Annotated in this window: 44 protein-coding genes; 26 read left to right on the top strand and 18 right to left on the bottom strand. The window is 64.1% G+C overall.

The genetic code is table 11. The features are described from left to right. Nucleotides 1–512 precede the first annotated feature (512 nt). On the bottom strand, nucleotides 513–1,634 hold the full coding sequence (locus AC1DMG_RS07255) for an inorganic phosphate transporter (RefSeq protein ID WP_477176199.1): 1,122 nt from the start codon (nucleotides 1,632–1,634) through the stop codon (nucleotides 513–515). A gap of 79 nt (nucleotides 1,635–1,713) precedes the next feature. Next, entirely contained in the window at nucleotides 1,714–2,343 is a 630-nt protein-coding gene (locus AC1DMG_RS07250) for a DUF47 domain-containing protein (RefSeq protein WP_477180350.1), read from the bottom strand. A gap of 158 nt (nucleotides 2,344–2,501) precedes the next feature. Between AC1DMG_RS07250 and AC1DMG_RS07245 the strand changes: the two genes are divergently transcribed. Then, nucleotides 2,502–3,824, top strand: a complete 1,323-nt coding sequence (locus AC1DMG_RS07245) for a hemolysin family protein (protein ID WP_441603027.1) — start codon at nucleotides 2,502–2,504, stop codon at nucleotides 3,822–3,824. Nucleotides 3,825–3,861: 37 nt separating this feature from the next. Here AC1DMG_RS07245 and AC1DMG_RS07240 read toward each other — a convergent pair whose 3' ends face one another. After that, nucleotides 3,862–4,635, bottom strand: coding sequence for an RNA methyltransferase (locus tag AC1DMG_RS07240; protein WP_441603028.1), 774 nt, complete (start codon nucleotides 4,633–4,635; stop codon nucleotides 3,862–3,864). Between the two features lie 156 nt (nucleotides 4,636–4,791). Between AC1DMG_RS07240 and AC1DMG_RS07235 the strand changes: the two genes are divergently transcribed. Beyond that, the gene (locus tag AC1DMG_RS07235) at nucleotides 4,792–5,595 is read left to right on the top strand and encodes an inositol monophosphatase family protein (RefSeq protein ID WP_477176201.1); all 804 of its coding nucleotides are present in this window, start codon (nucleotides 4,792–4,794) and stop codon (nucleotides 5,593–5,595) included. A gap of 156 nt (nucleotides 5,596–5,751) precedes the next feature. Here the strand turns inward: AC1DMG_RS07235 and hda are convergent, their stop codons facing one another. From hda to AC1DMG_RS07220, 3 genes are all read right to left on the bottom strand, one after another. Further along, entirely contained in the window at nucleotides 5,752–6,456 is a 705-nt protein-coding gene (gene hda / locus AC1DMG_RS07230) for a DnaA regulatory inactivator Hda (protein WP_477176202.1), read from the bottom strand. Further along, nucleotides 6,453–7,640, bottom strand: coding sequence for an AI-2E family transporter (locus AC1DMG_RS07225; RefSeq protein ID WP_477176203.1), 1,188 nt, complete (start codon nucleotides 7,638–7,640; stop codon nucleotides 6,453–6,455). Before AC1DMG_RS07225 ends, hda begins: the two co-directional genes overlap by 4 nt. Before the next feature lie 84 nt (nucleotides 7,641–7,724). Continuing rightward, the gene (locus AC1DMG_RS07220) at nucleotides 7,725–8,705 is read right to left on the bottom strand and encodes a DUF2066 domain-containing protein (RefSeq protein WP_477176204.1); all 981 of its coding nucleotides are present in this window, start codon (nucleotides 8,703–8,705) and stop codon (nucleotides 7,725–7,727) included. Between the two features lie 148 nt (nucleotides 8,706–8,853). Between AC1DMG_RS07220 and purM the strand changes: the two genes are divergently transcribed. Genes purM through AC1DMG_RS07205 form a run of 3 tightly spaced genes read left to right on the top strand, consistent with a single transcriptional unit; the run spans nucleotide 8,854 to nucleotide 11,327 of the window. Further along, on the top strand, nucleotides 8,854–9,882 hold the full coding sequence (gene purM, locus AC1DMG_RS07215) for a phosphoribosylformylglycinamidine cyclo-ligase (RefSeq protein WP_477180349.1): 1,029 nt from the start codon (nucleotides 8,854–8,856) through the stop codon (nucleotides 9,880–9,882). 4 nt (nucleotides 9,883–9,886) lie between these two features. Further along, a complete protein-coding gene (gene purN / locus AC1DMG_RS07210) occupies nucleotides 9,887–10,555 on the top strand; it encodes a phosphoribosylglycinamide formyltransferase (RefSeq protein ID WP_477176206.1) in 669 nt (222 codons plus the stop codon). A gap of 55 nt (nucleotides 10,556–10,610) precedes the next feature. Next, nucleotides 10,611–11,327, top strand: coding sequence for a DUF3108 domain-containing protein (locus tag AC1DMG_RS07205; RefSeq protein WP_477176207.1), 717 nt, complete (start codon nucleotides 10,611–10,613; stop codon nucleotides 11,325–11,327). Nucleotides 11,328–11,397: 70 nt separating this feature from the next. Here the strand turns inward: AC1DMG_RS07205 and murA are convergent, their stop codons facing one another. Next, nucleotides 11,398–12,657 carry a UDP-N-acetylglucosamine 1-carboxyvinyltransferase gene (gene murA, locus AC1DMG_RS07200; RefSeq protein WP_121882351.1) on the bottom strand — a complete coding sequence of 420 codons (1,260 nt, stop codon included), beginning with the start codon at nucleotides 12,655–12,657 and terminating at the stop codon, nucleotides 11,398–11,400. 43 nt (nucleotides 12,658–12,700) lie between these two features. Then, nucleotides 12,701–12,940 (bottom strand): BolA family protein, encoded by a 240-nt coding sequence (locus AC1DMG_RS07195; protein WP_441603036.1) that lies wholly within the window; start codon nucleotides 12,938–12,940, stop codon nucleotides 12,701–12,703. A gap of 253 nt (nucleotides 12,941–13,193) precedes the next feature. Here AC1DMG_RS07195 and AC1DMG_RS07190 point away from each other — a divergent pair, with 253 nt between their 5' ends. The 12 genes from AC1DMG_RS07190 (at nucleotide 13,194) to ptsP (ending at nucleotide 23,500) form a co-directional block, all read left to right on the top strand. Further along, nucleotides 13,194–14,204 carry a KpsF/GutQ family sugar-phosphate isomerase gene (locus AC1DMG_RS07190; protein WP_477180348.1) on the top strand — a complete coding sequence of 337 codons (1,011 nt, stop codon included), beginning with the start codon at nucleotides 13,194–13,196 and terminating at the stop codon, nucleotides 14,202–14,204. A 92-nt stretch (nucleotides 14,205–14,296) separates the two neighbouring features. Continuing rightward, nucleotides 14,297–14,836 (top strand): KdsC family phosphatase, encoded by a 540-nt coding sequence (locus AC1DMG_RS07185; protein WP_477176208.1) that lies wholly within the window; start codon nucleotides 14,297–14,299, stop codon nucleotides 14,834–14,836. Nucleotides 14,837–14,880: 44 nt separating this feature from the next. Further along, nucleotides 14,881–15,501, top strand: coding sequence for an LPS export ABC transporter periplasmic protein LptC (gene lptC, locus AC1DMG_RS07180; protein WP_477179619.1), 621 nt, complete (start codon nucleotides 14,881–14,883; stop codon nucleotides 15,499–15,501). Next, the gene (gene lptA / locus AC1DMG_RS07175; RefSeq protein ID WP_477176209.1) at nucleotides 15,392–16,015 is read left to right on the top strand and encodes a lipopolysaccharide transport periplasmic protein LptA; all 624 of its coding nucleotides are present in this window, start codon (nucleotides 15,392–15,394) and stop codon (nucleotides 16,013–16,015) included. Before lptC ends, lptA begins: the two co-directional genes overlap by 110 nt. After that, a complete protein-coding gene (gene lptB, locus AC1DMG_RS07170; protein ID WP_046973274.1) occupies nucleotides 16,015–16,734 on the top strand; it encodes an LPS export ABC transporter ATP-binding protein in 720 nt (239 codons plus the stop codon). The genes lptA and lptB overlap by 1 nt, the downstream gene beginning before the upstream one ends. Before the next feature lie 123 nt (nucleotides 16,735–16,857). Then, nucleotides 16,858–18,336 carry an RNA polymerase factor sigma-54 gene (locus AC1DMG_RS07165; RefSeq protein WP_477176210.1) on the top strand — a complete coding sequence of 493 codons (1,479 nt, stop codon included), beginning with the start codon at nucleotides 16,858–16,860 and terminating at the stop codon, nucleotides 18,334–18,336. A gap of 290 nt (nucleotides 18,337–18,626) precedes the next feature. Beyond that, nucleotides 18,627–18,950 carry a ribosome hibernation-promoting factor, HPF/YfiA family gene (gene hpf, locus AC1DMG_RS07160; RefSeq protein WP_046973272.1) on the top strand — a complete coding sequence of 108 codons (324 nt, stop codon included), beginning with the start codon at nucleotides 18,627–18,629 and terminating at the stop codon, nucleotides 18,948–18,950. Between the two features lie 118 nt (nucleotides 18,951–19,068). Next, nucleotides 19,069–20,019 carry an HPr(Ser) kinase/phosphatase gene (gene hprK, locus AC1DMG_RS07155; RefSeq protein ID WP_477165428.1) on the top strand — a complete coding sequence of 317 codons (951 nt, stop codon included), beginning with the start codon at nucleotides 19,069–19,071 and terminating at the stop codon, nucleotides 20,017–20,019. Nucleotides 20,020–20,022: 3 nt separating this feature from the next. Beyond that, complete coding sequence (gene rapZ / locus AC1DMG_RS07150) at nucleotides 20,023–20,916, top strand: RNase adapter RapZ (protein WP_441603042.1); 894 nt, start codon at nucleotides 20,023–20,025, stop codon at nucleotides 20,914–20,916. Between the two features lie 43 nt (nucleotides 20,917–20,959). Continuing rightward, nucleotides 20,960–21,352: a PTS sugar transporter subunit IIA gene (locus AC1DMG_RS07145; protein WP_441603043.1), complete on the top strand. Its 393-nt coding sequence runs from the start codon at nucleotides 20,960–20,962 to the stop codon at nucleotides 21,350–21,352. After that, nucleotides 21,345–21,614, top strand: coding sequence for an HPr family phosphocarrier protein (locus AC1DMG_RS07140; protein WP_441603044.1), 270 nt, complete (start codon nucleotides 21,345–21,347; stop codon nucleotides 21,612–21,614). Before AC1DMG_RS07145 ends, AC1DMG_RS07140 begins: the two co-directional genes overlap by 8 nt. A 155-nt stretch (nucleotides 21,615–21,769) precedes the next feature. Continuing rightward, a complete protein-coding gene (ptsP, locus tag AC1DMG_RS07135; RefSeq protein WP_477180347.1) occupies nucleotides 21,770–23,500 on the top strand; it encodes a phosphoenolpyruvate--protein phosphotransferase in 1,731 nt (576 codons plus the stop codon). 106 nt (nucleotides 23,501–23,606) lie between these two features. On the opposite strand, the gene AC1DMG_RS07130 is transcribed toward ptsP, so the two are convergent. Beyond that, complete coding sequence (locus AC1DMG_RS07130) at nucleotides 23,607–24,485, bottom strand: LysR family transcriptional regulator (protein WP_441603046.1); 879 nt, start codon at nucleotides 24,483–24,485, stop codon at nucleotides 23,607–23,609. An 86-nt stretch (nucleotides 24,486–24,571) separates the two neighbouring features. On the opposite strand from AC1DMG_RS07130, the gene AC1DMG_RS07125 reads away from it, so the two are divergent. Both AC1DMG_RS07125 and AC1DMG_RS07120 read left to right on the top strand, forming a co-directional pair. After that, nucleotides 24,572–25,591, top strand: a complete 1,020-nt coding sequence (locus AC1DMG_RS07125; protein WP_477178741.1) for a YeiH family protein — start codon at nucleotides 24,572–24,574, stop codon at nucleotides 25,589–25,591. Nucleotides 25,592–25,644: 53 nt separating this feature from the next. After that, nucleotides 25,645–26,076 carry a GFA family protein gene (locus tag AC1DMG_RS07120; RefSeq protein ID WP_477176213.1) on the top strand — a complete coding sequence of 144 codons (432 nt, stop codon included), beginning with the start codon at nucleotides 25,645–25,647 and terminating at the stop codon, nucleotides 26,074–26,076. Here the strand turns inward: AC1DMG_RS07120 and AC1DMG_RS07115 are convergent, their stop codons facing one another. Both AC1DMG_RS07115 and AC1DMG_RS07110 read right to left on the bottom strand, forming a co-directional pair. After that, entirely contained in the window at nucleotides 26,077–26,484 is a 408-nt protein-coding gene (locus AC1DMG_RS07115) for a DUF302 domain-containing protein (RefSeq protein WP_441611267.1), read from the bottom strand. Nucleotides 26,485–26,607: 123 nt separating this feature from the next. After that, nucleotides 26,608–27,354 (bottom strand): glucose 1-dehydrogenase, encoded by a 747-nt coding sequence (locus AC1DMG_RS07110; RefSeq protein ID WP_441603050.1) that lies wholly within the window; start codon nucleotides 27,352–27,354, stop codon nucleotides 26,608–26,610. 112 nt (nucleotides 27,355–27,466) lie between these two features. On the opposite strand from AC1DMG_RS07110, the gene AC1DMG_RS07105 reads away from it, so the two are divergent. Continuing rightward, nucleotides 27,467–27,853: an ArsR/SmtB family transcription factor gene (locus AC1DMG_RS07105; RefSeq protein WP_441603051.1), complete on the top strand. Its 387-nt coding sequence runs from the start codon at nucleotides 27,467–27,469 to the stop codon at nucleotides 27,851–27,853. Between the two features lie 23 nt (nucleotides 27,854–27,876). On the opposite strand, the gene tsaB is transcribed toward AC1DMG_RS07105, so the two are convergent. Together tsaB and creD are read right to left on the bottom strand one after the other, a co-directional pair. Then, nucleotides 27,877–28,566: a tRNA (adenosine(37)-N6)-threonylcarbamoyltransferase complex dimerization subunit type 1 TsaB gene (tsaB, locus tag AC1DMG_RS07100; protein WP_477176214.1), complete on the bottom strand. Its 690-nt coding sequence runs from the start codon at nucleotides 28,564–28,566 to the stop codon at nucleotides 27,877–27,879. After that, the gene (gene creD / locus AC1DMG_RS07095; RefSeq protein ID WP_477176215.1) at nucleotides 28,563–29,906 is read right to left on the bottom strand and encodes a cell envelope integrity protein CreD; all 1,344 of its coding nucleotides are present in this window, start codon (nucleotides 29,904–29,906) and stop codon (nucleotides 28,563–28,565) included. The genes tsaB and creD overlap by 4 nt, the downstream gene beginning before the upstream one ends. A 185-nt stretch (nucleotides 29,907–30,091) precedes the next feature. On the opposite strand from creD, the gene AC1DMG_RS07090 reads away from it, so the two are divergent. Further along, nucleotides 30,092–30,463: a nuclear transport factor 2 family protein gene (locus AC1DMG_RS07090; protein WP_441603054.1), complete on the top strand. Its 372-nt coding sequence runs from the start codon at nucleotides 30,092–30,094 to the stop codon at nucleotides 30,461–30,463. A gap of 93 nt (nucleotides 30,464–30,556) precedes the next feature. Then, a complete protein-coding gene (locus AC1DMG_RS07085; protein WP_477176216.1) occupies nucleotides 30,557–31,360 on the top strand; it encodes a helix-turn-helix domain-containing protein in 804 nt (267 codons plus the stop codon). Nucleotides 31,361–31,362: 2 nt separating this feature from the next. Here the strand turns inward: AC1DMG_RS07085 and AC1DMG_RS07080 are convergent, their stop codons facing one another. Together AC1DMG_RS07080 and AC1DMG_RS07075 are read right to left on the bottom strand one after the other, a co-directional pair. Then, entirely contained in the window at nucleotides 31,363–31,731 is a 369-nt protein-coding gene (locus tag AC1DMG_RS07080; RefSeq protein ID WP_441603056.1) for a VOC family protein, read from the bottom strand. Nucleotides 31,732–31,895: 164 nt separating this feature from the next. Continuing rightward, a complete protein-coding gene (locus AC1DMG_RS07075) occupies nucleotides 31,896–33,824 on the bottom strand; it encodes an ATP-dependent DNA helicase (RefSeq protein ID WP_477180346.1) in 1,929 nt (642 codons plus the stop codon). 75 nt (nucleotides 33,825–33,899) lie between these two features. On the opposite strand from AC1DMG_RS07075, the gene AC1DMG_RS07070 reads away from it, so the two are divergent. Next, on the top strand, nucleotides 33,900–34,280 hold the full coding sequence (locus AC1DMG_RS07070; protein WP_441603058.1) for a VOC family protein: 381 nt from the start codon (nucleotides 33,900–33,902) through the stop codon (nucleotides 34,278–34,280). A 201-nt stretch (nucleotides 34,281–34,481) separates the two neighbouring features. Here AC1DMG_RS07070 and AC1DMG_RS07065 read toward each other — a convergent pair whose 3' ends face one another. After that, nucleotides 34,482–37,505 carry a TonB-dependent receptor gene (locus AC1DMG_RS07065; protein ID WP_477176218.1) on the bottom strand — a complete coding sequence of 1,008 codons (3,024 nt, stop codon included), beginning with the start codon at nucleotides 37,503–37,505 and terminating at the stop codon, nucleotides 34,482–34,484. A gap of 170 nt (nucleotides 37,506–37,675) precedes the next feature. On the opposite strand from AC1DMG_RS07065, the gene AC1DMG_RS07060 reads away from it, so the two are divergent. From AC1DMG_RS07060 to AC1DMG_RS07050, 3 genes are all read left to right on the top strand, one after another. Then, on the top strand, nucleotides 37,676–38,092 hold the full coding sequence (locus tag AC1DMG_RS07060; RefSeq protein WP_477176219.1) for a helix-turn-helix domain-containing protein: 417 nt from the start codon (nucleotides 37,676–37,678) through the stop codon (nucleotides 38,090–38,092). Nucleotides 38,093–38,321: 229 nt separating this feature from the next. Next, nucleotides 38,322–38,576 (top strand): type II toxin-antitoxin system Phd/YefM family antitoxin, encoded by a 255-nt coding sequence (locus AC1DMG_RS07055; RefSeq protein ID WP_477176220.1) that lies wholly within the window; start codon nucleotides 38,322–38,324, stop codon nucleotides 38,574–38,576. Then, nucleotides 38,576–39,001 (top strand): PIN domain-containing protein, encoded by a 426-nt coding sequence (locus AC1DMG_RS07050; RefSeq protein ID WP_477180345.1) that lies wholly within the window; start codon nucleotides 38,576–38,578, stop codon nucleotides 38,999–39,001. The genes AC1DMG_RS07055 and AC1DMG_RS07050 overlap by 1 nt, the downstream gene beginning before the upstream one ends. Nucleotides 39,002–39,026: 25 nt before the next feature. Here AC1DMG_RS07050 and AC1DMG_RS07045 read toward each other — a convergent pair whose 3' ends face one another. Continuing rightward, nucleotides 39,027–39,557 carry a tetratricopeptide repeat protein gene (locus AC1DMG_RS07045; protein WP_477180344.1) on the bottom strand — a complete coding sequence of 177 codons (531 nt, stop codon included), beginning with the start codon at nucleotides 39,555–39,557 and terminating at the stop codon, nucleotides 39,027–39,029. 2 nt (nucleotides 39,558–39,559) lie between these two features. Continuing rightward, nucleotides 39,560–41,887 (bottom strand): penicillin-binding protein 1B, encoded by a 2,328-nt coding sequence (gene mrcB / locus AC1DMG_RS07040; protein WP_477180343.1) that lies wholly within the window; start codon nucleotides 41,885–41,887, stop codon nucleotides 39,560–39,562. Nucleotides 41,888–42,055 lie beyond the last annotated feature (168 nt).

Below are 42,055 nucleotides of genomic sequence, written 5' to 3'. Positions count from 1 at the left end.
GGTGCGCCATGTGTGACCCAAAGCCGATGCGCAGCGAGGCCCCGCTTTAAGTCCTCAGCGATTCGGGCGCGTTGCGCAGCGCTTGGAAGTATCCCCTGTGTACCCTCGGAGGTTGTCCCACAACAGCGCGCCTCGAGCGTTCGGGCTTATCCCAGCACGATGCTGCGGGCGTTATCAGGCCATTTCTTTGGGTTACTTTTCTTTGGGCCAGCAAAGAAAAGTGACTCGAGCGGCGGCAGCCGATCGAAACGCCCGCCGCGTAGGCGGCACGCTGGCCTCAAGACGACAATCAGAAGCCGAGGTTTTGGATGATCAGGCACGCGGCAGAAGAAGAGTAATCCCGGCCTGCGATGGGATGACGGCAAAGAAGAAACGTTCCCGCGAGCACCCGCCCCTCACCCCGGCCCTCTCCCCGGAGGGCAGAGGGAGAAGTGTGGCGCACCGCTTGATCACTTGCTCGCTTGCTCACTTGCACACTTGATCAATCAGCAAGCCACAACAACCAAACCCCATCAAAACGTCGCCGCCAACCTCACAAACCCATACGCCAACAACGCCGTAATCGGCAACGTAAGAATCCAAGCCCACACCATCCGCTCCACCACCGACCAACGGATCGCATTCCAACGCTTGGCCGCACCCACACCCATGATCGACGCCGACACGTTATGCGTGGTCGACACCGGAATGCCGAACGCAGACGCGGTGAGAATGACCGCCGCCGAACTGCCCTCGGCTGCAAAACCATTGATGGGATGCAGCTTCACCATCTTGTGACCCAGCGTCTTGATGATGCGCCAGCCGCCGCCTGCCGTACCGCCAGCCATGGTGAGTGCGCAAACCACGGCGACCCACGCGGGCACATTGAAGCCACCATCAGCCGAACCATGAATGCGCAGGAAGCTAAGCCACTCGGGCAGGCCGTCAAACTGACCGGCGGTGGTTGCGCCCGCCAGGGCGAGCGCAATGATGCCCATGCTCTTCTGCGCATCGTTCATGCCGTGCGCCAGACCCATCGCACTGGCCGAGACGATCTGCGCCTTGCCGAAAAACGCATTCACGAATGGCGTGCGACCAAATCGCCGCAGGAAGCCGGTGCGACTGGAGAACCAGCTGAGCAAGGCATACAACCCGCCCATCAACAGAAAGCCGATGACGAAACCCAGCAAGGGTGAAATCACCATCGGCAGGATGACCTTGGGCACCACGCCCTTGCCATCCCACCAGTGCGCGCCACCCTGCGACCAGATCACCGAAGCGAAGTTATTGCCGGACGCCGCGATCGCCGCGCCGACCAACGCGCCCACGAGCGCATGGCTGGAGCTGGACGGCAGGCCCCACCACCAGGTGATGAGGTTCCACACCGTGGCGGCCAGCAAGGCGCAGATCAGCAACTGCGGCCCCGCATCGATGACATGCGTATCGATCAGGCCCGACGCGATGGTCTTGGCCACCGCCGTGCCCCACAGTGCACCGATCAGGTTGGTGATCGCGGCCATCATCACGGCCTGGCCGGGCGTCAGCACCTTGGTCGCCACCACCGTGGCGATGGAATTGGCGGTGTCGTGGAAGCCGTTGATATAGGTAAAAGCCAGCGCGATCAGCACCACGGCAATAGCCAGACCGATGCTCATGCGCGCACCCCGCGCACAACGCCGTAAGCCCGGAACACAACCGGGCGGCTTACTTGAAAGGGATTCATCAGGTCGCGCCTCAGGAATTCTTCAGCACGATCGAGTACACGGTATTGCCCACGTCGCGGCACTTGTCGATGGCTTTTTCGAGCAGCTCGAACAAGTCCTTCGCCAGCATCGCGCGCATCGCATCGCCGCCTTCCACGTACAGCGTGCGGTACGGCGACAGCAACATGCKGTCGCCTTCGGACTCCAGCGTCTGCAGGCGATCTTGCAGTTTCTTTACCGGATCGATGCGCAGGCCGCGGCGCAGCTCGCCGATCATTTCCGACACCACGCCGGTGGCGCGTTCCAGGATCAGCGCGCGAGCGGCGAAATCCACGTCGGCCACGCGGCCGGCGACGATCTCATAGCGCTCGGCAAACTTCTCGATGGTCTTGGGAATCTTGTAGAGCGCCGAGTTGAGCGCCTCGATGTCCTCGCGATCCAGCGCGGTGACAAAGGTGTTCACCAGTTCCTCGCTGATCTGCCCCGCCAGCGCCTTCTCGCGCTGGCGCGCGGCGGCGAAGGCGGCCATCACCGGGGCGTGATCCCGGCGCGTGACCAGCTCGTGCAGGGCTTTGGCGCTTTCGCGAGCAGCCTCGGCGCTCTGTTCGAGCAGGCCATAGAACTTGTCGCCTTTGCCGAAAATCGTTTGCAATGAAAACATGCGGTTATTGCCTGGGTGCGAGGGGGGCGGAAAATGACGGATATGTTACAGGAGCCCCGAGCCGCACCGCATCAAACCCTGCCGGCCCCTCCGGGCCTCTTAGGACTTACACTGCGTCTCATGTCCAAACGCGACCTTCCCACCGGCCGGCGACCCGCATGCTGACCGAAATCGCCCTCGTCATCGTGCTTTCCCTGTTCAACGGCTTTTTCGCGTTGTCGGAAATGGCCCTGGTGGCCTCGCGCAAGAGCCGCCTCAAGCACATGGCCCGCGACAGCCGCCGTGCCCGCATGGCCCTGCGCAATGCCGAAGCGCCGGAGCGCTTCCTTTCCACCGTCCAGGTGGGCATGACCATGGTGATCCTGATTACCGGTGCCCTGGCCGGCGATGCGCTGGGCGACCACATTGCCAACGCCATCCATGGCGGACGCGCAGCCTGGATCGAGCCCTATGCCAGGATCATCGGTCTGGTGCTGGGCTTTGTGCTGATTTCCTTCATCAATATCGTGATCGGCGAGCTGGTGCCCAAACGCCTCGCGCTGTCCGCGCCCGAGCTGATCTCCGGCTATGTGTCGATGCCGATGATGGTGTTGTCGCGCATCACCGCGCCCTTCGTGTGGCTGCTCAATCTTTCCAGCAGCTTCCTGTTGCGCCTACTGCGCGTGAAGGGACGCGGCAGCGACGTGGCCACGGAAGAGGAAATCCGCCTGCTGGTGGCGGAAAGCGCCGAGCACGGCGTGCTTGATCGCGACGAACACAACATGGTCAACCGCGTGCTGCGCCTGGGCGATCGCACGGTGGACAGCGTGATGACGCCGCGCACGCGCATTGTGTGGCTGGATGCAGCGGCCAATTACCAGGAGAGCGCTGAGATCCTGCGCACCACGCCTTACTCGCGCTACCCGGTATACCGCGGCGATGAAAGCGACATTCTCGGCGTGGTCGAAGTAAAGCGCCTGCTGCGCAGCTACGCCGAAGGCAAGCCCGACATCTTCGGCCAGCTCTCCAAGCCGCTCTACGTGCCCGCTACCGCACGAGCGCTGGACTTGCTGGAAGAATTCCGCGATGCGGAAACCCAGCTCGCGTTGGTGGTGGACGAGTACGGCGACATCGAAGGACTGGTGACGCTCAATGACTTGCTGGCGGCCATTGTGGGCGCCACCCAGCTGGGCAGCAGCGACACCAAGGAAAGCCCGCTGATCACGCCGCGCGAGGATGGCAGCTGGCTGATCGACGGCTCGCTGTCCACCGACGACCTGCGTGAACTGCTGGGGGTCGACGCCCTGCCCGGCGAAGAAGAGCACGAATACCGCACAGCGGCAGGCATGGTGATGGCCGTGCTCGGCCATATCCCGCAGACCGGCGAAACCTTCGAGTGGCGCGGCTTCCGGGTGGAAGTCGTGGACCTGGACGGCGCGCGCATCGACAAGCTGCTGGTAGCGCGGTTGCCGAAGATTGATGTGGAAGAAGACGGGTTCTAAGGCCTGAGAGCGTTTCTGTGGGAGCGCAGCGATCTACTCAGCCCTTCGACGCCTTGATCTTGTCGGTAGCAATCTGCGCCATCCGCTGCGCATCGGCAAAAATGCCATGCATTACGCGCAACTCGCGCTCATCAGGCTGCGCCCGCTGAAACAGCTTGCGCAGGCGCAACATGATGGTGGTCGGCGCGCGACCCTTGTGGAAATCGATATCGTCGAGCATCTGCGACAGGTGCTCGAAGAAACGCTCCATCTGCGCCGCATCGGCCGGTGGCTCGGCATCGGCGCGAACCGGCACGTTGACCTCGCCCAGCGATGCCACGCGCAACTCGTACGCCATCACCTGCACGGCCTGCGATAGGTTCAGGGAACTGAAATCGTCGACGCTGGGGATGCGCACCATCGCGTGGCAGCGCGCCAATTCTTCGTTCTCCAGGCCGGTACGCTCGTTGCCGAACACCAGCGCCACCTGCTCGCCGCGGGCGGCCGCGGCCAGCGCTCGGCTGGCGGCTTCGCGCGGGGTGAGTTCCTCCAGGTCCACGCCACGGCGGCGGGCCGACAGACCCAGGGCCAGGCTGGTGCCGGCCAGGGCATCGACCAGACCTTCGCTCACGGTGGCGTTTTCCAGCACCTCGTCGGCGCCGGCGGCCAGGGCCGAAGCCTCCCGGTCCGGGAAGCGGTGCGGGGCCACCAGGGCCATCCGGTCGAAGCCCATGGTGCGGATGGCGCGGGCTGCGCTGCCGATATTGCCGGGGTGCGAGGTGCGCACCAGCACGTAGCGGATGCGGGCGGCGAGGTCGGATTCAGCGCTCATCGGGGCAGGAAAACTCGGGTAAACGGGCGCAAAGCTTGGAAACCTCCGGGCTTCCTGTCAAACGCGACGCGCCCGGTCGGCCTCCCGGGACTGCCTCGCGGCCATGTCTCTGATAGACTTCGCGGCCAAAACCCCGTTCTTTTGAAAGCCGAAGCCATGCCAAGACCCGCCATTAATGTCGCGGTGCGCGCCGCGCGCGCCGCAGGAAACATCATCCTGCGCTATATGAACCGCATCGACGGACTCAATATCGTCGAGAAGCAGCGCATGGACTTCGCCTCGGAAGTCGATCGCCTGGCCGAAGCCGAGATCGTCAAGGAACTCAAGCGCGCCTATCCGACCCACGCCTTCCTCGCCGAGGAAAGCGGCGCGATCGGCAAGGGGCCGCTGGTATGGGTGATCGATCCGCTCGACGGCACGCACAACTACCTGCGCGGCATTCCGCACTTCTCCGTGTCCATCGCCCTGCTCGACAAGGGTGAGCCGGTGTATGCGGTGGTGTTCGATCCGCTGCGCGACGAACTGTTCACTGCCAGCAAGGGCGATGGCGCCTACGTCAACGACCGCCGCATGCGCGTGGCCAAGCGCGAGAATCTGGCCGGGGCGATGATCGGCACCGGCTTCCCCTACCGCCAGCGCTCGCACCTCGATGCCCAGCTCGACATGACCCGCGCCCTGCTCGGCCACGCCGAGGACATCCGTCGCTCCGGCTCCGCCGCGCTGGATCTGGCCTATGTGGCCGCCGGTCGTTTTGACGGTTTCTTCGAGATCGGCCTGAAGCCCTGGGACATGGCCGCCGGCGCCCTGCTRGTGCGCGAGGCCGGTGGTCGCTACTGCGATTTCGCCGGTCGCGACGGCATCCCGGAGAGCGGCAACATCATTGCCGGCAACCTCAATGTGGCGCAGGCGATGGTGGATGCGATCAGCGCGAATGCGACGCCGCGTTTGTTGATGGCGTGAGGATGGGTTATTGGTCATAAGAAAAAGGCGCCTTCGGGCGCCTTTTTTGTAGCCAGAGCCACCTAACCCCTGTGGGAGCGCACCCTGTGCGCGACCGTCCCGCTGCGTTCTACCTCAGTCGCGCACAGGGTGCGCTCCCACAAGGGACGGGAAACATCAGGCGCCCGGCTCGGACTCACGCAAAAACACCCGCAAAAACGGCACTGTGATGCGCCGCTTCGCCGCCAGCGAAGCACGGTCGATCTGATCCAGCAGATCAAGCAACGCGCCCAGATCTCGGGCGTAGCGATTGAACAGCCAATCGAGCACCGTGTCGTCCAGCTCGATGCCGCGCGTGGCCGCCTGTTCACGCAGTACGTTGCGCCGCTCGGCATCGTCCAAGGGCTTGAGCAAAGCCTGTTGGCAGGCGCCCAGGCGCGAGCGCAGATCCGGCAGCACCAGGCCCAGTTGCACGGGCAACACCTCGGCCGCAAACAAGAAGGCGGCGCCTTCGGCCTTGGCCTGGTTATACAGGTCGAACAAGGCGTGCTCGGCCTCGCGATCGCCCGCGATGACGCCCAGGTCGTCCAGGGCGAGGAATTCGCTGCCAGCCACGCCGCGGATAGCCGCAGCCCGGTTGCCGATGCTGGCCAAGGGCAGGTATTGCACCGTACGACCACCCTGGATGGCAGCCTGGCAGGCGGCCATCAGCAGATGGCTCTTGCCGCTGCCAGTGGGCCCCGCCAGGTAGAGCCACGGCGTGTGCGCCGCATGGGCCAGCTGCTCAACGGCAGCGAGCGTCCCGGCGTTGCTGCCGGGATGGAAATGTTCGAAACGCTGGCGGCGAGGCCAGCGCAGGGCAAGCGGCAACTGCGGAATCATGGGGGTGGTACTGCGTCCTTCGGGTTGCCTCGGTCGTCGATCACGGTGCGGGTTTCCACTTCGCCCTGCGGCGTCTCGACGACTACATCCACTTCGGTGAGCACGGGATCKCCCGCGCCCTCCTCCGTGTATAGATCGCTTTGTCGGTAGCGCTCGGTCAGGTAGCGCAGCAGCACCAGGATCACCGACGCCGCCGGCAAGGCCAACAGCACGCCGAGGAAGCCGAACAGGTAACCGCCGGCCAGCACGGCAAAAATCACCGCCACCGGATGCAGGCCGATCTTGTCGCCCACCAGCTGGGGCACCAGCACATAGCCTTCCAGCAACTGGCCGACGGTGAAGATGCCTACCACGATCAGCACATGCGTCCAGTCGCCGTATTGCACCATCGCGGCGATCAGCGCGGAGCCAAAGCCCACGATGAAGCCAAGATAGGGCACGAAACTGAGCAAGCCGGCGATCATACCGATCAGCGGGCCCACCGACAGCCCCATCAGCGTGAGCGCCACGCCGTAGAAGATGCCCAGCGCGAGCATCACCAGCAGCTGGCCGCGCACGAAGGCGCCGAGCACGCTATCCGCTTCACGCGCGAGGTGGGCAACAGTCGGCTCGATCGAGCGCGGCAGGATGCGGTCGATCCACGCCACCATGCGGTCCCAGTCGCGCAGCAGGTAGAACGCCACCACCGGGATCAGCACCAGGTTGGTGAGCCACAAAATCACGCCCACGCTGGAGCGGGAAATCTTGCCCAGCACCACCGAAGCCGCATTGCCGATCGAGCCCAGGTGATCCTTGATCTGCTGGATCAGGCGATCGGTGTCGAACGCCCTGGGATCGAGGTGCAGCTTGGCCTGCACCCAGGGCAGCGCCGTATCGCGAGCCCACTCCACATAGCGGGGCATGTTGTCCACCAGATTGTCGATCTGGCGGGAAATCAGCGGGACCAGCAAGATCAGCGCGCCAACGGTGACCAGCAGCAGCACGATGAAGACGATGCTTACCGCCAGCGTGCGTCCCATGCCCAGCCGCTGCAGACGATCGGCCAGCGGATCTCCAAGGTAAGCCAGCATCGCCGCCACCACGAACGGCATCATCACCGGCGCCAGCAGCCAGAACAGGTAAAGGAAGACCGCGGTGATCGCGAGCATTTGCCAGCGGCGGGAGCTGTCAGGCGTCATCGACATGGCTCATCCCATGAGAAAGGCGGTAAGAAACGCGCGCCGGATCCAGGCTGGCGCACGCATGACGCGGCTTTCGCCGCGGCGCAATCAGTGGACCCAGCGCAGGCTGGCATCCGCATCGCCATGCGAATCGCCGCGCAGGACGCGGCCGCCGGCGGCGAGGCTATTGGTCAGGGCATCCATCGGCAGGCTGGATTTCACCAGGAACAACATGCCATCGCCCTGCGCTCTGAGCGTGGTCACCTGACGCACATTGGGATCGGCGCGCAGAACGGCCACGAGGTTGGCGTAATCCATGGCCGAATTGATCTGCGATACCCACAGCTTGCCGTCGACCGTCACCGAGCCGATCACATTGAGCTGCTTGCCGAGACGGTCGGCCAGCCCGTTGCCTGCATCGGTGAGTACGGCGGCGACGTTGGCGCCCTGCGTGCTCCACTTCTGCTGGGCACCGCCCGACAGCAGCACCCAGTCCGCGGCGTTGCCATGGACCTGGCCCAACAGCATCAGGCCGGTCTTGTACTGCCGCGCCATGGCAGCGACCTGGTCGGGCTCGGCACTGGTCAGATTCGGTGTGTCGCCGGTCTTGGCCGGATCGGCCAGCACGGTGCTATAGCCCTTGGCGGCAACGGTCTGGGTCAGCGTGGACAGCGCATCGCGGGTGAGCACGCTGCCGTCCTCATCACGTACCACCAGCAGCACCGGAGGACGGGAACCGCCGCCGGACACGCCCATCTGGGACACGGCGCGCTGCACGGCGGCCTGGTCAAAGGTGACCTGCAGGGCCATACCGGTGGTGGCCCGCTGGTACTGATACTGCTGGACGATGCCCGAGGCGCCCTTGAGCACATCGGCGTAGCCCGGCTTGGCGCTCAGGTCCTGGCCGCCGGAGGTGCGCGCCAGCACCTGGGCCAGGGCGTCGCCGAAGGCATTGTTGCGGGCAGCCTCGCTGGTATCGGCCACGGACACGGTCACGGTGTACGGCGACACTTGCCCCTGCGCATGCACGGACAGCAGCGGGGCGAGGCCCAGCATGAAACAGACGAGCAGCAGGCGGGACAGGCGCATGGGGACCGAAATCCGGTGGGGGACGCCGGAAGTCTGCCCAATCCGCCCCCTAGCGTCCATCGAAGATGTCCCGGTTCAGCGTCATCACTCAGGAAACGATCCCCCTACGCTGCTACAATTTGTCGTTTCTCCCCGCCGGGTTGCCCCCATGTCCGACGCACTCACCTACCGCGCCGCTGGCGTCGATATCGACGCAGGCAATGCCGTGGTCGAACGCATCAAGCCGCTGGTCAAGCGCACCTCCCGTCCCGAAGTGATGGGCGGCCTGGGCGGTTTCGGCGGCCTGTTCGACCTGTCGGGCAAGTACAAGGAGCCGGTGCTGGTCTCCGGTACCRACGGCGTGGGCACCAAGTTGAAGCTGGCCCAGCAGCTGGGCCGCCACGACACCATCGGCATCGACCTGGTCGGCATGTGCGTGAACGACGTGCTGGTGCAGGGCGCCGAGCCGCTGTTCTTCCTCGACTACTTCGCTACCGGCAAGCTGGACGTGGACACGACCGTGGCCGTGGTCGGCGGCATCGCCAAGGGCTGCGAGCTGGCCGGTTGCGCGCTGATCGGCGGCGAAACGGCGGAAATGCCCGATATGTACCCGCCGGGTGAATACGACCTGGGCGGTTTCACCGTCGGCGCCGTGGAAAAGTCGCAGCTGCTCAGCGGCAACGCCATCGTGGCCGGCGACGTGATCCTGGGCGTGGCCTCTTCCGGTCCGCATTCCAATGGCTATTCGCTGATCCGCAAGATCCTCGAGCGCGCCGGCAATCCGCTGGATCTGGATCTGGGCGGTGTCACCCTGGCCGACGCGCTGATGGCGCCGACCACCATCTATGTGAAGCCGATGCTGGATCTGCTGAAGAACCAGCCGGTGCATGGCATGGCCCACATCACCGGCGGTGGCCTGAAGGAAAACATCATCCGCGTGGTGCCTGACAACCTCGGCATCCACGTCGATGCGGCCGCCATCGTGCTGCCGCCGGTGTTCGAGTGGCTGATGCGCGAAGGCAACGTGGCGCGCGAGGAAATGTGGCGCACCTTCAACTGCGGCGTGGGCTTCACCGTCATTCTGCCGCGCGAGGCCGTCGACGCTGCGAGCGCCCTGCTGGCCAAGCATGGCCTGGCCAGCTCGGTGATCGGCGAGATCGTGCCCGCGCAGGGCGACGAGCGCGTGCACATCGGTTGAGTTCGTGACTGCTCCGCGTCTTCGCGTTGCCGTGCTCGCATCCGGGCGCGGCAGCAACCTGCAAGCCCTGATCGTCGCCCGCGATGCGGGCGTGCTGCCGGTCGACTTCGTGGTGGTCGGCAGCGACAAGCCCAACGCGGGCGCGCTGCAGCTGGCCAAGGATGCGTGCATCCCCACCTTCACGCTGAACCCGAAGGACTTCGCCAGCCGGCGGGATTTCGACTTCGAACTGTTTCGACGACTCGACGCCAGCGGCGCGCAGGTGCTGGTGCTCGCCGGCTTCATGCGCATCATCGACGGCGAGGCACTCGCGCCGTGGGTTGGTCGCATGATCAACGTCCACCCGTCGCTGCTGCCCAAGTATCGCGGCCTGCACACGCACCGCCGCGCGCTCGAAGCGGGCGACGCGGAGCACGGCGCCAGCGTGCACTACGTGACCGCCGAACTCGATGGCGGCCCGGTGATCGCGCAAGCGCGCATCCAGATCCAGCCCGGCGACGACGAAGGCCAGCTCGCCCATCGCCTGCTCACTTTCGAACACCAGCTGCTGCCAGCGGTGCTCAAACTGATGGCCGAACAACGCCTGGACCTGATCGCGCCCAACCGCGTGGCGCTGGACGGCAAGCTGCTGGATGCGCCGCTGCAACTGCGCCACGGCGCATTGGTTGACTGAGGGTTTTCCAGTCCTCTACAAGTCGTTCAGGAACGGCCCGTAGACTGAGGTCCCCATGACCTCATCCCATTCCCTCCGCACGTTCGCTGCCGGTCTCGCGCTGGCCCTCTCCACGACGGCCGCGTTTGCCGCGGCACCTGCCCCGACCCCGTTCACGGCGACCTATCAGGTATCGCAAGGTGGCCAGGTGATCGGCGAGGCCGTGGTCTCGCTCAAGCCCGCAGCCAATGGCCAGTGGGTGTACAGCAACCAGATCAAGGGAACCGGCGGCATCGCCGCGGCGCTGGGCGCCAACTCGAATGAAACCACCACGTTCCGCTGGAACAACGGTGCGCCGGAAACCGTCAGCTATGACTACAAGATGGACGCCGGCTTCAAGAACAAGCAGCGCCACACCGACGTGAACTGGACCAGCGGCCAGGTGACGGTAGACGACGGCAAGGGACCGATGACGTATCCGAGCGCACCGGGCATGGTGGATCGCAACACCACGTCGTACGCGATCGGCCTCGCCCTGCGTGGCGGCAAGCAGTCCGTGTCGCTGCCGGTTGCGGTGAAGCGCAATGTGGAAACGCAGGAATTCAAGGTCACCGGCAAGGAAGCGGTGAAGGTGCCTGCCGGCAGTTTCCAGGCCGAACGCGTGGTGCGCAGCAGCGACCAGAACAGCTTCAGCGCGTGGTACGCACCGCAGAAATATCCGGTGCCGGTGAAGCTCTCGCAGAGCGACGGTGGCAATCTGGAATTGCAGTTGGTCAGCTACAAGAGCAATTGATCGGTTATCGCCGCACTGAAAGAAAAAGGCCGCATCAGCGGCCTTTTTCATATCGCATGTCAAACCTGACTCAGGAAGGCAGTCGACGAATCTTCGCACCAAGCACGCCGAGCTTTTCCTCGATGTTCTCGTAGCCGCGATCGATGTGGTACACGCGATCCACCGTGGTGTCTCCTTCGGCCACCAGGCCGGCGAGCACCAGGCAAGCGGACGCACGCAGGTCGGTCGCCATGATGGGCGCACCGCTCATCTTTTCCACGCCCTTGATGATCGCCGTATTGCCTTCCAGGCGGATATCCGCGCCCAGGCGCTGCAGTTCCAGCGCGTGCATGAAGCGGTTTTCGAACACGGTCTCGGTGATCACGCCCACGCCTTCGGCCACGCAGTTGAGCGCGGTGAACTGCGCCTGCATGTCGGTGGGAAACGCCGGGTACGGCGCGGTGGTGATGTTCACCGCCTTGGGGCGACGGCCGCGCATGTCCAGCTCGATCCAGTCGGCGCCGGTGGAAATATGCGCGCCGGCTTCTTCCAGCTTGGACAACACGGCATCGAGCGTATCGGCACGGGCGTTGCGTGCGCGCACCTTGCCGCCGGTCATCGCGGCGCCGACCAGGAAGGTGCCGGTTTCGATGCGGTCGGGCAGCACTTCGTACTCGGCGCCGTGCAGGCGCTCCACGCCGTGGATGACCAGGGTGGAGGTGCCGGCGCCTTCGATCTGCGCGCCCATGGCGATCAGGCAATGCGCCAGGTCGACCACTTCCGGTTCCTGCGCGGCGTTCTCGATCACAGTGGTGCCCTGCGCGAGGGCGGCGGCCATCATGATGTTCTCGGTGCCGGTCACGGTGACCATGTCCATCGAGATGCGCGCGCCCTTCAGGCGCTTGGCCTTGGCCTTGATGTAGCCGTTCTCCACGACCACTTCGGCGCCCAGCGCCTGCAATCCGCGGATGTGCTGGTCCACCGGACGCGAGCCGATCGCGCAACCGCCGGGCAGCGACACTTCCGCCTCGCCGAAGCGAGCCACCAGCGGACCCAGCACCAGGATCGAGGCGCGCATGGTGCGCACCAGGTCATACGGGGCGAAGTGGCGGTCGGTGGTGCGCGGGTCGATATGCATCTTCATGCGGTCGTCCAGCACCAGCTGCGTGCCCATCTGGCCAAGCAGCTCGATGAAGGTCGTCACATCGTGCAGATGCGGCACGTTGCTGATCGCCACCGGCTCGTCGGCCAGCAGGCAGGAAGCGAGAATCGGGAGTACGGCGTTCTTGGCGCCCGAAATACCCACCTCACCGTGGAGCGGCTCGCCGCCACTGATCAGGATCTTGGCCATGGAAAGTCCTTGCGAATGAATGGCTCGGAAGTGCAGCGCCGCCTTAATGGCGCGCAGCGACTTCCGCGGGGGTCAGCGTCTTGAGGGCCAGCGCGTGGATCGCACCGCCCATGAGATCACCAAGCGTGGCGTAAACCAGGCGGTGCCGCGCCAGCGGGAGCTTGCCGGCGAACTGTTCCGCCACCACTTGGGCTTCAAAGTGCACGCCGTCGTCGCCACTGACGGAAGCCTGAGCACCGGGCAGGCCTTGTTCGATCATTGCCTGGATGGTGGCAGCGTCCATGGTTTTTCCACTTGCAGAGTTGGGGTCAGCGCCGCCGATCCGGTCAGGAACCGAACCCAATGGCAGCGACTATGACGTTAAAATGCGAATATGCCATGTTAATGGAAAACCTCTGTCGCAGAAACGACACGTGACGTCAGCGCCCTCTCAATTAGGCCGTTGATCACCCACAACCTATTGATACACCCGAGTTTCCCGTCTACAGACGCCCATTCAGGGTTATGACGGGAAACCGCAAGACTTTTGAGGACGCATGAACGCCTACGTCGCCCCAGCCAACCCGCTTGCGATCAACGCCGACGCCATCGTGCAGAGCGCGCGCACCGTGATCGCCACCGAGGCGGCGACCATCCGCGCCCTGGAGCCGCGCATCGGCCCCGAATTCGTGGAAGCCTGCCGCCTGATCATGAGCTGCGCCGGCCGCGTGGTTGTCACCGGCATGGGCAAGTCGGGCCACGTCGCCCGCAAGATCGCCGCCACGCTGGCGTCCACCGGCACGCCCGCTTTCTTCGTCCACCCGGGTGAAGCCAGCCATGGCGACCTGGGCATGATCCTGCCGCAGGACATCGTGCTGGCCCTGTCCAACTCGGGCGAAACCGACGAAGTGCTGTTCATCCTGCCGGTGATCAAGCGCCAGGGCATCCCCCTGATCGCGATCACGGGCAACGCTAATTCGTCGTTGGCGGACCAGGCCAATGTGCACCTGGACGCCAGCATCGCCGCCGAAGCCTGCCCGCTCGGGCTGGCGCCCACGGCCAGCACTACCGCTGCCCTGGTCATGGGCGATGCCCTGGCCATCGCGCTGCTCGAGGCCCGCGGCTTCACCTCCGAAGACTTCGCCCGCTCCCATCCTGCAGGCAGCCTGGGCCGTCGCCTGCTGCTGCACATCAGCGATGTGATGCACACCGGCGAAGGCATTCCGGCGGTGCCGCCGAACGCTTCGCTGACCCAGGCGCTGATGGAAATGACCCGCAAGCASCTGGGCATGACCGCCGTGGTCGACKCCGATCACCACCTGCTCGGCGTGTTTACCGACGGCGACCTTCGCCGTGCGCTGGACGATGACGACCTGGACCTGCGCGGCGCCACCGTGGCCGAGCTGATGACCCGCGGCCCCAAGACCATCGGTGCGGACAAGCTGGCCATCGAGGCCGCCCAGCTGATGGAAAAGCACCAGATTCACGCGCTGCTGGTGGTCAACGACAAGCAGCAGGTGGTGGGAGCGCTTAACATTCACGATCTGCTCCGCGCCCGTGTGGTCTGATCGAAAGGCTCGGCTGCTATCTATTCCTGCGTGCACCGTCTGCGCTGACCGGCGTTTGACGGTATCGCCCTTTCCTCTTGCCGACGGCTCCCATGTATCTGGCTGACCTTCCCGCCGATGTTCTCGCCCGCGCCGCCAAGATCCGCCTCGTCGTGTTCGACGTGGACGGGACCCTGACGGATGGCCGCCTGTGGTACGCCGAAGATGGCCGCGAGACCAAGGTTTTCCACGTGCATGATGGCCTGGGCCTGAAACTGCTGATGGGCCAGGGTGTGCACGTGGCCATCATTTCCGCCCGCATCAGCCATCCGGTGGCGTTGCGCGCGGAGGAACTGGACATCGCCCACGTCTACCAGGGCCAGGGCGACAAGCGGGCCTGCCTGGAGCAGTTGCTGGAAGCGCTGAACCTGGCGCCGGAACAGGCCGCCTTCGTGGGCGACGACCTGCCCGACCTGCCCGCCATGCGCATCGCCGGCCTGGCTGTCGCGGTGGCGAACGCCCATCCCTGGGTGGCTGAGCAGTCGCACTGGCGCACCCGCCTGGGCGGTGGCCAGGGCGCGGCCCGCGAGGTCTGCGACCTGATCCTGCATGCCCAGAGCAAGACCGATGCCGAGCGGGAGCGCTGGCGGTGAGTTTGCGATCTTATCTGCGCGACCGGGGCCTCCCGGTGGCGATCGTGCTGATCGGCCTGGCGACCGGCGCGGCGCAGTTGCTGTACTGGGCGCTGGCGCCCGCGCCCAAGGTCAGCGACTTCGTGGGCCCGCCCCGTTCGGGCTATACGCTGACCAATTTTCAGCTGTGGTCGTACGACGTGGATGGCTTGCCGAGCTTCGAGATGGTCGCCCCGCACCTGGAGCGCCGCGAGAACGACGAGTCGCTGTACATCAACACGCCGGACTTCACGCTGCCCTCCAACGAGGCTGGCGTGCCGCCCTGGCTGGGCAAGTCGCTGTACGCCTGGGTCGACAAGAGCGGCACCCTGCTCAAGCTGCAGGGCCCGGTCTACATGCACCGGGCGGCCTTTGCCCAGACCGATGCGGCCGAGATGCACACCTCYGAGGTCACTGCCTGGCCAAAAGAAAACCGAATGGTGACGGATGCCCCAGCGCATATGAAGCAAGGCGCACGTACACTTAACGGGGTGGGCATGCGTGCCAACCTCAACACCAATCATCTGGAGCTGTTCGATGAAGTCACCGGCTCGTTTCCGCCGCGACCCAAGAAGTCTCAAGCTGCACCTCGCCCTGCTGGGCCTGGGACTGCTCATCCTGCAGCCGGCGCTGGCCAAGCAGGATGACCGCAATCAGCCGATGAACTTCTCGTCCAAGTCCATGGACGGGTTCAACGCGCCCAATACGGTCACCACGCTCACCGGCAATGTCGTGGCTACGCAGGGCACGATGAAGCTGACTGGCGCCCTGGCCAAGCTCTACCTCGATGCCGACACCCAGGTGGCGCGTGCGGTCGTGACGGGCAACCTGGCCCATATCGAGCAGCTCGACGACGCCGGCAACCTGATGCAGGGCGATGCCTTGCAGCTGGACTACGACAACATCAACGGCATTGCGGTGCTCACAGGTAACGCCGTGGTGCGCCAGCAGGGTCGCGGTGAGTTTCATGGCGACAAGCTGGTCTACAACACGCAGACCTCGCTGATCACCGGCGAAGCCGCCGGCGACGGCCTGGTGCACGGCGTGATCCTGCCCAAGCAGAAGCCCGCAGGGGCTCCGGCTCCTGCCGCCACGCCGCCGAAGCCGGGCACGCCGCCGGCGCCGCCGCAACCGGCCACGAAACCGGCCGAGGGCCACTGATGCTGTCTGCTGAAGGTCTGCAAAAAAGTTTCAAGGCGCGCCAGGTCGTGCGCGATTTTGCCTTCTCCATCCGCGAAGGCGAGGTGGTGGGTCTGCTCGGCCCCAACGGCGCCGGCAAAACGACGTGTTTCTACATGGTGGTCGGCCTGATCGAAGCCGACGCCGGCACCATCAAGCTGGACAAGCAGGACATCACCGGCCTGCCGATGCACCAGCGCGCCAAGCTCGGTATCGGTTATCTGCCGCAGGAAGCCTCGGTGTTCCGTCGCCTTACCGTGGCCGACAACATCATGGCGGTGCTGGAACTGCGTGAAGGCTGGGACGAGAAGCGTCGCACCAACGAGCTGGAAAGCCTGCTGGACGAGCTCAAGATCGCGCATATCGCCGACCAGAAGGGCATCAGCCTGTCCGGTGGCGAACGTCGCCGCGTCGAAATTGCACGCGCACTGGCCGCGCATCCGCGTTACATGCTGCTGGACGAACCATTCGCGGGCGTCGACCCCATTTCGGTGGGCGAAATCCAGCGCATCGTGCGCCATCTGAAGGAACGCGGCATCGGCGTGCTCATCACCGACCACAATGTGCGCGAGACGCTGGGCATCTGCGATCGCGCGTACATCCTCAACGACGGTGAAGTGCTTTCGCGCGGAACGCCAGCACATATCCTCGCCGACGAAAAGGTCCGCGAGGTGTACCTGGGTCGCGAATTCCGCCTGTAACGGCTGCGGAACAGCCGACCGTCAGGGCTAAATCTGAGGTAGTACGCGATTTCGCCTTCGACCTATGGCCGACCCAGGAGGCAAGAGTTAGGATGACCTTCACGTTCATCCTGACCGGCTGGCATGAAACCCGGACTGCAGTTTCGCCTCAATCAGCAGCTCACGCTGACACCACAGTTGCAACAGGCCATTCGCCTCCTGCAGCTGTCGCAGCTTGAGCTCGAGGCTGAGCTGCGTCAGATCGCCGAAAGCAATCCCCTGCTCGAGTTCGCCGACGACAACCCCGACAATCTCGAGGGTGACGAACGCGAGTCCGAGCCGCCGATGGATGCGATACCGGTCAGCTCGTCCAGCTCCAGTAGCAGCAGCGATACTGTCGACGACGCCGAAGCACCCGAATGGGGTGATGTGGAGCGCGACGGCGGCAGCGACGATCCGGTCGACTTCTCGCTCAGTGGCGCCTCCTCGCGCAACAACAACGCGGACGAAGACGGCTTCGAGCCGCAGAGCGCCGCCCAGGAAACGCTGCAGGAACATCTGCTGTGGCAGCTCAACCTCACGCATATGAGCGCGCGCGATCGCACCATCGCCACGGTGTTGATCGACGCACTCAATCCGGATGGCTATCTCACCGAAAGCATGGAGTCGCTGATCGCGGCCCTGCCCACCGACGTCAGGGCGACCGAAGCGGAAGTGGAGTACGTGCGGCACATGCTGCAGCGCTTCGATCCCACCGGCGTGGCAAGCATCGACTTGCGCGACTGCCTGCGCGTGCAGCTTGAGCAGTTTGATGCGGACACACCGCAGCGCGAACTTGCCTTGCGCATCGTCGACGCCGAACTGGAATTGCTCGCGCGCAACGACATCGCACGGCTTGCGCGCAAGCTGCGCGTGAGCGAAGACGATACCGCCGCTGCAGCCGTGTTGATCCGCAGCCTCGATCCACGGCCGGGCGCGGCGCTCGATATCACGCCGGTCGAATATGTCGCCCCCGATGTCTATGCACGCAAAGACGTGGGTCGCTGGCGGGTCAGTCTCAATCCCGATTGCCAGCCGCGACTCGGACTCAACCAGCACTATTGCGGCCTGATCGCCCAGGCCCGCGGCACCGACGCCAGCTGGATGCGCGGACAGCTGCAGGAGGCGCGCTGGCTCATCAAGAGCCTGGAATCGCGCGCTGAGACGCTGCTGAAGGTGGCCGAAGCCATCGTGCGCCGGCAGAGCGCCTTCCTCGATTACGGCCCCGAAGCAATGCACCCCCTGGTGCTGCGCGAAGTGGCCGAGGAAGTGGGCATGCACGAATCGACCATTTCACGTGTAACTACCCGCAAATACATCCATACGCCGCGGGGCACGTTCGAACTCAAGCATTTCTTCTCCAGCGGCGTGTCCACCGAAGACGGTGGCAGTGCGTCGGCCACCGCCATCCAGGCCATGCTGCGCAAGCTGGTCGATGCCGAGGACCCGCGCAAGCCGCTGTCCGACCAGGCCATCGCGGAGGAGTTGCATCGCAAGGGCATTCAGGTTGCCCGACGCACCGTCGCCAAATACCGCGAAGCCATGCGTATTCCCAGCTCCAGCGAGCGCCAGCGCGCTGGCTGAACGAGTTTGCCCCCGTCTGCGGCAAACCGCCCCGGGAACTTGGCGGCAAAAAAGGCGTCCCCATACTCATAGGTAAGTCGATACGACGGGAAATCTGTCATGTCTGAGGCGTGAAGGTCTTTCTAACGCACGGGCAACTTCAGAGGTGCATAGTGACTATCCCGACTTGGTGAGGAGGCCTGAGAAAACCTTCGCAATACCGGAGTTTTCAAAGGTGTGTCGGCCACGACATGGGCGTCCGGCGCATCGATTCCAGCCGCGTCTGCGGCAAGTACCAGAGGAGGCGCAACATGCAAGTTCAACTCAGCGGTCAGCAGATTGAAGTCACCCCGGCCCTTCGGGATCACGTGAACAACCGGCTTGACCGCCTCACCCGCCTCGATGAGCGCATTCTCAGCCTGAGCATCGTTCTCTCCGTGAACAAACTGCAGCAGCGCGCCGAGGGCACGCTCAATGTCACGGGCAGCACCCTGCACGCCGAAGCGCTTGAGAATGACATGTACGTCTCCATCGACGTGCTCTTCGACAAGCTGGTGACCCAGTTGCGCAAGCACCGCGAGAAGATCTGCGACAAACATCAGCGCGCCGCCCGCGAGGAGCGCCTGTACGGCTGATCTGTGCCAGGCCCGCCCGGCTCCGGGCGGGCCCTCTGCCTCATCCAAGGCGTCCGCCGGTGTGAACTGGCACAATGTCCATGTAGCTGCCCTGTTCCGGCGGCGCAAAGGACAAAGCTTGGACCGGCTCTCCGCCCGACAACTCTATGACAGCGTTCACGAGCGCATGGCCTTGCGCTGGGTGTCCGGCATGCGCGGCGAATCGCGCGCGCTCGAACAAGCCGCGACGACCACGCGCCGCCCCTCGCTGATCGGCTACCTCAACGTCATCTATCCGAACAAGATCCAGATCATCGGCACCGAGGAGCTGAACTACCTCGACAGCCTGGATTCGCGCCAGCGCTGGGAGGCGATCAACAAGATTGCCGCCTATCAGCCGGTGGCGATGATCGTGACCAAGGATCAGGCCATCCCCAGCGACCTGCGCGAAGTGGCGGAAGAAACCAATACGCCGCTGTGGATCAGCTCCAAGCGCGGCCACGAGCTGCTGACCTGGATGCAATACCACCTGGCGCGCATCCTGGCGCCCAAGGTCACGCTGCATGGCGTGTTCCTGGAAGTGTTTTCCATCGGCGTGCTGATTACCGGCGAATCGGGTTCGGGCAAAAGCGAGCTTGCGCTGGAACTGATCAGCCGCGGTCATCGACTGGTCGCCGACGACGCCACCGAATTCACCCTGATCGCGCCGGACGTAATCGACGGCACCTGCCCCGAGCTGCTGCAGGACCTGCTGGAAGTGCGCGGGCTGGGCGTGCTGAATGTGCGCGAGATGTTCGGTCACACCGCGGTCAAGCCATCCAAATACCTTCGCTTGGTCGTGCACCTGAAACCACTGCGCGAGGGGGAAGACACCGATGGACTCACGCGCCTTACCGGCGATATCGGCCACCGCGAAATCTTCGAGGTGCCGGTGCCGATGATCACCATCCCGGTGGCACCCGGTCGCAACCTTGCCGTGCTGGTCGAGGCCGCGGTGCGCAACCACGTGCTCAAGAGCAAGGGCATCGACCCGGCACAGACTTTCATCGACCGCCAGGCGCACCAGATGCGCCGGCTGCCTCCGTGGTGACCCATGAGCGACACGATATCCACTAGCAACCCAGCCGACGCGATCAACCTGATCGTGCTCACCGGCATGTCCGGCGGCGGCAAGACAGTGGCCCTGCGCGCGCTGGAAGACCTGGATTTCTACTGCGTCGACAACCTTCCCACCGCCCTGCTCCCACAGCTGGTGGCGGCGGTGAGCCGCAATGTGGAAGGCAAGCGTCGCCATGTCGCCGTCGGCGTGGACGTGCGCAATCCTGGCGAAGACCTCAAGCGCATGCCGGCCATCCTGTCGGAGCTGGCCGCTGCCGGCGTGAAGGCGCATCTGATCTTTCTTGACTGCCGCGACGACGTGCTGATCAAGCGCTATTCGGAAACGCGTCGCCGTCACCCGCTGTCGTGGCAAGGCCTGTCGCTGGCCGATGCGATCGCCGAAGAGCGTCGCGTGCTGCGCCCGCTCTCGGCCATTGCCGACAAGGTGATCGATTCGAGCGAACTGAACGTGCATCAGCTGCGCCGACTGTTCGCCGCCGGTTATGCGGAGGCCACCGAAGGCCTTACGCTGATGTTCCAGTCGTTCGCGTTCCGCCGCGGCCTGCCGCTGGACGCGGACTTCGTATTCGACGCGCGCTGCCTGCCGAACCCGCACTGGGATCCCACGCTGCGCCCGTTGTCGGGCAAGGATGCCGCCGTGAGCGCCTACCTCGATGCGCAGCCCTTGGTCGCCGAATACTTTGCCGATACGGCGCGCTGGCTCGACACCTGGCTGCCGCGCTTCGAAGCGGACGACCGCAGCTACGTCACCATCGCCATCGGCTGCACCGGCGGTCGACACCGCTCGGTGTATCTGGTGGAAAAGCTTGCCGCCCATTACCGCGCGCTACGCAATGGCGTGCTTACCTTCCATCGCGAACTCGAGTGATAGCCATGCTGAGCATCCTTGCACTACGGATCGGCACGCCGTCATGAGCGTCGGCGTGCTGTTGATGACGCACGAGGCGGTCGGCCAGGCGCTGATCTCCGCCGCCCACCACGTGCTGCCCAAATTGCCCCTGCGCGTGGAGGCAGCCGAAGTGCCACCGCACTCCGATCCGGATGTGATGCGCACGCTTACGGCGAAGCACGCACGCGAGCTGGACGAAGGCGACGGTGTGCTGGTGCTGGCCGACCTTTACGGCGCCACGCCCTGCAATATCGGCTTGTCGCTCAGTGCGCTGGGCGTGCGCTTGCGCTGCGTATCGGGACTGAACCTGCCGATGCTGCTGCGCGTACTCAATTACGCAGAAAAACCGTTGGACGAGCTGGCGGAAATCGCCGCCAGTGGTGGCCGCGGAGGAATCTTCATCGACCATGCTTGAGAAAGAGATCGTTGTTTCCAACAAACTGGGCCTGCATGCCCGCGCCTCGGCCAAGCTGGTGCAGCTGGTGCAAGGCTTCAAATCCACCGTGTGGCTGATCAGCAAGGGCCGCGAGGTGAATGCACAAAGCATCATGGGCGTGATGATGCTGGCCGCCGGCATCGGCACGCCGCTGGTGGTTCGCGCCGATGGCCCGGACGAAGCGTCCGCCATCGACGCCGTGGTGGCGCTGTTCGATCGCAAGTTCGACGAAGGAGCCTGAGTGCGCAAAAAGATCGCCCGCGACTGCCGAGCTGAGGCCGTATTCACGGCCCGGTGGGCTGCGTCGTGCGATCTTTCTCATCCAGCATTCGACACGTTGGCCGGATGCCGACGTCGCGCACGGCCGGACCGGCCGTTACACCATGGAAGGCATGCATGAGACAGGTACTGACAGGCACCACGGCAGCAAAAGGCATGGCTCTTGGCCGCGCCCGCMTGGTGCAGCCCAGTCGCTACCTGGTCGACACCCGTCCGCTCAATGAAGACGAAGTCGAAAGCGAACTTGCCCGGCTGCATCGCGCGCTCGATACCGCGCGGCAGGAACTGCGCGAGCTGCGCGGCAAGCTGCACGGCGCGCTCGCGCGCGAAGTGAACGAGTTCATCGATGCGCACAGCCTGCTGCTCGATGATCCCGAACTGCTGCGCGGCCTGGATGATCTCGTTCGAATCGGCCATTACCGTCCTGGCGCAGCGCTCAAGAAGCAGCGCGATCGCCTCGCGGCCGTGTTCGAGGCGATGGACGATCCCTACCTGCGCTCGCGCAAGGAAGACGTCGACCAGGTGATCGGGCGCGTGATCTCCGCCCTGCAGCGCCAGACCAGTCGCGAAGAACGCAAGTTGGCCGCGCGCGTGGGCGAGATCCTGATCGCCGACACCATCGCCCCGGCCGACATGGCGCACCTCGCCGGCGCCGGCCTGCTCGGCGTGGTCGCCAGTTCGGGCAGCCCGTATTCGCACAGCGCGATCCTTGCGCGCAGCCTCGATCTGCCCATGCTGGTGGGCGCGCGCGATGCATTGTCGACCATCCACGATGACGACCTGATCCTGCTCGACGCCGAACGCGGCGAGGCCGTGGTGCATCCCACCGCACAGGACCTGGCCCATTACCGCGCCTGGCAGCGCGAAGCCGCGGCTGAAGGTCGCCGCCTCGCCACGCTGGCGAACGCACCCACTCGCACCCGCGACGGCGTCGACATCCGCCTGTTCGCCAATGCGGAAATGCCCGCCGATATTGCGATGGCGCGCGCACGCGGCGCCGACGGCGTGGGCTTGTATCGCACCGAGTTCCTGTTCCTGCGCCAGAAGGGACTGCCCACCGAAGACGAACAGTTCATCGCCTATCGCGATCTCGTGCTCGGTATGGGCGGCTTGCCGGTCACCATCCGCACGCTCGACCTGGGTGCGGACAAGGCCGATGCCGCGGGACTCGTCTTGCGCGGCGAAGACAACCCGGCGCTGGGTGTGCGCGGCGTGCGCCTGTCGCTGCGTTATCCGGCCGTGTTCTCCACGCAGATTCGCGCCATCCTGCGCGCGGCCTGCTACGGACCAGTGCGTGTGCTGGTGCCGATGGTGACCCAGCCCGATGAGCTCATTGCGGTACGCACGCTGTTCAAGCTGGYGCGTCAGGAGCTCAAGCGCGAGAACGTCGACCTGCCGGAAAAACTGCAGCTTGGCGCGATGATCGAAGTGCCGGCGGCCGCCATCAATGTGCGCGCCCTGCTCGAACACGCCGACTTCCTGGCCATCGGCACCAACGATCTGGCGCAATACGTGCTCGCCGCCGATCGCGGCAACGATGCGCTGGAAAACATCTACAACCCGCTACAGCCCGCGCTGCTGCGCCTGCTCGCCTACGTGATCACCGAAGGCCGCCGCGCGAAGAAAGGCGTGAGCCTGTGCGGCGAAATCGGCGGCGATGCGAATTTCACCGGCCTGTTGCTGGCGCTGGGCCTGTGCGAATTCAGTATGCATCCCAGCCAGTTGCTGCATGTGCGCGATCGTCTGGCTTCGCTCGATCATGCCGTATTGCGGTCGCATGCGCCGCGCATTCTTCGTGCGCGCACGCATGAGGAGGCTGAGGCGTTGCTGGCCAGCATTATTGGCTAGCCCGACCGCCGAACTGTTTTTTTGTGGGATCGCACCCTGTGCGCGACTGGCCTGACGCGACAACCGGTCGCGMGCAGGGTGCGCTCATACAGTTTTTTTGAGGCCCTCAGGCTGCGCTGGCTAAAAACGCCTCGATCAACGCCCCGCGATAACGCTGCCGATGCAACAGCAACGACAGCTTGCGATGCAGATCGAGAAATGGCGTGCGCAGCACTTTCAGCCGCCCCGCGGCTACCGCGTCGATGATGGCCACCTCGGGGATACACGCGATGCCAAGGCCGGCGATCACGGCCTGCTTGATCGCTTCAGCCTGATCCAGCTCCAGCACGGTTTCGCCGGGCGGCAGGCTGGCAAGCGCACGCTCGCTCAAACTCCGTGTGGCTGAGCCCGGTTCGCGCAGTACCCAACGTGTTCCGGCGAAATCCTCCGGCTCCAGTCGCCGTTTGCGCGCCAGCGGATGATCGGGCGACGCGCAGACCACCAGCGCATCGTCGCGCCACGGGCGCACTTCCAGCGACGGGTGGGCGACCGGCCCTTCGACGCAGCCCAGCTCCAGTCCATGGTCGAGCATGGACGCCACGATTTCCGATGTATTGGATACGCGCAACCGGACCGAGACATGCGGATGCGCGCGCACGAACGCGCCGAGCAGTTCGCCCACGCGATAGTTGCCCACCGTATTGCTCGCGCCCACGCGCAGCTCGCCGCCCAACTCGTCGACGCCGCCGCTGCCAAGGCGTCCGAACTCTGCATAGCGCTCCAGCAGCTCCTGCGCCAGCGGCAGCAACTCCCGCCCACGCGTATTGAGGCGCAAGCGGCCGCGCTCGCGGGCGAACACGGCAGCGTCGAGCTGCCGCTCCATCTCCGCCAGCGCCATGCTCGCCGCCGGCTGGGTGAGATGAAGCATCTCGGCCGCCGCACGCACACTGCCGAGACGTGCGATCTGGACGAACACCTCCAGCTGGCGCGGGCTGATATTGATCATCAGGCTATCTTATAACAGCCATCAATAATTCAAAGTTTTTCTGATGGACGGCGAGGCGGAAAATGCTGCCATCGCAGGAGAACCGCATGAACGCCGCCGTCGCCATTCCCACCACCCCCACGCCTTCCCGCCTTCCCGGCTTATTGCTGTCGGTGGTGATCGCCCTGGTCGCGCTGGGGCTGGGCAAAGTCGCCCCGCTGATCGGCGGCCCGGTGTTTGGCATCGTGCTGGGCATCCTGGTGCGCAATACGGTGGCTCCGGGCGGCAGCTACACGCCCGGCATCCAGTTTGCCGGCAAGCAGGTGCTGCAGTGGTCGATCATTGCGCTGGGTTTCGGCCTGAGTCTGAACCAGGTGGCCAAGACGGGCCTGGAATCCCTCTCGGTCACGCTGGTGACCATGACCGTTGCCTTCCTCACCGCGTGGGGCTTGGGTCGACTGCTGAAGGTCCAGGACAAGCTGAAGATTCTGATCGGCGTGGGCACGGCGATCTGCGGCGGCTCGGCGATTGCCGCCGTCACGCCGATCATCAAGCCGGACGAACACGACACCGCGTTCGCCATCTCCACCATCTTCCTGTTCAACCTGGTCGCGGTGCTGCTGTTCCCGCTGCTGGGGCACCTGCTGCATCTTTCGGATCTGGGCTTCGGCCTGTGGGCGGGCACCGCCATCAATGACACCTCCTCGGTGGTCGCGGCGGGTTACAGTTTCAGCAAGGAGGCTGGCGATTACGCCACCATCGTCAAGCTCACCCGCGCCACGCTGATCATTCCGATCTGCCTGATCCTCGCCTTCGCCACCGCGTGGAAGCAGAAGAAGCAAGGCGCCACGGATTTCAGCCTCGCGCGCATCTTTCCCTGGTTCATTCTGTGGTTCCTGGTGGCCTCCGCCGTTCGTACGGCAGGCCTGGTGCCGGTGGCGATCCAGCCGGCGCTGCATCTGGCGGCCGAGTTCCTGATCATCGTGGCACTGACGGCGATTGGCCTGTCTGCGAATTTGCGCAAGATGGCGTCCACCGGTGCGCGGCCGATCCTGCTGGGACTGGGCGTCTGGGCGGCGGTGGCGGTGAGCAGTCTGGTCGTGCAGTTGGTGATTGGACAGCTCTAAACGCGGCGATCGTTTACGCTTGGCGCTCAACGTCATGTCGATGGGACGCCACCATGCTGCTCCAGGGCCAGTGTCACTGCGGAAATATTGCCTACACGCTCAGCTGGGAACCTGATCCCGTCGAGATCCCCGCGCGCGCCTGCGACTGCACCTTCTGCACCAAGCATGGTGCCGTCTGGACGTCCAAACCCGATGGCGAGCTGCGCGTCACCATCGGCGATCAGGAACTGGTGAATCGTTACTCATTTGGCACCGGCACAGCAGCGTTCCACATCTGCCGCCAATGTGGTGCGGTACCGCTGGTGACCTGCACGGTGGATGGTCAGGTCTACGCCGTGGTCAACGTCAACACGATCGACAATCTCGACACCGGCTTGCTGCAGCATCGGGCGGCGAGTTTCAGCGAAGAAGACCTGGGCACCAAGCTTGCGCGGCGGCAGTCGAACTGGATCGCCAACGTCAGCTTTATCGAACGCAGCGCCTGATCACGCAGAAGGCTTCAGCGCCAGTGATTTGAGGATGGCCAGCGGCCCCGCCAGATTTCCGGCAAGCGCTTCCGGTAAGCGATAGCGCCCGAGAATGTACTCCGGCGTGTTGCAAGCAATCCAGGTGGCGCCGTGGCCGTCATCCCACACCAGCGCCTTCAGCGGCAGATCCAGTCCCACCACGGGTTCCAGCTGCATCAAAGGCGTGCCGCCCTTGGGATTGCCGAAGATCAGCATTTGCTCCGCACGCATGGTGAGGCCGGCCCGCGCCGCGTCGCCACTGAAGTCGATCAACGCGAATACTGTTGCGCCGTGCGACTCCACCGCCTCGCGAAGCTTGGCGATGGTGGTGGGCACATCGAACGCTGACTGGAATTGAAGGATCCCGTTGTTGCTCTGGCTGGACATCCGGTTGCCTCGTTACGGGTGAAATAACGAGGCATTTTCAGCCCATGCGCGTTAATCCGACGCATGCAAAAAAAACGCACCCCGGCCCACACCGGGGTGCGTCATACAGCTAAGCGCGATGGATCAGCGCATGCCGCCGCCGGCGTAGAGCTGTTCGCCGGTGAGCCAGTAGGAGTCGTTGGAGGCCAGGAAGGTCACGATGGAGGCGATGTCGTCCGGCTGGCCGATGCGGCCCAGCGGGGTCTGCGCAATGGCGCCCTGATGGAAGTCCGAACCGATGAAGCCGGCGGTGTGAGTGCCTTCGGTTTCCACCATGCCCGGATTCACCGCGTTGACGCGGATCTTGCGCGGGCCAAGCTCACGCGACAGCACGCCGGTGATCGCGTCCACGGCGCCCTTGGTGCCCGTATACACCGCGCTTTCGGCCGGCACGATGCGCGAGACCAGCGAGCCGATGTTGATGATGCTGCCGCCGTCCTTCATGTGACGAGCCGCGGCCTGCGTGGTCAGCAACAGGCCAAGCACGTTTACGTTGAACTGCTTGTGGAAGTGCTCCTCGGTGATGGCGTCCAACGCGCCAAATTCATAGACGCCCGAGTTGTTCACCAGGATGTCCAGACGGCCGAAGTTCGACACGGCTGCATCCGCCAGGCCCTTCGCATCAGCTGCCTTGGAAACGTCGCCACCCACGGCCACGGCCTTGCCGCCAGCCTTGGTGATTTCGGCGACCACGGCATCCGCGCCGGCCTTGCTGGAGGCGTAATTCACGACCACCGAAGCGCCTTCGGCGGCCAGCGCCTTGGCGATGGCGGCACCAATACCCTTGGATGCGCCGGTAACAACAGCCACTTTACCTTTGAGCTTGCTCATGACGGATACCTGTTCAGGTTTGTGTGTAGAAGGGCTTGGGACAAGTTGTTGTCCCATAGTTCGTAACATACGAACTTAAGAACTAGATTTCAAGTGCTGCTAAAATGAGCACATGAGGCCCCTGACCCACCCATCCATTGACGATGTCACCGTCGAAGGCATCCTGCATGCCCTCTCCGATCCGGTGCGCGCCACCATATATTGGCAACTGTCCTGTGCGGACAGCGCGAACAGCTGCTCCGTATTTCTCAAGCTGGAAAACCGCTGCATTCCAAAGTCCACGCTGTCACAGCATTTTCGTGCGCTGCGCGAAGCCGGCCTGATACGCAGCGAACGCCGCGGCGTGGAAATGCTCAACACCACGCGTTGCGCGGAAATCGAAGAACGTTTTCCGGGATTGCTGCCCGCAATCAAACACGCCCAGAGCATCCAGTGCGCTGCACGCAAGCAAGATGCTGCGCCCAAGCTCGTCGTTGGCGAAGGCGTGCACGGCGGCTGAGTCAGCCGCCGCAAGGAGCAAGCTCAGGCCTTGCCCTGCTCTACCAGCGTCAGCGCGACTTTGTCGCGCAGATACACCGGCAAGGCGTGTTCCGGCGCGCCGGCGCGACCCGCCAGGAATTCGCGTGCAGCGAGCTCGGCTACATGGCGCGCCTGCGGATAGCGCGCGCCTTGCGCGGAGCGCAGTTCGCCGGTGAGATGCGGACGCAGCACGTCCGCATAGGTGCTCCAACCGGTGCCGACCACGTGCCATGCCGGCGATACCGACAAGCTCAGCGCGGCGGGCATGCAGACGCGTTCTTCATCGAGCTCGATGAGCCCGCCGTTGTCGTCGCGTCGGTAGCTTGCGGCGTAGATCTCGCCCATGCGGGCATCGATCACGGCCAGGATGGCCGCATCGTCTTCAGGAGCTTCCAGCGCCAGCGCGGCCAGCGATGACACCGTCACCACCGGCACGTCCAGCGCCAGCGCCATGCCTTGGGCGAGCGAAATGCCCAGGCGCACGCCGGTGAAGGCGCCCGGGCCGCGGCCCACGGCGATCACATCGAGTGCGTGCCGACCCAGACCGGCCTCGGCCAGCAGGGCATCGGCCATGGGTAGCACCAGTTCGGCGTGACGGCGTGGCGCGATTTCGCTGCGGGCGACTACTTCGTCGCCATGGATCAGGGCGACGGAGCAGGCTTCGGTGGAGGTTTCGATGGCGAGCAGATTCATGGCTGCTCCATGATAGCCGGGCCGGCCGCCGCAGGCATGCTGGCGTACCAGTCGATGCGGCGGGTCAGGTACATCAGCAGGGCCACGGTGACCACCAGGACGATCGCGCCAATCAGCAAGGCGTATTCCTCGGCCGCCAGCACCACGTAGAGCATGGCGTAAACCAGGGCGAGCGAGCCGCCCAGCAACAGCCCTGCACGGCGCGCGCCGAGCACCGCCATGGCGTAGCCGCCCACGATCGCCACCACCGCGCCCGCCGCCGCCGCATAGGCCAGTCCAAAGCCGATCTGCTCGGACAAGGCAAGAAGCAATACATAGAACGTCGTCAGTGCCGCGCCCACCAGCAGGTATTGCACCGGATGCACGCGCAAACGCTTGAGCACTTCGAACAGGAAGAACGCCACGAAGGTCATCGTGATGAACAGCAGCCCGTACTTCCCCGCGCGCACATTGCGCTGATAGACACCCACCGGCTGGAACAGCGCCACGCCGAAGGCCGCGTCATGCACGGCGCTGTCGATACGCGCATCGCTCGCATGCCACGACTGGCCGAACTTGCGATTGAGATCCAGCATATGCCAGCGCGCCGAAAAGCCCTGCGCATTCACCGTGCGCTCCAGCGGCAAAGCCGCGCCGATGAAACTCGGGTCGGGCCATGGCGCATGCATCGTCACCTCGGTGGTGCGCGCCAGCGGCAATAGCTGCAACGATTGCGTGCCCGCCAACTTCAGCTTCACGGAAAACTCGATCGGCTGGCCGTTCAGCGCCTCGAGATCGAGTGGCACAACAACTGTGGAGGACGCACCGGCAATCGTCGCCGCCGATGATGCGAAGCGTTGCGGTTTGCCGTTGACCAGCAACTCGGTGACTTCCTGCAAGCCACGCAGATCGCCGACTGCGAGCCTCAATTCGGCCTTGCCATCCTGCCAGACGGCGCTATCCATCTGGCGCTGCTGCGCGATATCTTCCGCAGTGAATTTGCCGTGCAGCTCGACCGTGGAAGCAAACACGGGCGCTTCATAGATGCCGTAGCTGCGCTTGTCCACCGACATTCCAATGCTCATGTCGGCGGTGTCGGGAAGCACCAGGGTGGTATCGGCCACATCGCGCAGTTCGCCGCCGGTCATCGCGATCTTTTCGTGCGATGGCACGGCAAGCACCAGACCACCGAGTACCTGTTCGCCGCCCCAGCCCTGGGCAATCTGATCGATCGCCGCCCGTCGCATGCCTTGTCGCTCGTCCACCAGCGACTGCACTTTCCATAACGGCAGCAACATCAGCAGCGCCAGCAGGCCCACGCCCAGCACCTTGGCGGTCCAGCTCTTCATCCAGTGTCCCATGGCCCCATCCTTAGCATCGGAGACTGCAGGAAAACATGCCTCCGGGCCATCGGGCGGGCGATTGGCTGTCGACTCGCGCGCAACTTGTGGCAGAACCGGGGCGCAACTCATTACCCCTGAGGTAATCGCAACCATGCGGCGCCGGTCGCAAGCTGTTCCCACACCAACCCACGGAGGAACATGCCATGACCAACCACGCCCACACGCTTGCCGAACGCTATATCGCCAGCTGGAACGAAACCGACGCACTGCGCCGCCGCAGCCTGATCGAAGACGTCTACGCAGAACATGCGCGCTACACCGATCCGATGGTGGACGCGAAGGGCTGGCAGGCGATCGACGCCACCGTCGCTGCCGTACAGGAGATGTTTCCGGGTCACCGCTTCGCGCTGGCGGGCGTGGTCGATGCGCATCACGACACCTTGCGCTTCCACTGGCATCTTGCCTCGCCGGGCGCGGACGAACCGCTGGTGATCGGCTTCGATGTTGCAGCGATGGAAGACGGACGCATTCGCCAGGTGTTCGGCTTTCTCGACAAGGTACCGCAGCTGGTCTAAGTCTCATCGCCGGACGGCAACCCCGCCGTCCGGCATGGCCGGCGATGCGTCCTCGTGGGAACATTGCTGCAACGAGGCACGACGGAGTAATGCATGAGCGCCACGGTTTCCACGCTTGCCCGTCCAGTGGGCGACCTGCTGCGAGAGTGGCGACGCCATCGCCGACTCAGCCAGCTCGACCTGGCCAGCGGCGCGGAGATTTCCACGCGCCATTTGAGCTTCATGGAATCGGGCCGCTCGCAACCGAGCCGCGACATGATCCTGCGGCTGGCGGAATATCTGGAGATCCCCTTGCGCGAACGCAATCAACTGCTGGTGGCAGCGGGATTCGCACCCGTCTATCGCGAACGCACGTTTGACGATCCAGCGTTTACCGCGGTGCGCGGCTCGATTCGCTTGTTGTTGAAAGGCCTGGAGCCCTATCCCGCGCTCGCCATCGACCGCCACTGGAATCTGATCGAAAGCAACCAGGCCACGCAGCGCATGCTGGCGGGACTGGTACCRCAATGGCTCAAGCCGCCGATCAATGTGTTGCGCCTCAGCCTGCATCCCGATGGGCTGGCACCGCATATCCGCAATCTGCCGGTGTGGCGGGCGCACCTGCTCGATCGCTTGCGTCGCCAGATCGATGCCACGCACGACCCGGCGCTGGTCGCCTTACTTCAGGAATTGCGCAGCTATCCCGGCGACGATGCCGACGAACTCCACGTACTCAGCGGCGACATCGCAGTGCCCATGGAACTGGCACTGGGCGATGTCACGCTGTCGATGCTGAGCACCACCACGGTATTCGGCACGCCGATGGATATCACGCTGGCCGAACTCGCCCTGGAGGCTTTTGTTCCCGCGGACGAAGCGACCGCGCACCATCTGCGCGAGATAGCCGCCCGCACTTAAGCTCAGGCCGGCGGCTGCCACAGTTCGATGCGCGTGCCTTCCGGATCCATGATCCAGCCGAAGCGGCCGAATTCGCTCTCTTCCACCTTGTCCTCGACGGTCACGCCGTCGGCGCGCAGCTGGGCGAGCAGTGCGTCAAGATCATCCACGCGGAAATTGATCATGTACGGCAGCGTGCTGGGCGCGAAATGGGTGGTGTCGGCCGCAAACGGTGACCAGAGTGTGTAGCCCGGGCGCGCCGAGTCTTCATTGAAGCGGGCTCCGCCCCATTTCTGCACGGGCAGTCCCAGGTGCTTGGCGTACCACTCGTTCAACGCCTTGGCGTCGCGCGACTTGAAGAAGATGCCGCCGAGTCCGATGACCTTTGCCATGTTGGTGCCCTCTGCGCTGGGGGTAAGACGCCTATCATCTTTCGGGGAAAGGCTGGAGGCTAGTGCCTTTCCACGGCGAGACCTCATGGGCGCGGTCATGCCGGATACCGGGGCAAATCGATGGGCCGCGGTCGCGCACAGGGTGCGCTCCTACAAGGTTCTCGTTAACCGGGGGAGGTGTCGTCGAAGAAGGCGGCCACCTGGACCAGCTCCTTGGTGCGCGGCATGGGCGGCAGGCTGTTGAGAAACAGACGTCCATAGCCCTTGCTGGTCAGTCGCGGATCGCACAGCACCAGCACGCCGCGATCATGCACGTCGCGAATCAGGCGCCCTGCGCCCTGCTTGAGCGCAATGACCGCGCTGGGCACCTGCCATCCCATGAAGGGGTTGATGCCTGCCTGCTCAAGTGCTTCGAGTCGCGCCTGCAAGACCGGATCATCGGGCGATGCGAACGGCAGCTTGTCGATCACCACCACGCTGAGCGCTTCTCCGGCGACGTCCACGCCTTCCCAGAAACTGGCCGCACCCAACAGGACGCCGTGGCCGCTTTGGCGAAATTCTTCCAGCAAGCGATGCCGCGGCGCGGTGCCCTGCACGAACAGCGGCCACGGCACGCGCTCTTGCRATAGCTCCGCGGCACGACGCAACGCTCGATGCGAGGTAAACAACAGAAACGCGCGCCCATGCGATGCATGCAATACCGGCAGCACGGCCTCGATCACACGATCGGTGTAGTCGCGCGCGGAGGGATCGGGCAATCCGGGAGGCAGGTAGCAAAGCGCTTGCTTGGCGTAGTCGAACGGACTTTCCACCTGCAATGTCTGAGGATCTTCCAGACCGAGTTGCCGTGCAAAGTGGTCGAAACTGGACGACACGGACAGCGTAGCCGAGGTGTAGATCCAGGCAGCCTGGGTCTGCTCGCGCATCGTCCGCAAGGGCGCGGCCAGATCCAGCGGCGTTGCGTGCAAGGCGAGGCCTCGTGGAAACAACTCGTACCAGCGCACGTCCCGTTCGCTTTCGCGCTCGGCGATGCGATCGAGCCGTTCGCTCATCAAGGCAGCGCGTTCGTGCGCGTTGGCGAAACCGCGCGAACGTTCCGCCTGCGAGGCCAGCACGTCGGTCAGTGCCGCCAGCACGTCGCGCAGCTCGTGCAGTTTGTCGCTGATCTCGCGATGGCTTTCCAGCTGATGGAACGGCCCGCGCTCCGCCAGGCCATCCATGCTCAGCCGCAGCTTGCGCACGGCGTCCTGCATGGCCTCGACCGGCTCAAGCACCAAGCCGATGGCGCCGGTGACGCCATTGCATTCGCTCAGGCTGTCCTGTGCCAGATCGGTGAGCTGACGTGCGCTGAGGCTCTGCGAAAAGAACTGGCCCGCCAGCTCGGGGATTTGATGCGCCTCGTCCAGGATGAACGCGCTGGCACCGGGAAGAATCTCGCCGAACCCTTCCTGCTTGAGCGCCAGGTCGGCGAACAGCAGGTGATGATTGACCACCACCAGCTCGGCTTCCTGCGCCTCGCGTCGCGCCTTGATCACGTGGCAATCGTCGTAGAACGGACACTCCACGCCCAGGCAGTTTTCCGGGGTGGAGGTGACGCGCGGCCACATCGGCGATTCTTCCGGCACTTCGGCCAGCTCCATGCGATCGCCGCGCCGCGTGCGCGCCGACCAGGCGCGGATCGCCGCCAGCTGGGAAGCCTGGGCGCGATCAAAAGTCGCGCCTTCGCGCACGGTCTGATCCAGCCGGTAGAGACACAGGTAGTTGGAGCGCCCCTTGAGCAAGGCTGTTTTCAGGCGCACATCCAGCACCGAACGCATGCGCGGCAGGTCGCGGAAATACAGCTGGTCCTGCAGCGCCTTGGTGCCGGTCGACACAATGACGCGCTCGCCGGACAGCAGTGCGGGCACAAGATAAGCGAAGGTCTTGCCCGTGCCCGTGMCCGCCTCGGCAATTAGCGTCTCGCGCTCGGCGATGGCGTGCTGCACCGCGCGCGCCATCGCCTGTTGGGCGGCGCGCGGGGCGAAATTGGGCAGCTCGCGGGCGAAGGGGCCTTCCGTGCCCAGCAGCGCCGCAACATCCTCGTGATCGATCATCCGCCCAGTATCGCCGACCTCGGTCGCATCCGCGAATACTCTAGACTGTGCCCTTCCCACCCGTGGAGCCTCGCCATGTCCTCACGGATCACCGGCATCGGCCAGATCGCTGTCACCGTCAGCGACGTCGATGCAGCGCTGTCGTTCTATCGCGACATCCTCGAGCTGCCCTTCCTGTTCCGCCCCGCCACCAACCTGGCGTTTCTCGATGCGGGCGGCATACGGTTGATGCTGTCGACACCCCAGGGCCACGGCAACGTTGGCAGCAATTCCATCCTCTACTTCAAGGTCCCGGACATCGAGCACAGTTTTCGCGCCCTGCTCGATCACGGCGCGGTGGGCGAACGCGAGCCGCAGGCGACCGCGGAGCTATCCGACCACACGCTATGGCTGGCCTTTCTGCGCGATCCCGACGGGAATCTGGTGGGCCTGATGGAAGAGCGCGCCAGGGCCTAGCTGCCCTCGCAAGATCGACCCGGCAAGCTCACGCCCGGATGCACGCCAAATGGTCCTGGCGTGCACCGCCCTTGCGGATCCGGCTTGCTTCCTTGACGACGCGCGATCGGGGTGACGCTTCATCAAGGGTGCCCCCAGGACTGGAGGTCACTCCATTCGCCGAGGCCCGACACCACGGGCCGGTCATCGGCGACTTAGGACTTACAGCGTGAAGTCGTACTGCAACTGCAGTCGCGCATAACGCGGCGTGTTGAAGTACTTGGGCAGCTTGTAGTGTGTGTACTGCGTTTTGCGCCCGCTGTTGGAAATGGTTTCGTACTGTTCGTAGACAAAGGTCGGTGAGTCGTTGTCGAACAGGTTGATCACCGAGAGCTGCATGCTCAGGCCTTTTGCCCACGAGGGCTGATAGATCACGTTCGGGCTGACCGTCCACAGCCACGGCGTGCGTCCCGAGGTTCCCTCCGCGCTGACTTCGCCGTTGCAGACATGGAACTGCGCGCCATAGCCGAAGCGGGTACCCAGCGTACCGCCGCCACCGCCATAGCAGCTGATCGGCGCACCCGATTGCGCCAGCAAATTGAGGCCTGCCGACCACTCGGGCGTGAACTTGTAAGCGCCGTAGAGCTTGATGGCGTGCCGGCGATCGTTGGGCAGGTAGCCATTGGCGCCGACCATGATTTCCGGGAAATCGAAATCCGACGTGGTGCCGGTATCGTCCTGGCCGTTGCTGGATTTCACCAGGCCCTCGGTGTTGCCGTAGCTCTTGGACCAAGTGTAGGAGGCGTTGACGTAGTACTTCTCGGATTGCTTCTCGGCGCTGAACACCACGCCTTGATAAGAACGCTTGGCGCGCGGCCCCAAGGTGCTGCCGGGGATCGTCACGTTGAACGTGCGAGGCGAGCCGTCCAGTGTGGTCGTCAACGTAAGCGCACTTCCCGGATTGTAGATCCAGCAGCCGCCCATGCCGGTTGGAACGGACCACTGGTCGTCCCAAGCATCGCCCACGCCCTGCTTCACTGCCTCCGCGTAGAACGGACGCGAATCGCAGGTGTCGTCGATCGTCGTGCGCAAGTTTCGATAAGTGGCCTTGACGCCGACGGTCCAGTTGTCGAGAAAACTATTTTCGCTGCGCAGGCTCTTCTGGAAACCCAGGATGTACTCATCCTGCACATACGGCTTCAAATCCTTGGAGGCCACCGCCCGTGGATTGGGCGTACTGCCATCCTCACCGTTGAGGATGTAATGGCCCTGGCTGCCGGACTTGCCCACCAACACCGGTGAGCCGTCGGGATTGATGGCCGTGTAGAGGCTGTCGTCTTCGGTATAGAGCGAGGCCGTCGCCGCGCGCAAGGCGACGTTGGCCGCGATCGGCAAGGAGTAACGACCTGCACTGCCTGCGACCTTGAACGAGGCATCACCCATCACGTCCCAGGAAAAGCCCAGACGCGGCTGCCAGATATTTTCCTGTTTGACGAAGCTTTCTCCGGCACCGTTCCTGTTGTTGAAGCTGTCGTTGCGCAGGCCGCCATACAGCAGCAGCTTGTCGGTCGCCTGCCAATGGTCTTCCACGTACCAGGCCTTCTGGTCGACGTCGATACGACCTCCCGTACGGAAGTTGTACGTCATCACCAGACCCGGCGCTTTCGCCGTGGGCTTGGAGTAGTAGGAATGATAAGCGCCGCCCGAGTAGGAGCTGCCCGCAGCCGAGGACCAGGTTTCGTCGGAATAGCCGGCGCCGAGATCGTGATCGCCGAGCTTCCAGTCCAGATCTATGCGCCACGCCTTGCGCTGATCCTTCCCTCCGTAGAGATCGACGGAACTCGCAAGGGAACAGGTTGCTGGCCCCCATGGCGTTCCGTTGTACGCGGTATACGCGCAGCCGGAGGCCGGTGCATTGATATCGCCGTTGTAGCGGGTCGTGATGCCGGTCGGGCTGACCGTATAGGTGGAATTGGCGCTGTCCATCTTGCCCCACTGAGCAGTCAGCGTCAGATCGTCGGTGAGGTAGCCGGTGTACTTGACGATTTGCGTCAGGCCACCGAACTTGCTGTGAAGATCGCCCTTGTAGGTTGTCTTGGATGGCACGCCGTCGACATAGGGGGCGTTGTAGTAGCTGTAGGTATTGCTGTCCGTATTGTTGAAACCGGTGTATTCGACGTGGTTGGCATCGTTGATATTCCAATCGAGCTTCACTACCCAGTACGGGCTCTTGGTGGTGAGGTCGTTTGCGGTAGACGTCGAGTTGGCATTGCTCAGGCTTGTGGTGGAAGAAGCGCTATAGGTGGTGCTGCTCGACCTGGTGAACTCGCCCAATGCAAAGAGGAATAGCTGATCCTTGATCAGCGGGCCACCCAACCATGCGTCGTATGTGTTGCTGCTACTGCTGTTTTTATCGTAGTCGCGGAAGGTCGTGCCGTTATCACGCTTGACGTTGGGTGCATTCTCTCGCGCCCAGTTCGGAGCAGTGGTCCAACTCACACCGCCCTTCCACTCGTTCGTGCCACGCTTGATATTGACCGAGGTCACGCCACCGGTAGACAGCCCGTACTGCGCCCCGTAGCCGCCGGTTTGCACATCCAGCTGTTCGATGGCCTGAAACGGCACTTTGCCGAACGACAAATTGTTATAGAGATTGGTGACATTGAATCCATTGACGAAATAGCTGTTCTCGGCGACCGACGAGCCGCCGAAGGACGGCAGGTTGCCGAATACGCCATTTCCCTTGGTCACGCCCGGAGCGAGCGTCGCCACGCTGACGATGTCGCGCGGCACCGGCAGCGCGTTGAGCTGCGAGGCCGAGAAGGTGGTACGCGTTTCCGACGAGCTGACGTCGATGGACGGGATCGCATGCGCATTGACCGTCACGGTGCTCAGGCGGGTCGCCTGGGCAGCGTCGGTGCCGAGATCGAGTTGCGTGGTCTGGCCGGCCAACACGGTCACCTGACTGGTGTTCTGCCGATGGCCGTCGCGCAACAGCTGTACTTCATATCGGCCGCTGGGCAACGACGACACGCGAAACTTTCCGTCGGCGGCCAACTCAACCGAGCGGGAAAAACCCGAATCCAGACCCTTGATGATCACGACTTCGCCGCTGGTGTAAGTCGCAGTGCCTGAGATGTCGCCCGCCGTACTCTGCGCCAGCACACTGGCACTTCCCAGGCTCAGGGCGATGGCCAGCACCAGCAGGCGTAAATCGAACGAAGGCGATCCGCTACGAGAAATCATTTCGAGTTGCTCCCCAGTGAAAGGCGATAGCGGTCCGTGTCGGTGTCGTCGACACCAACGCAAGCGCGCTCCGGATGCAGCGCCCTCCGCGCTGCGGGAAGCAGACAATCAAAACGTGCTTAACAAGTCAAACGTGGTCTTCTTCTTACAAAAATCACAAGAATGGCTTGGTGATTGGACTCACCAAAGCCAGGTTTAACTTGCCTACAAGAAAATCAATCGATACCTACTCAGGCTTCGCAGATCGACTGAAAGAAGCCTGCGATTTGGCTGACATCCCTGGTGGCCGTGCGCGCAACAAGGCGCTGTCGTTGCGCTTTGACGTGTCCAAAGAAGCCGTGCGCCAGTGGTTCAAGGGACAGGCTTTTCCCGAAACGGCCCGGCTGGCCAAGGTGGCGGAGGAGTTCGAGTGCAGCCTGGATTGGCTGATCCTGGGCCGCCTGCCATCTTCCGGGCAGGTACGCGAACCGGGAGGCGCCTATAAGGTCTTGACCGAGCAGGAGCGCACCGTCATTACCGCCATGCGCAAGTTGAATGCCCGTCGCCGCAACGCCCTGGTGCAACTGCTGGCCGATAGCGAGGGCTAGCTCCGTTCCTCGTTCGCAACCCGCCGGAAGGCACGGCTAAGGGCGGGCCGAAATCAAGGTTCAGCCAGAGCCTGCAGTGCATCGAGGCGGAAGTCCCATTCCTCCGCGGGCCGGCAAGAGGCTAGCCTCTGCGGTTCTTGGCGGTGTGTAACACATTGATTTGGCGATCTGAGCGATGACTCGGGTTATTGTAGTAACGTAACTACAAATAACCTGCAGGAGCGCCATCATGGCGATCACGACCCTATCGAGCCGGGAGCTCAATCAGGACGTCACGAAGGCCAAGAAGGCCACCAAGGGGGGCCCAGTGTTCATCACGGATCGAGGCAAGCCGGCGCATGTGCTGTTGAGCATCGAGGAATACCAGCGCCTTACAGGGGGGCGTCAGAAGATTGCCGATCTGTTGGCCATGCCCGGCGTCGAGGACATCGAGCTGGACATCCCGCGGCCGGGCGACATCGCTCGACCAGCAGACTTGTCCTGATGCTTGTTCTCGACACCAACGTCGTTTCTGAACTACGCAAGGTGCGTAGTGGCAAGGCCGATTCGTGTGTAGCGCAGTGGGCCGATAGCGTGGATGTTGCCGACCTGTTCGTTTCCGCGATCACGATCCAGGAACTGGAATTTGGCGCTTTGCTGGCCGAGCGCAGAGACCCCTCACAGGGTGCAGTGCTTCGCGCATGGCTGAATAGTCACGTGTTGCCGGCATTCGCTGGCCGCGTCCTGCCCGTCGACACCGCCATTGCGCAGCGAAGCGCGAAGCTGCACATCCCCCATCCGCAATCGCTGCGGGACAGTTTCATTGCCGCTACGGCGCTTGTGCACGGAATGACGGTGGTGACGCGAAACGTGACCGACTTTGTCGCGTCCCGCGTCAACATCATCAATCCATGGACATGGGAGTCTTAGCCATGCATGAGGGCTGTCGCCTCGCTCAGTACCGCTGCATCCCTTCCACATGGCACTGCCCCACGCTCTTGCTCGCAGCGGCGGCGCCGGCATCGTCGCCGGCGTGTTGGCGCAGCTCGGCAATGGTCTGCCAGTTGCGTGCACACAACGGGCCCAGCTTCGGACCCAGATCCCATGAGCGGTGGGCCAGCTGCTCGGCGTTGGCGTAATCCTTCAGGCGGATGGCCAGCTCGGCGCGGTCCTGCAGCAGGTCCGGCGAGCTGGGGCTGATCTTCAGCGCCTGGTCGAGTTTGGTGGCGGCTTCATTGTATTTGCCGACGCGCAGGTCGCCTTCGGCGGCGTCCTGCAGCGAGGCCACGCCCGGATCGCGCAGCGGGTTCACGTCGATGGCCGATTTCTCTTTGTCGCCGGCCGCGTGGATGRCCGCCAGCATCTGATCGTCGGACACGGTCGGACGCGTGGCCTGCGAAGGCGCCGTGGGCTGGCTGCATGCCGCGAGCAAGAGGACGGCCAACGAGGCGGGCGCGGCGGAAAGACGAAGGGCACGAGCAAACATGATCAATCCCGGATAGGAGCGGAGGATGCCGGCGCAGGGGATCCGTCGCCGCCGCTGAAGAAATTGCCGACGTGCTGCCAGAAGCAGCCTTCGGCGTCCTGTGACAGTGTACCGGCGACCACCGGCACCTGCCGCGCTCCTTCGCAACCCTCTTCCGAACGCTTGCCGTTGGCGGGGTTGATCCACGCCATTTCCAGGCCCTGGCCCGGCGCCGCCGGCAGTGGGCGCGTGGGCAATTTCTTGAACAGCTCCTGCCACGCGCGCAGGCTGCCGGTGGCACCGTACATGCCGCTGGGCTTGTTGTCGTCGCGGCCCATCCAGAACACCGCCAGGTGATCACCGGTGAAACCGGCGAACCAGCTGTCCCGCATGTCGTTGCTGGTACCGGTCTTGCCCGCCGCATTGAGATAGGCCAGGCCCGAACTGCCGATGGACGCGGCCGTGCCCGAGCGCGTGACCTGCTGCATGGCCCAGGTCACCAGCCGCACCGCCGGCTGGTATTCGCCGGCACCGGTCTTCACTTCGTAGCGCTTGATGGTCTGGCCGCGCGCATCCACCACGCCGCGCACCGCCAGCGGCGGCAGCGCATGGCCATCGGCGGCGATGTACTGATAGAGCTGGGTGGCCTRCAGCGGCGACATGTCGACGGCGCCGATCAACAACGAGGGACTCGGGTTGACGTTGGTGAGACCAAACGATTCGAGAAACGCCTTGATGCGCGACACGCCGATGTTCATGCCCAGATTGATCGTGGCGAGATTCCACGAATGCACCAGCGCGTCGACCATCGGCACCGCGCCGTGCACATCGCCTTCGTCGTTCTTGGGCGTCCAGAAACTGCCGTCGGGCTGGCGCATGCTGATGGGCGAATCCTCGACGGGACTGGCGAGGTTCCATCGTTCCGGATTGGTCAGCGCCACCAGATAGACCAGCGGCTTCACCAGCGAACCGATCTGGCGTTTTGCATCGAGCGCGCGATTGAAGCCCTGATCACCCGGCACCTTGCTGCCGACAATGGCGAGTACCGCGCCGGTCTGTGCTTCGGTCACCACCGCTGCAGCCTGCGCCGCCTCGCCACGCTTGCCCAGTCCGCCCAAGGTGGTGGTGATCGCCTGTTCGGCGTACACCTGTGCTGCCGGGTCGAGCGTGGTGAAGATGCTCAGGTTGCCGTTGGACAGCGTCTCGTCGTCGAAGTCCGCGGTGGTTTGCAGACGCACCAGGTCCATGAAGGCCGGGAATCGATTGTGCGGCAGCTGTCCGTTGCTGACGATGCCCAGCGGCGCCGCCTTGTAACCGTTGGCTTGCTCGGCCGTGATCAAGCCGGTTTCGGTGAACTGGTCGATCACAAGATTGCGGCGCGACAACGCGCGATCCGGATAGCGGCGCGGATCGTAGTAGCTCGGCCCCTTCACCATGCCGATCAGCAGCGCCATTTCCTGTGGCTTGAGATCTTCCATGCGCCGGCCGAAGTAGAACTCCGACGCCGCGGCAAAACCGTGCACGGCCTGGCCGCCCTGCTGGCCGAGGAATACCTCGTTGACGTAGGCCTCGAGGATGCGGCTCTTGTCGTAATGCGCTTCGATGAGGATGGACATCAGCGCTTCGTTCAATTTGCGCGAAACATGCTGCTCGCGATCAAGGAACAGGTTGCGCACGAGCTGCTGCGTCAGCGTCGAACCGCCCTGCACCGTGTGGCCGGCGCGCAGGTTGGCGAACGTCGCGCGCAGGATGGCGGTGAGATCGATGCCGAAGTGATGCTTGAAGTCGCGGTCTTCCACTGCCTGCAGGCCGCCCAGCAAAAGCGGGGGCACGTCGCTGAGGCGCACGATGCGGCGCTCTTCCTGCTGCGAGCCGTACACCGTGGCAATGCGCGCGGGATCGAGATGGGTCATCTCGATGGATTTGCCGTTGGCCAGATCCTTGACGCTGGCCACCTGCCCCTTGCCCAGCGCGACGCGGATGCGCTTGGGTACTTCGCCGCCGTCCGGGCCGGCATAGCCGCGCGAAGCGATGGTGTAGCTGCTGCCCTCCTTCATCCAGGTCCCGGCCACGTCGGCGTGGCCGTCGTTGCTATAGCCGGCGAAGGTCAGTTCGAGTTCGAGCGTCCCCGGCGTCATCGGCGTACCTGCCGACAACGGCAGCGGCCTGGCGTAGATGCGCGTGGGCACGGCGAACACCAGATCGTTGAAGCGATCCTGCACGCGCTTGTTGAGCACCATCGTGTACGGCAGCACGAAGCCGAACAGCAGTCCCATGCAGACCCAGAACGGAATGCGGATCCAGGGCCAGACGGCACTGAAGATCGAGCGGAGACGGGTCATGAAGTCCAAGTAGGGGCAATCCTGAACAGGGAGGCTCCGGGATCATAGGGCCTGCTTCCCGGCGGGCATCTGAACGCGGGCGGGGATTTCTGGCGAGTAGCGGGCACCGGTGAGGCGTCGCCAGGGTTGTAGGAGCGCACTTGTGCGCGACCGGTCCGCCTCGGAGCCGCCTACCGG

Source organism: Dyella sp. 01N36, from assembly GCF_056399745.1.
Note: the sequence above shows the minus strand (reverse complement) of the source record. Positions and strands in the feature narration are given on the sequence as shown.

Excerpts from the sequence above, each read along its gene's own strand:
- AC1DMG_RS07255 (WP_477176199.1), bottom strand. The coding sequence starts at position 1,634 with ATGAGCATCGGTCTGGCTATTGCCGTGGTGCTGATCGCGCTGGCTTTT.
- AC1DMG_RS07245 (WP_441603027.1), top strand. The coding sequence starts at position 2,502 with ATGCTGACCGAAATCGCCCTCGTCATCGTGCTTTCCCTGTTCAACGGC.
- AC1DMG_RS07240 (WP_441603028.1), bottom strand. The coding sequence starts at position 4,635 with ATGAGCGCTGAATCCGACCTCGCCGCCCGCATCCGCTACGTGCTGGTG.
- hda (WP_477176202.1), bottom strand. The coding sequence starts at position 6,456 with ATGATTCCGCAGTTGCCGCTTGCCCTGCGCTGGCCTCGCCGCCAGCGT.
- AC1DMG_RS07220 (WP_477176204.1), bottom strand. The coding sequence starts at position 8,705 with ATGCGCCTGTCCCGCCTGCTGCTCGTCTGTTTCATGCTGGGCCTCGCC.
- AC1DMG_RS07205 (WP_477176207.1), top strand. The coding sequence starts at position 10,611 with ATGACCTCATCCCATTCCCTCCGCACGTTCGCTGCCGGTCTCGCGCTG.
- murA (WP_121882351.1), bottom strand. The coding sequence starts at position 12,657 with ATGGCCAAGATCCTGATCAGTGGCGGCGAGCCGCTCCACGGTGAGGTG.
- AC1DMG_RS07195 (WP_441603036.1), bottom strand. The coding sequence starts at position 12,940 with ATGGACGCTGCCACCATCCAGGCAATGATCGAACAAGGCCTGCCCGGT.
- AC1DMG_RS07185 (WP_477176208.1), top strand. The coding sequence starts at position 14,297 with ATGTATCTGGCTGACCTTCCCGCCGATGTTCTCGCCCGCGCCGCCAAG.
- lptA (WP_477176209.1), top strand. The coding sequence starts at position 15,392 with ATGAAGTCACCGGCTCGTTTCCGCCGCGACCCAAGAAGTCTCAAGCTG.
- lptB (WP_046973274.1), top strand. The coding sequence starts at position 16,015 with ATGCTGTCTGCTGAAGGTCTGCAAAAAAGTTTCAAGGCGCGCCAGGTC.
- AC1DMG_RS07165 (WP_477176210.1), top strand. The coding sequence starts at position 16,858 with ATGAAACCCGGACTGCAGTTTCGCCTCAATCAGCAGCTCACGCTGACA.
- hpf (WP_046973272.1), top strand. The coding sequence starts at position 18,627 with ATGCAAGTTCAACTCAGCGGTCAGCAGATTGAAGTCACCCCGGCCCTT.
- rapZ (WP_441603042.1), top strand. The coding sequence starts at position 20,023 with ATGAGCGACACGATATCCACTAGCAACCCAGCCGACGCGATCAACCTG.
- AC1DMG_RS07145 (WP_441603043.1), top strand. The coding sequence starts at position 20,960 with ATGAGCGTCGGCGTGCTGTTGATGACGCACGAGGCGGTCGGCCAGGCG.
- AC1DMG_RS07140 (WP_441603044.1), top strand. The coding sequence starts at position 21,345 with ATGCTTGAGAAAGAGATCGTTGTTTCCAACAAACTGGGCCTGCATGCC.
- AC1DMG_RS07130 (WP_441603046.1), bottom strand. The coding sequence starts at position 24,485 with ATGATCAATATCAGCCCGCGCCAGCTGGAGGTGTTCGTCCAGATCGCA.
- AC1DMG_RS07125 (WP_477178741.1), top strand. The coding sequence starts at position 24,572 with ATGAACGCCGCCGTCGCCATTCCCACCACCCCCACGCCTTCCCGCCTT.
- AC1DMG_RS07120 (WP_477176213.1), top strand. The coding sequence starts at position 25,645 with ATGCTGCTCCAGGGCCAGTGTCACTGCGGAAATATTGCCTACACGCTC.
- AC1DMG_RS07115 (WP_441611267.1), bottom strand. The coding sequence starts at position 26,484 with ATGTCCAGCCAGAGCAACAACGGGATCCTTCAATTCCAGTCAGCGTTC.
- AC1DMG_RS07110 (WP_441603050.1), bottom strand. The coding sequence starts at position 27,354 with ATGAGCAAGCTCAAAGGTAAAGTGGCTGTTGTTACCGGCGCATCCAAG.
- AC1DMG_RS07105 (WP_441603051.1), top strand. The coding sequence starts at position 27,467 with ATGAGGCCCCTGACCCACCCATCCATTGACGATGTCACCGTCGAAGGC.
- tsaB (WP_477176214.1), bottom strand. The coding sequence starts at position 28,566 with ATGAATCTGCTCGCCATCGAAACCTCCACCGAAGCCTGCTCCGTCGCC.
- creD (WP_477176215.1), bottom strand. The coding sequence starts at position 29,906 with ATGGGACACTGGATGAAGAGCTGGACCGCCAAGGTGCTGGGCGTGGGC.
- AC1DMG_RS07090 (WP_441603054.1), top strand. The coding sequence starts at position 30,092 with ATGACCAACCACGCCCACACGCTTGCCGAACGCTATATCGCCAGCTGG.
- AC1DMG_RS07080 (WP_441603056.1), bottom strand. The coding sequence starts at position 31,731 with ATGGCAAAGGTCATCGGACTCGGCGGCATCTTCTTCAAGTCGCGCGAC.
- AC1DMG_RS07070 (WP_441603058.1), top strand. The coding sequence starts at position 33,900 with ATGTCCTCACGGATCACCGGCATCGGCCAGATCGCTGTCACCGTCAGC.
- AC1DMG_RS07065 (WP_477176218.1), bottom strand. The coding sequence starts at position 37,505 with ATGATTTCTCGTAGCGGATCGCCTTCGTTCGATTTACGCCTGCTGGTG.
- AC1DMG_RS07055 (WP_477176220.1), top strand. The coding sequence starts at position 38,322 with ATGGCGATCACGACCCTATCGAGCCGGGAGCTCAATCAGGACGTCACG.
- AC1DMG_RS07050 (WP_477180345.1), top strand. The coding sequence starts at position 38,576 with ATGCTTGTTCTCGACACCAACGTCGTTTCTGAACTACGCAAGGTGCGT.